This is a genomic window from Burkholderia sp. HI4860 (assembly GCF_002223045.2).
GTDB lineage: Bacteria > Pseudomonadota > Gammaproteobacteria > Burkholderiales > Burkholderiaceae > Burkholderia.
The window spans coordinates 2,312,874-2,368,512 of sequence record NZ_NKFO02000003.1; the positions used below are offsets into that span (position 1 = coordinate 2,312,874).

At 66.7% G+C, this 55,639-nt stretch carries 56 protein-coding genes and 1 tRNA gene (2 of these 57 only partly in view); 23 read left to right on the forward strand and 34 right to left on the reverse strand.

Going from position 1 to position 55,639, the window contains the following annotated elements:
- On the forward strand, positions 1–1,745 hold the 3' portion of the coding sequence (gene nagE, locus CFB34_RS26005) for an N-acetylglucosamine-specific PTS transporter subunit IIBC (protein WP_089441061.1). 25 nt of this gene lie to the left of the window's left edge; only the last 1,745 of its 1,770 coding nucleotides appear in the window; its start codon lies off the left edge, out of view; the stop codon is at positions 1,743–1,745.
- Between the two features lie 167 nt (positions 1,746–1,912).
- On the opposite strand, the gene CFB34_RS26010 is transcribed toward nagE, so the two are convergent.
- From CFB34_RS26010 to rpoH, 6 genes are all read right to left on the reverse strand, one after another.
- A complete protein-coding gene (locus CFB34_RS26010; RefSeq protein ID WP_089441060.1) occupies positions 1,913–4,396 on the reverse strand; it encodes a family 20 glycosylhydrolase in 2,484 nt (827 codons plus the stop codon).
- 587 nt (positions 4,397–4,983) lie between these two features.
- Complete coding sequence (gene cydX, locus CFB34_RS26015; RefSeq protein ID WP_011353251.1) at positions 4,984–5,100, reverse strand: cytochrome bd-I oxidase subunit CydX; 117 nt, start codon at positions 5,098–5,100, stop codon at positions 4,984–4,986.
- Positions 5,101–5,161: 61 nt separating this feature from the next.
- The gene (gene cydB, locus CFB34_RS26020; RefSeq protein ID WP_089441059.1) at positions 5,162–6,298 is read right to left on the reverse strand and encodes a cytochrome d ubiquinol oxidase subunit II; all 1,137 of its coding nucleotides are present in this window, start codon (positions 6,296–6,298) and stop codon (positions 5,162–5,164) included.
- Between the two features lie 31 nt (positions 6,299–6,329).
- On the reverse strand, positions 6,330–7,910 hold the full coding sequence (locus tag CFB34_RS26025; RefSeq protein ID WP_089441058.1) for a cytochrome ubiquinol oxidase subunit I: 1,581 nt from the start codon (positions 7,908–7,910) through the stop codon (positions 6,330–6,332).
- Positions 7,900–8,184, reverse strand: coding sequence for a cytochrome oxidase putative small subunit CydP (gene cydP / locus CFB34_RS26030; RefSeq protein WP_179243673.1), 285 nt, complete (start codon positions 8,182–8,184; stop codon positions 7,900–7,902). Before cydP ends, CFB34_RS26025 begins: the two co-directional genes overlap by 11 nt.
- A gap of 358 nt (positions 8,185–8,542) precedes the next feature.
- On the reverse strand, positions 8,543–9,478 hold the full coding sequence (gene rpoH, locus CFB34_RS26035) for an RNA polymerase sigma factor RpoH (RefSeq protein ID WP_089441056.1): 936 nt from the start codon (positions 9,476–9,478) through the stop codon (positions 8,543–8,545).
- A gap of 360 nt (positions 9,479–9,838) precedes the next feature.
- On the opposite strand from rpoH, the gene pagL reads away from it, so the two are divergent.
- Positions 9,839–10,408, forward strand: coding sequence for a lipid A 3-O-deacylase PagL (gene pagL, locus CFB34_RS26040; RefSeq protein ID WP_089441054.1), 570 nt, complete (start codon positions 9,839–9,841; stop codon positions 10,406–10,408).
- A gap of 45 nt (positions 10,409–10,453) precedes the next feature.
- On the forward strand, positions 10,454–10,837 hold the full coding sequence (locus CFB34_RS26045; protein WP_039346091.1) for a nuclear transport factor 2 family protein: 384 nt from the start codon (positions 10,454–10,456) through the stop codon (positions 10,835–10,837).
- A 143-nt stretch (positions 10,838–10,980) separates the two neighbouring features.
- Here the strand turns inward: CFB34_RS26045 and leuA are convergent, their stop codons facing one another.
- Complete coding sequence (gene leuA / locus CFB34_RS26050) at positions 10,981–12,627, reverse strand: 2-isopropylmalate synthase (protein ID WP_089441053.1); 1,647 nt, start codon at positions 12,625–12,627, stop codon at positions 10,981–10,983.
- A 380-nt stretch (positions 12,628–13,007) separates the two neighbouring features.
- The gene (ybiB, locus tag CFB34_RS26055; RefSeq protein ID WP_089441052.1) at positions 13,008–13,982 is read right to left on the reverse strand and encodes a DNA-binding protein YbiB; all 975 of its coding nucleotides are present in this window, start codon (positions 13,980–13,982) and stop codon (positions 13,008–13,010) included.
- A 193-nt stretch (positions 13,983–14,175) separates the two neighbouring features.
- On the opposite strand from ybiB, the gene maiA reads away from it, so the two are divergent.
- Complete coding sequence (maiA, locus tag CFB34_RS26060) at positions 14,176–14,820, forward strand: maleylacetoacetate isomerase (protein ID WP_089441330.1); 645 nt, start codon at positions 14,176–14,178, stop codon at positions 14,818–14,820.
- An 87-nt stretch (positions 14,821–14,907) separates the two neighbouring features.
- Here maiA and ftsY read toward each other — a convergent pair whose 3' ends face one another.
- Positions 14,908–16,062, reverse strand: coding sequence for a signal recognition particle-docking protein FtsY (gene ftsY, locus CFB34_RS26065; protein ID WP_089441051.1), 1,155 nt, complete (start codon positions 16,060–16,062; stop codon positions 14,908–14,910).
- Between the two features lie 215 nt (positions 16,063–16,277).
- Between ftsY and rsmD the strand changes: the two genes are divergently transcribed.
- The 3 genes from rsmD (at position 16,278) to CFB34_RS26080 (ending at position 17,827) form a co-directional block, all read left to right on the forward strand.
- A complete protein-coding gene (gene rsmD / locus CFB34_RS26070; protein WP_089441050.1) occupies positions 16,278–16,892 on the forward strand; it encodes a 16S rRNA (guanine(966)-N(2))-methyltransferase RsmD in 615 nt (204 codons plus the stop codon).
- A 111-nt stretch (positions 16,893–17,003) separates the two neighbouring features.
- Positions 17,004–17,501 (forward strand): pantetheine-phosphate adenylyltransferase, encoded by a 498-nt coding sequence (gene coaD, locus CFB34_RS26075; protein ID WP_039346084.1) that lies wholly within the window; start codon positions 17,004–17,006, stop codon positions 17,499–17,501.
- Between the two features lie 59 nt (positions 17,502–17,560).
- A complete protein-coding gene (locus CFB34_RS26080) occupies positions 17,561–17,827 on the forward strand; it encodes a YfhL family 4Fe-4S dicluster ferredoxin (protein WP_089441049.1) in 267 nt (88 codons plus the stop codon).
- 78 nt (positions 17,828–17,905) lie between these two features.
- Here CFB34_RS26080 and hisC read toward each other — a convergent pair whose 3' ends face one another.
- The 8 genes from hisC to CFB34_RS26120 form a co-directional block, all read right to left on the reverse strand.
- Entirely contained in the window at positions 17,906–18,973 is a 1,068-nt protein-coding gene (gene hisC / locus CFB34_RS26085) for a histidinol-phosphate transaminase (protein ID WP_089441048.1), read from the reverse strand.
- Between the two features lie 115 nt (positions 18,974–19,088).
- Positions 19,089–19,688: an aminoacyl-tRNA hydrolase gene (pth, locus tag CFB34_RS26090; protein ID WP_006477776.1), complete on the reverse strand. Its 600-nt coding sequence runs from the start codon at positions 19,686–19,688 to the stop codon at positions 19,089–19,091.
- Between the two features lie 121 nt (positions 19,689–19,809).
- A complete protein-coding gene (locus CFB34_RS26095) occupies positions 19,810–20,415 on the reverse strand; it encodes a 50S ribosomal protein L25/general stress protein Ctc (protein WP_089441047.1) in 606 nt (201 codons plus the stop codon).
- Between the two features lie 161 nt (positions 20,416–20,576).
- Entirely contained in the window at positions 20,577–21,533 is a 957-nt protein-coding gene (locus CFB34_RS26100; protein WP_089441046.1) for a ribose-phosphate pyrophosphokinase, read from the reverse strand.
- Positions 21,534–21,577: 44 nt separating this feature from the next.
- A tRNA-Gln gene (locus CFB34_RS26105) sits at positions 21,578–21,654 on the reverse strand.
- 55 nt (positions 21,655–21,709) lie between these two features.
- Complete coding sequence (gene ispE, locus CFB34_RS26110) at positions 21,710–22,591, reverse strand: 4-(cytidine 5'-diphospho)-2-C-methyl-D-erythritol kinase (protein WP_069248895.1); 882 nt, start codon at positions 22,589–22,591, stop codon at positions 21,710–21,712.
- Positions 22,592–22,616: 25 nt separating this feature from the next.
- A complete protein-coding gene (lolB, locus tag CFB34_RS26115; protein ID WP_089441045.1) occupies positions 22,617–23,237 on the reverse strand; it encodes a lipoprotein insertase outer membrane protein LolB in 621 nt (206 codons plus the stop codon).
- On the reverse strand, positions 23,237–25,060 hold the full coding sequence (locus tag CFB34_RS26120) for a tetratricopeptide repeat protein (protein WP_089441044.1): 1,824 nt from the start codon (positions 25,058–25,060) through the stop codon (positions 23,237–23,239). The genes lolB and CFB34_RS26120 overlap by 1 nt, the downstream gene beginning before the upstream one ends.
- 86 nt (positions 25,061–25,146) lie before the next feature.
- Between CFB34_RS26120 and mutM the strand changes: the two genes are divergently transcribed.
- Complete coding sequence (mutM, locus tag CFB34_RS26125; RefSeq protein WP_046544386.1) at positions 25,147–25,974, forward strand: bifunctional DNA-formamidopyrimidine glycosylase/DNA-(apurinic or apyrimidinic site) lyase; 828 nt, start codon at positions 25,147–25,149, stop codon at positions 25,972–25,974.
- Positions 25,975–25,998: 24 nt separating this feature from the next.
- Positions 25,999–27,105: an A/G-specific adenine glycosylase gene (gene mutY / locus CFB34_RS26130; RefSeq protein ID WP_089441043.1), complete on the forward strand. Its 1,107-nt coding sequence runs from the start codon at positions 25,999–26,001 to the stop codon at positions 27,103–27,105.
- A gap of 215 nt (positions 27,106–27,320) precedes the next feature.
- Here mutY and CFB34_RS26135 read toward each other — a convergent pair whose 3' ends face one another.
- From CFB34_RS26135 to kdsD, 11 genes are all read right to left on the reverse strand, one after another.
- Positions 27,321–27,956 carry an LON peptidase substrate-binding domain-containing protein gene (locus CFB34_RS26135; RefSeq protein ID WP_089441042.1) on the reverse strand — a complete coding sequence of 212 codons (636 nt, stop codon included), beginning with the start codon at positions 27,954–27,956 and terminating at the stop codon, positions 27,321–27,323.
- Positions 27,957–27,983: 27 nt separating this feature from the next.
- A complete protein-coding gene (gene rapZ, locus CFB34_RS26140; protein WP_089441041.1) occupies positions 27,984–28,892 on the reverse strand; it encodes an RNase adapter RapZ in 909 nt (302 codons plus the stop codon).
- A gap of 74 nt (positions 28,893–28,966) precedes the next feature.
- Complete coding sequence (gene hprK, locus CFB34_RS26145) at positions 28,967–29,935, reverse strand: HPr(Ser) kinase/phosphatase (protein ID WP_011353227.1); 969 nt, start codon at positions 29,933–29,935, stop codon at positions 28,967–28,969.
- A 129-nt stretch (positions 29,936–30,064) separates the two neighbouring features.
- Entirely contained in the window at positions 30,065–30,604 is a 540-nt protein-coding gene (locus CFB34_RS26150; RefSeq protein ID WP_011353226.1) for a PTS sugar transporter subunit IIA, read from the reverse strand.
- Positions 30,605–30,772: 168 nt separating this feature from the next.
- Positions 30,773–31,132, reverse strand: coding sequence for a ribosome-associated translation inhibitor RaiA (gene raiA / locus CFB34_RS26155; protein WP_006477786.1), 360 nt, complete (start codon positions 31,130–31,132; stop codon positions 30,773–30,775).
- A 159-nt stretch (positions 31,133–31,291) separates the two neighbouring features.
- Positions 31,292–32,797: an RNA polymerase factor sigma-54 gene (locus CFB34_RS26160; RefSeq protein ID WP_089441040.1), complete on the reverse strand. Its 1,506-nt coding sequence runs from the start codon at positions 32,795–32,797 to the stop codon at positions 31,292–31,294.
- 159 nt (positions 32,798–32,956) lie between these two features.
- Positions 32,957–33,733: an LPS export ABC transporter ATP-binding protein gene (gene lptB / locus CFB34_RS26165; RefSeq protein ID WP_011353224.1), complete on the reverse strand. Its 777-nt coding sequence runs from the start codon at positions 33,731–33,733 to the stop codon at positions 32,957–32,959.
- Positions 33,730–34,395: a lipopolysaccharide transport periplasmic protein LptA gene (gene lptA / locus CFB34_RS26170; RefSeq protein WP_089441039.1), complete on the reverse strand. Its 666-nt coding sequence runs from the start codon at positions 34,393–34,395 to the stop codon at positions 33,730–33,732. The genes lptB and lptA overlap by 4 nt, the downstream gene beginning before the upstream one ends.
- A 20-nt stretch (positions 34,396–34,415) precedes the next feature.
- The gene (gene lptC / locus CFB34_RS26175) at positions 34,416–35,030 is read right to left on the reverse strand and encodes an LPS export ABC transporter periplasmic protein LptC (RefSeq protein ID WP_089441038.1); all 615 of its coding nucleotides are present in this window, start codon (positions 35,028–35,030) and stop codon (positions 34,416–34,418) included.
- Between the two features lie 3 nt (positions 35,031–35,033).
- Complete coding sequence (locus CFB34_RS26180) at positions 35,034–35,570, reverse strand: HAD family hydrolase (RefSeq protein ID WP_089441037.1); 537 nt, start codon at positions 35,568–35,570, stop codon at positions 35,034–35,036.
- Positions 35,570–36,553, reverse strand: coding sequence for an arabinose 5-phosphate isomerase KdsD (kdsD, locus tag CFB34_RS26185; protein WP_039345999.1), 984 nt, complete (start codon positions 36,551–36,553; stop codon positions 35,570–35,572). The genes CFB34_RS26180 and kdsD overlap by 1 nt, the downstream gene beginning before the upstream one ends.
- 125 nt (positions 36,554–36,678) lie before the next feature.
- On the opposite strand from kdsD, the gene CFB34_RS26190 reads away from it, so the two are divergent.
- The 5 genes from CFB34_RS26190 to purU all read left to right on the forward strand — a co-directional run bounded on the left by CFB34_RS26190 (position 36,679) and on the right by purU (position 41,823).
- Complete coding sequence (locus CFB34_RS26190) at positions 36,679–38,685, forward strand: monovalent cation:proton antiporter family protein (protein WP_089441036.1); 2,007 nt, start codon at positions 36,679–36,681, stop codon at positions 38,683–38,685.
- Positions 38,686–38,767: 82 nt separating this feature from the next.
- On the forward strand, positions 38,768–39,334 hold the full coding sequence (locus CFB34_RS26195) for an adenine phosphoribosyltransferase (protein WP_089441035.1): 567 nt from the start codon (positions 38,768–38,770) through the stop codon (positions 39,332–39,334).
- 43 nt (positions 39,335–39,377) lie between these two features.
- Entirely contained in the window at positions 39,378–39,992 is a 615-nt protein-coding gene (locus tag CFB34_RS26200; RefSeq protein ID WP_059233178.1) for a LysE family translocator, read from the forward strand.
- 6 nt (positions 39,993–39,998) lie between these two features.
- Complete coding sequence (locus CFB34_RS26205; protein WP_089441034.1) at positions 39,999–40,865, forward strand: DUF4743 domain-containing protein; 867 nt, start codon at positions 39,999–40,001, stop codon at positions 40,863–40,865.
- Between the two features lie 73 nt (positions 40,866–40,938).
- A complete protein-coding gene (purU, locus tag CFB34_RS26210) occupies positions 40,939–41,823 on the forward strand; it encodes a formyltetrahydrofolate deformylase (RefSeq protein WP_089441033.1) in 885 nt (294 codons plus the stop codon).
- A 97-nt stretch (positions 41,824–41,920) separates the two neighbouring features.
- Here the strand turns inward: purU and CFB34_RS26215 are convergent, their stop codons facing one another.
- Positions 41,921–43,006 (reverse strand): AI-2E family transporter, encoded by a 1,086-nt coding sequence (locus CFB34_RS26215; RefSeq protein ID WP_179243660.1) that lies wholly within the window; start codon positions 43,004–43,006, stop codon positions 41,921–41,923.
- A 250-nt stretch (positions 43,007–43,256) separates the two neighbouring features.
- Positions 43,257–46,142, reverse strand: a complete 2,886-nt coding sequence (uvrA, locus tag CFB34_RS26220; RefSeq protein WP_089441032.1) for an excinuclease ABC subunit UvrA — start codon at positions 46,140–46,142, stop codon at positions 43,257–43,259.
- Positions 46,143–46,416: 274 nt separating this feature from the next.
- Here uvrA and CFB34_RS26225 point away from each other — a divergent pair, with 274 nt between their 5' ends.
- The 5 genes from CFB34_RS26225 (at position 46,417) to CFB34_RS26245 (ending at position 50,410) form a co-directional block, all read left to right on the forward strand.
- Positions 46,417–47,604 carry an MFS transporter gene (locus CFB34_RS26225; protein WP_089426342.1) on the forward strand — a complete coding sequence of 396 codons (1,188 nt, stop codon included), beginning with the start codon at positions 46,417–46,419 and terminating at the stop codon, positions 47,602–47,604.
- 102 nt (positions 47,605–47,706) lie between these two features.
- Positions 47,707–48,264 carry a single-stranded DNA-binding protein gene (locus CFB34_RS26230; RefSeq protein WP_089441031.1) on the forward strand — a complete coding sequence of 186 codons (558 nt, stop codon included), beginning with the start codon at positions 47,707–47,709 and terminating at the stop codon, positions 48,262–48,264.
- 120 nt (positions 48,265–48,384) lie between these two features.
- On the forward strand, positions 48,385–48,933 hold the full coding sequence (gene mug, locus CFB34_RS26235) for a G/U mismatch-specific DNA glycosylase (protein ID WP_089441030.1): 549 nt from the start codon (positions 48,385–48,387) through the stop codon (positions 48,931–48,933).
- Complete coding sequence (locus CFB34_RS26240; protein WP_089441029.1) at positions 48,920–49,543, forward strand: DNA-3-methyladenine glycosylase; 624 nt, start codon at positions 48,920–48,922, stop codon at positions 49,541–49,543. The genes mug and CFB34_RS26240 overlap by 14 nt, the downstream gene beginning before the upstream one ends.
- A 102-nt stretch (positions 49,544–49,645) precedes the next feature.
- A complete protein-coding gene (locus CFB34_RS26245) occupies positions 49,646–50,410 on the forward strand; it encodes a ParA family protein (protein WP_089441028.1) in 765 nt (254 codons plus the stop codon).
- 63 nt (positions 50,411–50,473) lie between these two features.
- Here CFB34_RS26245 and CFB34_RS26250 read toward each other — a convergent pair whose 3' ends face one another.
- Positions 50,474–50,626, reverse strand: a complete 153-nt coding sequence (locus CFB34_RS26250) for a hypothetical protein (RefSeq protein WP_179243659.1) — start codon at positions 50,624–50,626, stop codon at positions 50,474–50,476.
- A 284-nt stretch (positions 50,627–50,910) separates the two neighbouring features.
- On the opposite strand from CFB34_RS26250, the gene phaP reads away from it, so the two are divergent.
- The 4 genes from phaP (at position 50,911) to CFB34_RS26270 (ending at position 54,245) form a co-directional block, all read left to right on the forward strand.
- Positions 50,911–51,495 (forward strand): TIGR01841 family phasin, encoded by a 585-nt coding sequence (gene phaP, locus CFB34_RS26255; RefSeq protein WP_089441027.1) that lies wholly within the window; start codon positions 50,911–50,913, stop codon positions 51,493–51,495.
- A 292-nt stretch (positions 51,496–51,787) separates the two neighbouring features.
- Entirely contained in the window at positions 51,788–52,969 is a 1,182-nt protein-coding gene (locus CFB34_RS26260) for an acetyl-CoA C-acetyltransferase (protein ID WP_089441328.1), read from the forward strand.
- 217 nt (positions 52,970–53,186) lie between these two features.
- A complete protein-coding gene (phbB, locus tag CFB34_RS26265; RefSeq protein ID WP_089441026.1) occupies positions 53,187–53,930 on the forward strand; it encodes an acetoacetyl-CoA reductase in 744 nt (247 codons plus the stop codon).
- 108 nt (positions 53,931–54,038) lie between these two features.
- The gene (locus CFB34_RS26270) at positions 54,039–54,245 is read left to right on the forward strand and encodes a hypothetical protein (protein ID WP_089441025.1); all 207 of its coding nucleotides are present in this window, start codon (positions 54,039–54,041) and stop codon (positions 54,243–54,245) included.
- An 87-nt stretch (positions 54,246–54,332) separates the two neighbouring features.
- Here the strand turns inward: CFB34_RS26270 and CFB34_RS26275 are convergent, their stop codons facing one another.
- The 3 genes in view from CFB34_RS26275 to CFB34_RS26285 are tightly spaced (each overlapping or abutting the next) and all read right to left on the reverse strand, a layout consistent with a single transcriptional unit that may run on beyond the window.
- The gene (locus CFB34_RS26275) at positions 54,333–54,680 is read right to left on the reverse strand and encodes a hypothetical protein (RefSeq protein WP_089441024.1); all 348 of its coding nucleotides are present in this window, start codon (positions 54,678–54,680) and stop codon (positions 54,333–54,335) included.
- On the reverse strand, positions 54,664–55,173 hold the full coding sequence (locus CFB34_RS26280; RefSeq protein WP_089441023.1) for a hotdog family protein: 510 nt from the start codon (positions 55,171–55,173) through the stop codon (positions 54,664–54,666). Before CFB34_RS26280 ends, CFB34_RS26275 begins: the two co-directional genes overlap by 17 nt.
- Positions 55,173–55,639, reverse strand: partial view of a beta-ketoacyl synthase chain length factor gene (locus CFB34_RS26285; protein ID WP_089441022.1) — the 3' portion only. It continues 349 nt past the right edge of the window; the window shows 467 of its 816 coding nt (coding positions 350–816); its start codon lies off the right edge, out of view — the gene reads right to left on this strand; it ends in the stop codon at positions 55,173–55,175. The genes CFB34_RS26280 and CFB34_RS26285 overlap by 1 nt, the downstream gene beginning before the upstream one ends.

Below are 55,639 nucleotides of genomic sequence, written 5' to 3' on the forward strand. Positions count from 1 at the left end.
TACAGGGCCTGGGCCGGGCGCTGATGCTGCCGATCGCGGTATTGCCGGTCGCCGGCATCCTGCTGCGACTCGGCCAGCCGGACGTGTTCAACATCAAGATGATCGCCGACGCCGGCGGTGCGATCTTCGACAACCTGCCGCTGCTGTTCGCGATCGGCGTGGCGGTCGGTTTCGCGAAGGACAACAACGGCGTGGCGGCCCTCGCGGGCGCGATCGGTTACCTGATCGAAACCGCGATCATGAAGGACATCGATCCCAAGCTGAACATGGGCGTGCTGTCCGGGATCATCGCGGGTGTGGTCGCGGGCCTGCTGTACAACCGCTACAAGGACATCAAGCTGCCGGACTACCTCGCGTTCTTCGGCGGCAAACGGTTCGTGCCGATCATCACGGGGCTGGTGTGCGTGATACTCGGCATCGCGTTCGGGTACGTGTGGCAGCCGGTCCAGCATCTGATCGACGCGGCCGGCCAGTGGCTGACGACGGCGGGCGCGATCGGTGCGTTCGTGTTCGGCTTCCTGAACCGCCTGCTGCTCGTCACGGGCCTGCACCACATCATCAACTCGCTCGCATGGTTCGTGTTCGGCAACTTCACGCCGCCCGCCGGCGGCGAGATCGTGCACGGCGACCTGCACCGCTTCTTCGCGGGCGACCCGACCGCGGGCACCTTCATGGCCGGCTTCTTCCCGATCATGATGTTCGGCCTGCCGGCCGCGTGTCTCGCGATGCTGCACGAAGCGCCGAAGGAACGCCGCGCGATGGTCGGTGGCCTGCTGTTCTCGATGGCGCTCACGTCGTTCCTGACCGGTGTGACCGAGCCGATCGAATTCAGCTTCATGTTCCTCGCACCGGTGCTGTACGTGATCCACGCGGTGCTGACGGGCCTGTCGCTCGCGATCTGCCAGATCCTCGGCGTGAAGCTCGGCTTCACGTTCTCGGCCGGCGCGATCGACTACGTGCTGAACTACGGGCTGTCGACGAAAGGCTGGATCGCGATCCCGCTCGGCATCGCGTACGGCGCCGCGTACTACGGGCTGTTCCGCTTCTTCATCCGCAAGTTCAACATGGCCACGCCGGGCCGTGAGCCGGCATCGGCCGATGCGGCCGCGCAGTCGTATGCATCGGGCGGCTTCGTCGCGCCGGCTGCAGGTGCCGCTGCGGTTGCCGCCGCACCGCGTGCGCAACGCTACATCGCCGCGCTCGGCGGGGCAGGCAACCTGTCGGTCGTCGACGCGTGCACGACGCGCCTGCGCCTGACCGTCGTCGATCCGGAGAAGGTCTCGGAGCCGGAACTGAAGTCGATCGGCGCGCGCGGCGTGCTCAAGCGCGGCGGCAACAGCGTGCAGGTGATCATCGGGCCGGAGGCCGACATCATTGCCGACGAGATGCGTGCGGCCATCGGCAGCGGCGCGGCAGGCGCGGCATCGACGGCGACGGCCGCCGCCGCACAGCCCGTCACGGGCGCGGCCGCCGGCCCGCTCGATCCGGAGCCGACGCGCTGGCTCGCGGTGTTCGGCGGCGCGACCAACGTCGTGTCGCTCGACGCGGTCGCGACCACGCGCCTGCGGGTGGTCGTGCGCGATCCGTCGGCCGTCGATCGCGAGCGTCTCGGTGCGCTCGACGTCGCATGGGTGTCGCTCGACACGTTCCATATCGTCTGCGGCAACGCGGCGGCGCGCTATGCCGAACAGCTCGGCGCGCGCCTGCCGCCGTCGGGCAGCGGGGCGGCCGCACAACCGGCCTGATGCTGATGCGATGAAACCGATCCGATCCGCGCTGCGGGTTCGGGCCGGCCGGTAAAAAGAAAACGGCTTGCGATGCGTCGCAAGCCGTTTTTCTTTGGTGCGGGTGATGGATGATGCGATGCGCCCGCGCGCATCGTGCATCGCGCATCACCTCGTCACTCAGCCGCTCACGGATTCGTCAGCGTGAAGGTTGGCTTCCGGTAGCCGACGCCGGCCCGGTCGAGCTTCGGCAATTCGCGTTGCGTGAGCAGCGTCGCGAAGCCGGCCCAGTCGCGCTGCAGCGCGGCCGTGTCGACGTGATGCGTGTCGCCGCGCCTGAAGCGCACGCCGGCCGCATACGGCAGCTCCCAGTCGGCCCGGTGCCACGCGCGCTCGGCGAGCGCGAGCAGCCGCGGATAGGCCATGTATTCGAGGAAGGTGTCGTTGCGCATCACCTCACCCCACGCCTGCCCCTGCATGCCTTCGATGCGCGGCGCGGGGCCCGTGCCCGTCACCTCGAACGTGTTGCCGTCACGGTCGCCCATCACTTCGGCGTTCTGCGGCAGGTTCTCCGGCGCGAGCGAGAACACCTTGTACTCGTCCGTCGCGTGCGAGCCCCAGTAGTAGCCGCGCTCGCGCGGGTTGAGCGTGTACGGGAAGTCGAAGTACAGGTAGTCGGGCAGCGCGAGCACCGTCAGGTAGCCCTTGCCGCTCAGGTCGCGCGCGCTGTCCGAGGCGCCCCAGAAGATCGTGTCCCACAGCGACACCATCACGTGGCGCGTGCTGAAGTCCTGCGGCCCGTTCGCATGCTTGATGCCGTCCTGCCACGCGGCCATCGTGTCGATCCCGTTCGCGCTGACCGCCGCGCTCACCTGTTGCGCGAAACGTGTCGGCAACTCGTCGATCGACTTGATCTCGCCGCGCTGGAGCAGTGCCGTGCATGCGGGCGAACGCGCCCACGGCTTGTCCTGCGCGGCGAGGTCGATGCGCCCCTTGTTCGGATCGGTGCCGTTCAGCGGCTGGAAGCCCCCGCCGAGGAAGATGTTCTTCGCCTCGTCGCCGCCGTAGTGCCAGGTATGCAGCGGCGCCTGCGCGTCGGCATGCATCGCCGCAATCTCGCGGATCACCTTCGACGCGAAATTGAGCGCGCCCGGCACGCACGGGTTCAGGTCGCTGCGCCGGTCGTAGAACTGCACCGTCGTCAGGTTCGACGTGTCCTGCGGATCGATCAGCCGGTATGCGTTCGCTTCCTGCTCGCGACCGGCCGCATGCAGCCGCCTGTAGCGTGCCTCCATCGTCACGACGGCCGCCCGCGCATGCGCGGGCATGTCGATCTCGGGGATGATCTCGACGAAATGCGCGGCCGCGTAGCGCACCAGCGACACGTAGTCGTCGCGCGTCAGGTAGCCGCCGCCGGAGCGGTTGTCCGGGCCGGAGCCGAGTTGCGGCAGCAGGCAGCGCGTCTCGCTCGGGTCGTGGCAGCGGCGCCCGCCGATCTCGGTGAGTTCGGGCAGGCCGGGAATCTCGATGCGCCAGCCCTCGTCGTCGGACAGATGCAGGTGCAGACGGTTGAGCTTGTACGCGCTCATCTGGTCGATCAGCCGGCGCAGCGTCGCCGGGTGCTTGAAGTTGCGTGCGAGATCGACGTGCATTCCGCGATGCGTGAAGCGCGGCGCATCCTCGACCAGCATTGCCGGAATCGGGCCGCCGCCGGCGGGCGCGAGCGAGTAGAGCGTCTGCACGCCGTAGTAGAGGCCGGCACGATCGTAGCCTTCGATCAGCACGCCGCGCGGCCCGATCGCGAGCCGGTAGCCGCCCGGCGTCGCGATGTCGGCCGGCAGCCGGCGCGGCGCGACGGCACCGCGCACCGGCACGCGTGCGCCGTCGAGACCGAGTGTCGTTGCGCGCTCGCGCAGCGTCGCGACTTGCGCGTCCGGCAGATCGGGCAGCGCGAGCTCGACGCCGCGCAGGTCGAGCGTGCCGGGTAGCGGCTGTTCGCGCCTCACGCTCGGCAGCGCGCGGCTCGCGTCGGGCCGCGCGGCCACGGGTGGCGCGTTGCCGGTCGAGTTGTTCTGCGCATCGGCCGGCAGCGATTCGACGTAGCGCAGCTCGTCGTCGGTGTCGTTGTAGCGGAGCACGGCGGGCCGTGCGCCGTCGACGACCACGTACGGGCGCGGGATCACGTCGCTGTAGCGCAGCAGCCAGTATTCGGCGACGAACGGCAGCTCGATGCGCTCGCCCGGTGCCAGCCGCACCGAGCCCGGTTGCGGCGTCAGTTCGTACAGGTCGCCGGTGAGCCGCCGCAGCGCGAAGCCGGGGCGATCGATTCGCAGCAGGCGGCGGATGCTGTGCAGGTAGAGCTTCCAGCCGCCATCGGCGATCGCCTGGTGGCCGCGGTTCTGCAGGATCAGGCGGCCGGTCGCGCAGGCCGCGCCGTCGGCGCCGAGATCGGCGCACGGCACGCCGGCCGCGGCCGCGTGATTGTTGTCGACGGCGACGCGCAACGCGAGGCCGTTCGACAGCCGAGCCGCGAGCTCGGCCGGCGGCACGGGTGGACGGACGGCGCCGGCCGTCGCGACCGCCGCGCTCGACGCCGGCAGCGCGCCGAGCGCAACCGGCGACAGGGCCGCGATCAGCAGGCCGGCAAACAGGGTGGACAAGGTTCGGTTCATGCGGACTCCTGAGACAAAAGGGGGCGTAGCGGCGTCACGGGATGACGTCGCTGCGAACGGGTCTTTCAACGGAGCTGCGGGGACAACAGGGTGCGCGGGCGATGCGGCTGCCCCGCGCGCAGTCGGCACGCGGGCGCGTGCGTTACGGAACGGGTGGCGGGCAGGCGTGCCGGTCGGATCGGCGCGGGCGGGTGCGCGTCTTCATCGGCGGCGCACGACAGCGGCTGCTGCTGATGGTGATGCCGTGACGACGTGCCCATCGGCAAAGGCGCGCGCGCGACCTGCACGGCCGATGACGGCAGCACTCGCCGACGATGCACGACTGGCCGCCCCGCGCCGACGACGAGAAGGCGCGCCAGCGCGCGCCACATACGGGATTCGCATGTCTCCCCCACCCGGAAGGATTCGGCCTGTCAGCGGCCGTGTCCAAAGATCTTATGAAACCTTTTATTGGTATTCAAGTGGTATCAATCTGGCGCTAAATTGGCATCGCCCCGGCGGCCCTGTCCAGACGGCAGGACGAAAAAAAACCTCGCGCGAGGCGAGGTTCCTTCGGGACGGCGGCGGCGCGATCGGCCGCGCGCGCGTCAGTCGTGGCGAACGCGTGCTTCCTGCGTCTTCTGCCGTGCTTCGAGCCACATCGCATTGACGATGCCGAACGACAGCGCGACGCCGATACCGAGAATCCAGCTGAAATACCACATGATCCGACTCCTTGCGAAACGGTGGGCGAGGGCGCATGCGCGCCCGGCCCGGTTCAAAGCATCAATACATCGAATGCTTGTTCTCTTCGAGCACCTCGCGCGTGACCTTGCCGCGCATCACGCGATACACCCAGCCCGTGTAGAGCAGGACGATCGGCAGGAACACGATCACCGCGAACAGCATCACCTGCAGCGTCATGTGGCTCGACGTCGAATCCCACACGGTCAGGCTGCTGCGCGGGTCGAGCGACGACGGCATGATGAACGGGAACATCGAGAAGCCGGCGGTCAGGATCACGCCGGCGATCATCAGGCCGGTGCAGAAGAACGCCGTCTTCTCCTGCTTCGAACCGGCGAGCAGCAGCGCGACCAGGCCGCCCGCGATCGCGACGACGGGCGCTGCGATCATCCACGGGAATTCGCCGTAGTTCGCGAGCCACAGGCCCGAGCCAGCGGCGACGTCCTTGAGCAGCGGGTTCGCGACGGTGTCGGTCGGTGCGGCGTGCGTGATGTGGAAGCCGCCGATGGTCGACGCGACCAGCACGCCGGCCAGCACGAACAGCACGACCGCGAGGAACGACGCCACGCGCAGCGCGACCGACGCACGGCGCGCGATCACGCCGTCCGTCTTCATCTTGATGAAGGCCGCACCGTGCGCGACGAGCATCGTCAGGCTGACGAGCCCGCACAGCAGCGCGAACGGGTTCAGCAGCGCCCAGAAGCCGCCGTAGTAGGTCACGCGCAGGTCGCTGTCGAACTTGAACGGCACGCCTTGCAGCAGGTTGCCGAACGCGACGCCGAACACGAGCGCCGGCACGAAGCCGCCGGCGAACAGGCCCCAGTCCCAGCCTGCGCGCCAGCGCGGGTCGGGCCGCTTGCTGCGGTAGTCGAAGCCCACCGGCCGAAAGAACAACGCGAACAGCACGAGCAGCATCGCGAAGTAGAAGCCGGAGAACGACGCCGCGTAGACGAGCGGCCAGGCCGCGAACATCGCGCCGCCGGCCGTGATCAGCCACACCTGGTTGCCTTCCCACGTCGCGCCGACGGTGTTGACGATGATGCGGCGTTCCTCGTCGGTCTTGCCGAGGAACGGCAGCAGCGCGGTCGCGCCCATGTCGAAGCCGTCGGTGACGGCGAAGCCGATCAGCAGCACGCCGACGAGCAGCCACCAGATCAGCTTGAGAGTTGCATAGTCCATAGCGATTCCTTGTTCCGTTTCAGGTGCGTGCTCACGCCGGGGCGCGCTCGCTGGCGGCCGCGATTTCGTGGTGATAGCGGCCGGTATGCAGCGACGACGGGCCGAGGCGCGCGTACTTGAACATCAGCTTGATCTCGATGACGAACAGCGCGGTATAGAACAGGATGAAGCCCGCGAGACTCAGGTACAGGTCGCTCGGCTGCAGGCTCGACGCGGACAGGTGCGTCGGCAGCACGCCGGCGATCGTCCACGGCTGGCGGCCGAGCTCGGCGACGATCCAGCCGAATTCGATCGCGATCCACGGCAGCGGGATCGCCCACACCGCATAGCGGAGGAACCAGCGGCGGTTGTCCTGCAGCAGTTCGCGGCGCGCGCAGAACCAGAACGCGGCGATGAACGTCGCGACGAACAGGAAGCCGAGGGCCACCATGATCCGGAACGAGAAGAACACGGGCGCGACCGGCGGGATCGTCTTCTTCGCGGCGGCCTTGATCTGCTCGGGCGTCGCGTCGACCACGTTCGGCGTGAACTGCTTGAGCATCAGCCCGTAGCCGAGATACTGCTTGTGCTGGTCGAACAGCGCGCGGGTCGCGTCGCTCGTATCGCCCTGCTTGATCTTCTGCAGCGCGCCGTACGCGACCATCCCGCTCTGGATGTGCTCCTCGCTGTGCTTCGCGAGCTCGCGCAGGCCGATCACCGGTTCGTCGATCGAGCGCGTCGCGATCAGGCCGAGCGCGTACGGGATCTTGATCGCATAGTCGGTGCGCTGTTCTTCCTGGTTCGGGATGCCGATCAGCGTGAACGATGCGGGTGCCGGCTGCGTTTCCCACTCGGATTCGATCGCGGCGAGCTTCATCTTCTGCACTTCGCCGGTCGTATAGCCAGATTCGTCGCCGAGCACGATCACGCAGAGCGTTGCCGCGAGGCCGAAGCCGGCCGCGACCGCGAACGAGCGCAGCGCGAAGTCGATGTCGCGTTTCTTCAGCAGGTACCACGACGACACGCCGAGCACGAACATCGCCGCCGACACATAGCCGGCCGACACCGTGTGCACGAACTTCACCTGCGCGACCGGGTTGAACAGCACGTCGAACAGGCTCGTCATCTCCATGCGCATCGTCTGGTAGTTGAACTCGGCGCCGACCGGGTTGTTCATCCAGCCGTTCGCGACGAGGATCCACAGTGCGGACAGGTTCGAGCCGAGCGCGACGAGGAACGTGACCATCAGGTGCTTGACCTTCGACAGGCGGTTCCAGCCGAAGAAGAACAGGCCGACGAACGTCGATTCGAGGAAGAACGCCATCAGGCCTTCGACCGCGAGCGGTACGCCGAAGATGTCGCCGACATAGTGCGAGTAGTACGACCAGTTCGTGCCGAACTGGAATTCGAGCGTGATGCCGGTCGTCACGCCCATCGCGAAGTTGATCCCGAACAGCTTGCCCCAGAACTGGGTCATGTCCTTGTAGACCTGTTTGCCGGTCATCACGTACACCGCTTCCATGATGACGAGCAGCCAGGACAGGCCGAGCGTCAGCGGCACGAACAGGAAGTGGTAGAGCGCCGTGATGCCGAACTGCAGACGTGACAGATCGACGACTTCACTACTTATCATGGTGGTCTCCCTCGGTAGATGCAGGCGCCGGTACCGAGAGCAGCTTCTCGGCGACAGCGGCAGGCGGCAACGACATGTGCTTGGCCTGCGGATGATTGAAGAATGCGTATTTGAGCGACATCAGGAGGATCAGCTTGACGATCAGCACCAGGGTGATGTCGCGGGCGAGGGTCGGTCCGCGTGCCCACGCGGCGATGCGCGCGCGCCAGCCGATCGTACCGGCCGGCCGCGCGGGAGGCGGCGCAGGCTCTTTATTGATCGAGATCAAGGTAATTATCCTGAATCGATTTAAGTCTGATTTGGGGCGACTTTACGTCGGATTTATGACGGCCGTGAAGCTGTTTTAATCCTTTTGCGCCTGACATGCCAATTTTAAAAGCACGGCTTTCCGATGCCGAGTGCTGCGCTGCGGCAGACCGTCGCGAAACCCGGGCCGAAACTTGAGGCAGATCAAGGTTATGCGGAAGGGGGCGCCAAACGGCCTATTACCTGACGAATCAGGTCAATTAATCCGCACTGAAACGCGCCGAGAAACGAACGAAGCGGCGAATGAAAAGCAGGGGAAAAGGGCGAAAAAAAACCGCTGCCGGTCGGGCAGCGGTTTTTGATGAAGCGCTCTAAATCGCAGCGATTTATGCGTATTCGGCGAGGGCGGTGCGCATCTTTTTCATTGCGCTCGCTTCGATCTGGCGGATGCGCTCTGCCGACACACCGAACTCGGCGGCGAGATCGTGCAGCGTCGAGCCGCCCGAGCCGTCGTCATCGACGTTCAGCCAGCGCGCCTCGATGATGCGGCGGCTGCGCGCGTCGAGTGCGCCGAGTGCCTGCGCGATGCCGTCCGTCTGCAGCGTGTCGCGCTGACGCGCGGCCAGCACGGCGGTCGGTTCGTTGTGCGAGTCGGCCAGGTAGGCGATCGGCGCGTACGACTCCTCGCCGTCCTCGACCTGCCCTTCGAGCGCGATGTCGCCACCGGACAGGCGCGTTTCCATTTCGGTCACGTCTTCGCGCTTGACGTTGAGTTCCTTCGCGAGGCCGTCGATTTCCTCGGGCGTCATTGCCTGCAAGCCTTTCTTGTGGCTGCGCAGGTTGAAGAACAGCTTGCGCTGCGCCTTCGTCGTCGCGACCTTCACCGTGCGCCAGTTGCGCAGGATGTACTCGTGAATCTCGGCCTTGATCCAGTGGATCGCGTACGACACCAGGCGCACGTTTTGCGCCGGGTCGAAGCGCTTCACCGCCTTCATCAGGCCGATGTTGCCTTCCTGGATCAGGTCGCCGTGCGGGAGGCCGTAGCCGAGATAGTTGCGCGAGATCGACACGACGAGCCGCAGGTGCGACAGCACGAGGCGGCGTGCCGAGTCGAGGTTGTTGCCTTCGCGGAATTCGGTCGCGTACTGGCGTTCCTCTTCCGGCGTCAGCAGCGGAATGCGATTGACGGCCTGGATATACGCGTCGATGTTGCCAAGCTGGCCCGGCAACATCGATTGGGCTGCGAGCGCCAGCGAGCCTGCCGATGCGGCCTTGGCCGGCGTGGGGCTCAGGGTGTTCGGGAGGGTCAGGGCGTTGCTCACTAAAAAACTCCTTTGGAATCAGGGACAAACCCCCGGTCTCGGATGAGATTCCGGGAGCCATCTTAGCACTCCCGGAAACCGAGTGCTAATTCCTTAGAGCAAGCGTGGGCATCGGAGTTCCCGCTTTTTCTATCGAGCATGTCGAGTCGATAGTCTATTCTGCGACACAGGGCGCGACGCGAAGTTCCGTAAGCCGTTGTTTCTGATGGCAATCGGTAGACGATTTCGATTTTTGTCGTTTCGGAAGCAAGCCATTTCGCTTTGTGATGCCGATCCGAAAAGTCCTTTACCATACCATTCAGTTCGCTTGAGCCGGCCGAAGCGGCTGGCTCCATTCAACCCACAAAGTTGGAGTGACAGATGAACAATAAGAAGAATCGCCGGCCCCGCAGCCGGCTGGCGCTGCACGCGATGCTGGCGGCGTCCCTTCTGGGCGGATCGGGCGCGGCATGCGCGGATCGATGGGGGATTCAGGCGGGCGGCGGCTTTTCGGATCGCCATGGGGTCGACAAGGCCGATCTCGGCGTGGTGTGGGATCCGGGCTGGAACTGGTGGGAAATCGGCGGCTGGCACTTCGCGTTCGTCGTGGAAGGGCACGCCGGCTACTGGCACACGGGCGGCAACGTCCACAGCAGTATCGGGGAATTCGGCGTGACGCCGATGTTCCGCTTCATCAAGAGCGCCGGGGAGATTCGCCCGTTCATCGAGGCCGGCGGCGGCGTCAGGCTGCTGACGCACCCGACGATCTCGGATCGCTTCTCGCTGGGCACCGCATTCCAGTTCGCGCCGACGGCGGGGGTGGGCGTGCAGTTCGGCCAACGGCAACAGTATCAGGTCGGCTACCGTTTTGAACATGTGTCTAACGCGGGTATCAAAGAGCCGAATCCTGGTATAAATTTCCACCAGTTCTACTTGCAGTACAACTTCTGATCCGCACGCCCGCGCACGGCGTGCGCGTTGCCGAGGAGTCAGGCGATGGCGAAGGTGGTCGATGCGATCCGCGCGCTCGAGCGCGATCGGTTCCGGGCGATGGTGGACGGGGACGGCGAGGCGCTCGACACGCTTTTGTCGGACAAGGTGTTCTTCGTCCATACCAACGGCAAACGCGAAACCAAGCAGCAGTTCATCGACGCCATCGTCGCCGGCCGCCGCCGCTATCGCCAGATCGAGATCCAGTCGCAGGACGTGCTGCCGGTCGGCGATGAAACCTGCGTCGTCACCGGGCGCGCGTTGATCGAGATGGAAACGAACAACGGCGGCCTGGTCTTCCCGATTGCCTATACCTCCGTCCACACCCACGAACAGGGCCGCTGGAGCCTGTTCGCGTGGCAGGCGACGCGGTGCGCGACCGAGACATGAGCGCGCGTGGCGCTCCTTTTCATGTCCCGACCGAAGCGGCCTTCTGAGCCGCTTTTTGTTGCCTCGTGCGGCGCGGATCGCGCGGCGCACGGGCGGTCACGCCCCGCTCGCTGACGTTTGAACCCTGAAACGGAACCCGCCGCTCAGGCTGCCGCGCGGCGATCCGCGCAGTGCCAGGCCGAGCGGTTGATCGCGCTGACCACCGCGTCGAGCGCGGCGCTCGCCGCATCGGCGTGCAGGCCGACGCCGTGCCGCAGCGGCGCATCGCCGACCCGGCAGCCGACCGATACCGCGATTCGTCCGTCCGTCGTGCGGGCGTGTTCGCACGACGCGACGTCGATCGTCGCGCCGGCGGCCGCCGCGAATGCCGCGGCCAAACGTCGCACGGCCTCGTCGGGCGTCGTATCCGCCGCGGGCGCTGCCGCGATCTCGCGGTTTTGCCAGCGCGCGCCGTTGCCGTGTCGCGCGGCCGGCCCGTCGGTGTCGAAGAATTCGCGCGCGAACAGCGCGCAGATCGCATCGCCCGTCACTTCCTCGCCGGACGCGTCGGCGAGCGTCTGCACCGCATGGCTGAATTCGATCTGCACGCGGCGCGTCGGCGTGAAGCCCATCCCGCGTTCGAGCAGGAACGTCGCGCCGCCCTTGCCGGACTGGCTGTTCACGCGGATCACCGCGTCATAGCTGCGGCCGAGGTCGGCCGGGTCGATCGGCAGGTACGGCACTTCCCAGGCCGCGTCGGGGCGCTGTTGCGCGAAGCCCTTGCGGATCGCGTCCTGGTGCGAGCCCGAGAACGCGGTGAACACGAGGTCGCCCGCGTACGGGTGGCGCGGATGCACGGGAATCTGGTTGCAGCGTTCGACGACGCGGCGCACCGCATCGATGTCGGAGAAATCGAGGCCCGGATCGATGCCCTGCGTATAGAGATTCAGCGCGAGCGTGACGAGATCGACGTTGCCGGTGCGTTCGCCATTGCCGAACAGGCAGCCCTCGATGCGGTCGGCGCCCGCGAGCAGCGCGAGTTCGGCCGCCGCGACCGCGGTGCCGCGATCGTTGTGCGGATGCACGGACAACACGATGCTGTCGCGGTACGCGAGGTTGCGGTCCATCCACTCGATCTGGTCGGCAAACACGTTCGGGCTCGCGGCTTCGACGGTGGCCGGCAGGTTGACGATCATCTTGTGATCGCGGGTCGGCCGCCAGGTCTGCGCGACCGCGTCGCAGATCTCGCGCGCGAACGTCAGCTCGGTCATGCTGAAGGTTTCCGGCGAGTACTGGAACGTCCATTGCGTGTCGGGGCGCGCGGCGGCGTGCTCCTTGATGATGCGCGTGCCGTCGATCGCGAGCGCCTTCACGTCGGCCTTCGACATCCCGAACACGATGCGGCGGAACGAAGGGCACACCGCGTTGTACAGGTGCACGATCGCGCGCGGCACGCCTTCGAGCGCGTCGAACGTGCGGGCGATCAGGTCCTCGCGCGCCTGCACGAGCACTTCGATCGTCACGTCGTCGGGAATCCGCTTGTCGTCGATCAGCTTGCGGACGAAATCGAAGTCGGTTTGCGACGCCGACGGAAAACCGACTTCGATCTCCTTGAATCCGATCGCGACCAGCATCTCGAAGAACTCGAGCTTCTGCTCGATGCTCATCGGCTCGATCAGCGACTGGTTGCCGTCGCGCAGGTCGGTGCTCATCCAGACGGGCGCGCGCTCGATGGTGCGCGACGGCCATTTGCGGCCATTGAGGCGGACGGGCTCGAACGGACGGTACTTGTCTTGCGGATTGCGCTGCATCTTCTGGACCTCGGGTCTCAAGTCGCGAGCGAAGACGGGCGGCATGGGCGACGGTTGGCGCTGCCTCGCTCCGCGGCACGTGAACGCGCTGCGGATGCGGATGATCTTCGCGAGTCGGCCGACGGATAGACGGACGAATGCTGACGACTTCGGGTTGTAAAAACTACGAGAGGGGTACGGCGAGGAACTGCTGGGAGGGACCGTGCGGACAGCACACGGCGCTACGAAAGCCTTAGGCTAGTCGTAGCGATAGCGGCCGCGCTAGGCGGCCGGAGGTAATTCGGAGGGTGTTCGGAAAGGAACGCATGACAGCAACTCTATGCCAGGATGCGCTCGCGTGTCAAATGCCCCGCAAGCGGGGCCGGTTCGCGAGCGTGCCGTCAGCGTGCGATGCGGGCGATCTGCACGATCGTCGCGACCTGCCGGGCGACCGTGTCGGGCACCGGCACTTCGCCGCGCAATACGGCGTCGGTCCATGCGGCCGTCGTGGCCGCATCGCGCGATTCGGGCAGGGGAACCGGGGGCGCATCGGTCGACGAGCGTTCGGCCTCGATCAGCGTGTCGCACGCGCCGTCGTGCAGCCAGTCGACCTGCACCTGGCGCCGCGTATCGGCAACGGCTTCGCCCTCGGTGCCGCGTGCCAGCAGCGCGCCGCCGAGCGCGGCATCCGGATGGTCGCGGAACAATTGCGCCAGGCTGTCGCGGTACGGCGGGTGCGTGTAGTTGACGAGCCGCAGGCCGGCCGGCGCGAACGGCTGCAGGATCTTCACGAGCGTGTGCGTCGAGTTGCGCACGCCGAGCACGCTGCGCATCGACAGCAGGCGTGCGATGCGCGGCGCCAGCACCTCGATCGACGCGAACGCGACGCGGCGCTCGGCGAGCATGTCCTCGATGGCATCGTGCGAAGCCGACGGTGCGAGCGACAACGCCGAGAAGATCTCGGCGCTCGTCACGCGGCCCGGATCCTGCTCGACGCCGTGCACGAGCACCGGCACACCTTCGCGCGCGAGCAGCAGCGCGAGCAGCGGCACGAGGTTCGGCTGCTTGCGCGCGCCGTTGTAGCTCGGGATCGACACCGGGCGGAACGCGGCATCCTGCACGTGCACCGGCTCGAACGACGCCTGCGCGGCGGCGAGCATCGCGGCCAGCTCGTCGGCGGATTCGCCTTTCAGCCGATAGGCGATCAGGATCGCGCCGAGTTCGACGTCCGACACGCGCGCGTCGAGCATCGCGCGATAGAGCTCGAACGTGTCCTCGGCGGACAGCGCGCGTGCGCCGTGCGGGCCGCGGCCGATTTCCTTGATGAAGCGGGCGCACGGGAACGGAACGGCGGCGGGATCGTGGGAAGCGGTCATCGGGGCGTGGGGCGGGCGGCCGGCATCGGGCCGCGCTGTGAGCGGTGAGGAATGCCCCGAGTATCGCACGGGTGCGGCTGCCTTCAGGCGAGGCCGCTCGGCGCGGCGCGCTACACTCTGATTCCCGGCGGTGCGCGCCGGCTGCGCCGTGCCCGTGCCGTCGCCGGCCGAATACGACTACGAGAGACATCCCATGAAGCTTTACAGCTATTTCCGCAGTTCCGCGTCGTACCGCGTGCGGATCGCCCTGAACCTGAAGCAGCTGCCGTTCGACTATGTCCCCGTGCACATGCTGCGCGACGGCGGCGAGCAACTGAAGGACGCATACCGCGCGCTGAATCCGGATGCGGTCGTACCGACGCTGACCGACGGCGACGCGACGCTGCAGCAGTCGCTCGCGATCATCGAATATCTCGAGGAAACCCATCCGGAACCGGCGCTGCTGCCGAAGCAGCCTGTCGATCGCGCGTATGTGCGCGCGGTCGCGCTGCAGATCGCGTGCGAAATCCATCCGCTCAACAACCTGCGCGTGCTGAAGTACCTGAAACACACGCTGCAGGTGCCCGAGGAGGCGAAGAACGCGTGGTACCGGCACTGGATCGAGGCGGGCTTCGAGACGCTCGAGACGCGTCTCGCGAACGATCCGCGCACCGGCAAGCTGTGCTTCGGCGACACGCCGACGCTTGCCGACGTGTGCCTCGTGCCGCAGGTGTTCAATGCGAACCGCTTCTCGATCGATACGACGCGCTATCCGACGATCCAGCGGATCGTCGACCATGCGTCGACGCTCGATGCGTTCAAGGCCGCCGAGCCCGGCGCGCAGCCCGACGCCGAATGAGCGCGGCGCGCCCGGGCCCACGCATGACCGGGCGCGCATGAAAAAAGGGCGCCCGAAGGCGCCCTGTGCGATGCGTGCCCGCGGTGTTCAGCCGAGCAGCGCGTCCGCGAATTCGACCGCGCTGAACGGTTGCAGGTCCTCGACCTTCTCGCCGACGCCGATGAAGTAGACCGGCACCGGGCGCTGCCGCGCGATCGCAGCGAGAATCCCGCCCTTCGCGGTGCCGTCGAGCTTCGTGACGATGAGGCCGGTGAGGCCGAGCGCGTCGTCGAATGCCTTGACCTGCGTGAGCGCGTTCTGGCCGGTGTTCGCGTCGATCACCAGCAGCACTTCATGCGGCGCGCCGTCGTGCGCCTTCGAGATCACGCGCTTCACCTTCTTCAGCTCTTCCATCAGGTGGAGCTGCGTCGGCAGGCGGCCGGCCGTGTCGGCCATCATCACGTCGATCTTGCGCGCGCGCGCGGCGCTGACCGCGTCGAAGATCACTGCGGCCGGATCGCCGCTTTCCTGCTGCACGACCGTCACGTTGTTGCGCTCGCCCCAGACCGCCAGCTGTTCGCGCGCGGCCGCACGGAACGTGTCGCCCGCGGCCAGCAGCACCGACTGGTCGAAGCTCTGCAGATGCTTCGCGAGCTTGCCGATGCTGGTTGTCTTGCCGGCGCCGTTCACGCCGGTGATCATCATCACGAGCGGCTGCGCGCGGCCGAGCATCAACGATTTCTCGAGCGGCGTCAGCAGCTCGACGAGCAGGTCGTGCAGCGCGGATTTCACCTGCTGCGGGTCGGTCAGGCGGCCCGCGCGCACCTTTTCGCGCAGCGCGCCGAGCAGGTACTCGGTCGCGTCGACGCCCGCGTCGGACATCAGCAGCGCGGTTTCGAGTTCCTCGTACAGATCCTCGTCGATCTTCGTGTTGACGAACACGCCGGTGATGCTCGAGCCCGTCTTGGCGAGCCCCGTTTTCAGGCGCGCGAGCCACGATTTCTTCGCGGTGGCGTCCTGCAGCGGCGGCGGGACGATTTCGACCGTCTCGACGACTTCGTCGCGGCCGTCGTTGGTCGGCGTGACCGTCATCACGACGGCCGGCGCGGCCGGTTGCGCGGGCGCTTGCGGCACGTCGGCCGCGGGCGGGGCCTCGACCGCGGGCGCATCGGACGGTTCGTCCGTTTGCTGCGCGTCGGCCGATTGCGATTCCGCCGGATCGGGCTCCTGCGTTTTCTTGAATCGTTTGAAGAAGCTGAACATGGTCTGACGTCGGGAAGAGGGCGGGCCGCCGCCAGGGGCGGGCACCGGACGGGCCGTTCTGCGTTCGCGCGGGCGCGGCGCACGGCGGCCGAAACCGTGCATTTTATCAGTGCGGCGTGGCGCTCGCGCCAGCGCGCATCGCCGCTGTGGTAACGTGCGCCTGTTTAGCGGTGCGCCCCCGCGCGCGCCCGGTCCCTCCGTCGTCGATATTCCGTATGTCCCGTTCCTCTCCCGGCCGCCCGGCGGCCCCTTCTGGCCGCGGCAAGCCGCACACGATCCGCATCATCGGCGGTGACTGGAAACGCACGCCGCTCGCGGTGCTCGATCTGGACGGCCTGCGGCCGACCCCCGATCGCGTACGCGAGACGCTGTTCAACTGGCTCGGCCAGGATCTCGAAGGCCGGCGTTGCCTCGACCTGTTCGCAGGCACCGGTGCGCTCGGTTTCGAGGCGGCGTCGCGCGGCGCGGCGAGCGTCGTGATGGTCGAGCGCCATCCGCGCGCGGCGCAGCAACTGCGTGCGATCAAGGACAAGCTCGGTGCACGTGCGGTCGAGGTCGCGGAGGCGGACGCGCTGCGGCTCGCGGCCGGGCTCACGCCGGGCGCGTTCGATGTCGTGTTCCTCGATCCGCCGTTCGACGATCTGCCCGTGCTCGAGCGCGCGATTGCGCTGGCGGCGCCGCTCGTCGCGGCGGGCGGTGCGCTGTACGTCGAGACGGGGGCCGAGCTCGATCCCGCCGCGCACGACGCGCTCGCGGGCTGGGAAGTCGTGAAGCACGGCAAGGCCGGTGCGGTTCACTATCATTTGCTGCGGCGCGAAAATGATGAATAATGCGCGTTCCATACGAGGCGGCGCGCCGCAAAGGCGACGCAAGCCCATCTCGGCAGCGGCGTGCGCATCGCACGGCTGCCATCCCGTTTGCGTGATGACAGGAGGAGCGACATGGTAGTCGCCGTGTATCCCGGTACGTTCGATCCGCTGACGCGCGGGCACGAAGACCTCGTGCGGCGTGCGTCGAGCATTTTTGATACGCTGGTGGTCGGTGTGGCCGACAGCCGCGCGAAAAAGCCGTTCTTCTCGCTCGAAGAACGTCTGACGATTGCGAACGAGGTGCTCGGCCATTATCCGAACGTGAAGGTGATGAGTTTCACCGGCCTCCTGAAGGATTTCGTCCGCACCAACAATGCGCGCGTGATCGTGCGCGGCCTGCGCGCCGTGTCCGATTTCGAATATGAGTTCCAGATGGCCGGGATGAACCGCTACCTGCTGCCCGACGTCGAGACGATGTTCATGACGCCGTCCGATCAGTACCAGTTCATCTCGGGGACGATCGTGCGCGAAATCGCGCAGTTGGGCGGCGATGTCAGCAAGTTCGTATTTCCGTCCGTCGAGAAGTGGCTGACCGAGAAAGTCGCTGCGATCGGAGGCCCTGCCGCGTGACGCGGCGCCGGCCGGTTTCGTTGCGAAGCCGGCCGCCGGCCTGAAGAAGTGAGATCAGTATGGCTTTGATGATTACCGACGAGTGCATCAATTGCGACGTGTGCGAGCCCGAGTGCCCGAACGGCGCGATTTCGATGGGCCCGGACATCTACGTGATCGACCCGAACAAGTGCACCGAGTGCGTCGGCCATTTCGACGAGCCGCAGTGCCAGCAGGTGTGTCCGGTCGAATGCATTCCGCGCGATCCGCAGCATGACGAATCGCACGCGCAATTGATGGAGAAGTATCACGCGTTGACGGCCGAAAAGGGCGACGAAGCGTCGTGACCCCGCGGTGACGCGCGCGCTCGAGTCCTTCGGCACGCCCGATCCGGATCGGCGCCGCCCGGCGCCGGTTCTTCCGTTTCAGGCCAACAGCTCGCGCAATGCCGCGACGAGCCCGTCGCATTCGGCGTCGGTGCCGACGGTGATGCGCAGGTGCTGGTCGATCCGCGGCAGCCGGAAGTGCCGCACGAAAATCTCCCGTTCCTTCAGTTTCGCCGCAATCGCACCCGCGTCGTGCGCAGGATGGCGCGCGAACACGAAATTCGCGGCCGACGGCACGATGTCGAAGCCGAGCGCGTCCAGCGCATGCGTCAGACGCGTCCGGCTGTCGATCACGCGCCGGCAGGTTGCGTTGAAATAGTCGGTGTCTTCATAGGCGGCCTGCGCGGCAACTTGCGCGAGCCGGTCGAGCGGGTACGAGTTGAAGCTGTCCTTCACGCGGTTCAGCGCGTCGATCAGCGCGGCGTCACCGAACGCGAAGCCGACGCGCATGCCCGCGAGCGAGCGCGCCTTCGACGTCGTGTGGACGACGAGCAGGTTCGGGTAGCGGTCGATCAGCGTGATCGCGGACTGCGCGCCGAAGTCGACATACGCTTCGTCGATCACGACGACCGACGACGGATTCGCCGCGGCGATCCGCTCGACGTCAGCGAGCGGCAGCGCGCGCCCGGTCGGTGCGTTCGGGTTCGGAAACAGCACGCCGCCGGCGTCGTCGAGATAGTCGTCGACACGGATCGAGAAGTCGTCCGCGAGCGGCACGATCGACGTCTGGACGCCGTACAGGCGCGCATAGGTCGGATAGAAGCTGTACGTGATGTCGGGAAAGCGCAGCGGCCGGTCGTGCTTGAGCAGCGCCTGGAACGTGTGCGCGAGCACCTCGTCGGAGCCGTTGCCGACGAACACCTGCTCGGGCTTGATGCGGTGATGGGCCGCGACCGTTTCGCGCAGCGCGCGCGCAACCGGGTCGGGATAGCGGCGCAGCGTGTCGCCGGTCTCGCCGAGTTCGCGAGCGATCGCCGCGACGACGCGCGGCGACGGCGGATAGGGATTCTCGTTGGTGTTCAGCTTCACGGGGTGTGCGAGCGCAGGCTGCTCGCCCGGCACGTAAGGCACGAGTTGCTGAACGATGTTGCTCCAGTAACGGCTCACCGCTTGGCTCCTGTCGGGCAAAGCGACCAGATTACCGCATGTGCGCGCAGGAAGGGGCGGGCGGGGCCGCCCGGCGGCGCCGGACGGCTCGATGCACCGGAGCGATGCGATGCGGTCAGTTGCGATGCAGCTGCATCGTCGCGCGGTCGAGTTCGCCCTTGACGACCATCGGCATCACGGCGAGCGCGCGTTCGATCGACGCGTCGATCACGTCCTGTTCCTCGCGGCGCGGCGGCTTCAGCACGAAGTTCGCAACGTCGGGCTTCGCGCCGGCGCGCGCACTTTCCGGAATCAGGTCGCGCGGATGGCCGATGCCGATCCGCAGCCGCCAGTACTGCTGCGACGACAGGTGGGCGGTGATGTCCTTCAGGCCGTTGTGGCCGCCGCTGCCGCCGCCGAGCTTCAGCTTCACGGTGCCGGGCGGCAGGTCGAGCTCGTCGTGCGCGACGAGGATCTGGTCGGGCAGGATCTTGAAGAATTGCGCGAGCGCGACGACCGACTGGCCGGAGCGGTTCATGTAGGTTTGCGGCTCGAGCAGGTGGACTTCTTCGCCGTGCAGGCGCGCTTTCGCGTAGAAGCCATGGAAGCGGCGCTCGTCGCGCAGCGTCGTGCCGGCCTCGCGGGCGAGCTGGTCGATCAGCCAGAAGCCGGCGTTGTGGCGCGTCGCGGTGTATTCCGCCCCGGGATTGCCGAGGCCGACGATCAGTTTGATCATGACGTTTCGAAGGCGGCAACGGCCGCCTGGGCGCAGAAAAAGAAAAACCCGCCGGGCAAGCCGCGGCGGGTTGCGTCGACCGTTTCGAGAGACGGATCGATGGGGCGCGTGGGCAGGCCGCTCAGGCAGCCGGCGTTTCGCCTTCTGCTGCGTCCGACACGGCACCAGCCGGGACCGTCGCCGATGCGACAACCGGGTTTTCCGCGTCGATGTGTGCGACCAGCGTGACACCCTTCGGCAGCGTGATGTCCTTCGCGTGCAGCGATTGACCGGCTTCGATCTTCGACAGGTCGACTTCGAGGAACTCCGGCAGGTCAGCCGGCAGGCACTCGATTTCGATTTCCGTCGCGACGTGCGAAACGATCGCGCTCGACAGCTTCACGGCCGGGCTGATTTCAGCGTTCAGGAAGTGCAGCGGAGCCTTCGTGTGCAGCTTCTTCTTCGCGTCAACGCGTTGGAAGTCCACGTGCAGCACCAGTTGCTTGAACGGGTGGTATTGCACGTCGCGCAGCAGAACCTGTTGCGACTGGCCAGCCACTTCGAGGTCGAGGATCGACGAGTGGAAAGCTTCCTTCTTCAGGGCGTGCCACAGGGCGTTGTGATCGAGTTCGATCTTTTGCGGGGCTGCTTCGCCACCGTAAACGATACCCGTGGTCTTACCAGCGTTGCGCAGGCGGCGGCTCGCACCCGTACCTTGCTCTTGGCGCTCGAAAGCGACGACTTTCATGTGATTCTCCAATAGCTGCCCGCGACCAGGCAGTAAAACGGGGCCGTCAGATTGCGGCCCCCGATGAAACGGACGGGGTTTCGTCTATCCCGTCCGATTGTGCAAAAAGCGAAGCGTTGCCGCTTCGCTTTCTGCGCATGCTTTGTTCAGTCGATTCGCGATCAGGATTCCGCGAACAGCGACATCACCGAGTCGCCGCGGCGGATCCGCGAGAACGTTTCGGCCAGCAGGCTCGCGCTCGTCAGTGCACGGATCTTCGAGCAGCCGAGCGATTCGGCCGACAGCGGGATCGTGTCGGTGACGACCAGCTCGTCGAGCGCCGATGCGGCGATACGATCGCCTGCACCACCCGACAGCACCGGGTGCGTCGCGTAGGCGAAGACCTGCTTCGCGCCGCGCTCTTTCAGCACTTGTGCGGCCTTGCAGAGCGTGCCTGCCGTATCGACCATGTCGTCCATGATCACGCAGGTGCGGCCTTCGACTTCACCGATGATGTTCATCACTTCGGAGACGTTCGCCTTCGGGCGACGCTTGTCGATGATCGCGAGATCGCAGTTGAGCTGCTTCGCGAGTGCCCGGGCACGCACCACGCCGCCGACGTCCGGCGACACGACGAGCAGATCCGGGTAGTTCTGCTTGCGCAGGTCACCCAGCAGGATCGGCGTTGCGTAGATGTTGTCGACCGGGATGTCGAAGAAGCCTTGAATCTGGTCGGCGTGCAGATCCATCGTGATGATCCGCTCGACGCCGGCGATTTCCAGCATGTTCGCGACGACCTTCGCCGAGATCGCGACGCGCGCCGAACGCGGGCGGCGATCCTGACGGGCGTAACCGAAGTAGGGGATGGCTGCAGTGATCCGGCCGGCGGATGCGCGCTTGAGCGCATCGACCATGATCATCAGTTCCATCAGGTTGTCGTTCGTCGGTGCGCACGTGGATTGCAGGACGAAGACGTCCTTGCCACGCACGTTTTCCTGGATCTCGACCTGGATCTCGCCGTCGGAGAAACGGCTGACCATTGCTTTGCCGAGGGGAATTCCAAGGATCTTGACGACTTCCTGGGCGAGCGCGGGATTCGCGTTGCCAGTAAAAACCATCAGGCCGTCATGGCTGCTCATCGTGCACCTGCTTCGGGCTTAGGCGGGAAATGCGGGAAAATTTTTGGCAGGGGAGGAAGGACTCGAACCCTCGCATGCCGGAATCAAAATCCGGTGCCTTGACCAACTTGGCGACTCCCCTACACTTAACTGATAACTTCACCGAACTTGTGTAGGCCGTTCGGCAAAGTAAAACTTCATGACGCGAAAGCGAAGAGCGGATGCTCGTTCAGGCTCTCGGCAACTGCACCGTTCCAGCCGGTGGGCAGCTTGGCTTGCGCCGCTTCTGCCTCATGCTTGCTGCGAAACGCTGCAAACACGCTTGCTCCGGAGCCGGTCATCCTCGCGGGGGTCACATCATACAACCATTTGACCACCTGCGCAACTTCCGCGTACTTACTTGTCACAACTTGCTGCATATCGTTCCGACCGAAACTATCTGGCCATCCCGCGTCGCTGCTTTGCTGTGCAAGAAAGTCCGTAATTGTGACGCGCTTCGAATCTCTTGTCAACAACTCATCTGAAAATATTTCAGCGGTTGGGACGTGAACGCGGGGCGTTACAACCAAGAACCAGCGAGTCGGCAATTGTACCTCAGCTAATTCTTCTCCGATACCCTCTGCGAACGCATTTTTTCCAAAAATAAAAAACGGAACGTCAGCGCCGAGTTTTACCGCAAGCGACTGGAGTTCGGCACGCGGCAGGTCGAGTTGCCACAGGCGGTTCAGCGCGAGCAGCGTCGTCGCCGCGTCGGAGCTGCCGCCGCCGAGGCCGGCCCCCATCGGCAGGCACTTGTCGATCTCGATATCGACACCGTGCGCGGTGCCCGTATGCGCTTTCAGCAGGTTAGCCGCGCGCACGACGAGATCGCTTTCCTCGGGCACGCCGGGCACGTCGGTGACGCGTGCGACGCGGCCGTCGTCGCGGAGCGTGAAGTGCAGCGTGTCGCCCCAGTTCAGCAACTGGAACACGCTCTGCAGATCGTGATAGCCGTTCGGACGGCGGCCGGTGATGTGCAGGAACAGGTTGAGTTTCGCGGGCGCAAGGCAGTTGCGCAGCGAGCGGGTCGAATCGGTCATGCGTATGTCTGGGCTGGGCCGGTGCTCACTGATCGAGCACGAGCTTGATGTCGAGCGGCGGTGTCGCGCGCACGAGGTTGACGCGTTTGACGCCCGTGGCCGGGGCATCCGCGTAGGCAAGGTAGTCGATCGTCCAGCCGTCCTGGCGGATCTGCTTGACGCGCGTACCGTCGGCCGGATCGCGCACCGTCTGCGCGGGCGTGGCGGGCGCGGCGGTCGGCAGCAGCCAGTAGCGCAGGCCCGCGAGCGGCAGTTCGAAACCGAGCGTCTTCTGCATCAGGTCGCCGACGTCCGGCGCATATTGCGTCGGATGGTTCGGCAATTCGAGCGATGCCGCCTGCGGCGTCGACTTCACGACCGCGAGCGTCTGGCCGAGCGGGCTGCGCAGCTCGAGCGACACGTCGTCGCCGTGCTCCTGCCAGTCGAAGTTGCCGTACACGTTCTGCGGATTGCCGAGACGGTCGTCGTACCGCACCGCGAAGCGGCCATGGTAAGCGTGCGTGGCGGTAGTCTGCAGCGCCGCGCCGGTCGGCGCGCCGGCCGACGGCGGCGTGCTCGCGCAGCCGGCGAGCACGAGCGCCGCGCCGGCTGCGGCCAGCGTGCGCTGCGCGCGGAAGGACAGGGAAAACGTCGGGAACATCTGCATCAGAGACCGTTGATCTGGAGGCGTTTCAGCGTCTGCACGAGCGTGTCGTTGTCCGGCTCGAGCTTCTGTGCGTCACGCCATGCGGAACGCGCATCGTCCTGCGCGCCGCTCTTCCACAGCACTTCGCCGAGATGCGCGCCGATCTCGGCGTTCGGCTGCAGTTCGTACGCGCGTCGCAGCACCTTCGCCGCGCCGGCCGTATCGCCCATCCGGTACTTCACCCAGCCGAGGCTGTCCATGATGTACGCGTCGTTCGGTGCGAGCGTCATCGCCTTGTCGATCAGCTTGCTGGCTTCGGGGAGCCGCTGGTTGCGATCGGCGAGCGAATAGCCGAGCGCGTTGTATGCCTGCGGATTGTCGGGCTGCGTGCGGATCAGCTCGCGCAGCTGCTTTTCCATCGTCGTGTAGTGGCCGGTCTTTTCGGCCGCCATCGCGTAGTCGTAGCGCAGGTCGGGATCGTCGGGGAAGTCCTGGACCGCCTGTCCGAGCCGTGCCTCGGCTTCCGGGTAGCGCTTCGCGGTGAACAGGATCGACGCGTCGGTGCGTGCGACCACGGCCGCATCGCGCGGATCCGTGATCGGCAGGTCGTCGAGCACCTTGCGCGCCTCGTCGGTCTTGCCCTGTTTCTGCAGCAGCTGCGCGCGCGTGATCTGCGCGGGCAGGTAGTGCTGGCTCGTCTGGTCGACCTTGTCGAGCCACTGCGATGCCTGCGCGTCGTTGTTCTGGTCGATCGCGATCTGCGCGAGGTAGATGTAGCCCTGGCCGACGTCGAGGTTCGGCTGCTTGTCGCCGAGCTGGACGTACTGCTTCAGGTAGCCGGTCGCTTCGTCGAGCTTCTTCTGCTGGATCTTGATCAGCGCGAGCGCCATCAGCGGCGTCGGATCCTTCGCGTCGAGCTTGCGCATCGTCTCGAACTGCTTCTGCGCGTCGTCGAGGCGATCGTCGGCGAGATAGAGCTGCGACAGCGCGAGCCGCGCATCGCGCGACTTCGGATTCTGCTGAACATACTTCTCGAACGACGTGATGCCCGCCGCGCGTTCCGCCGGCCCCATCTGCGACAGCATCAAAGCCGCCGGCAGGTAGTCGGGGCGGAGCTGTAGCGCCTGCTTCAGCGACTGCGCGGCGCCGTCCTTGTCGTCGACCGCGAGCTGCTGGCGCGCGATCGCGAGCTGCGCTTCGGGCCGGTTCAGGTCGTTCTTCAGCATGTCCTTCAATACCGCGAGGCCGCCGACGCGGTCGGAGCCGCGCACGAGCAGCGCCTGCAGCGCGAGGATCGCCGGGCCGCGCGTCTCGCCGGTCGCCCGTGCCAGCTCGCGCGCGAGCGTCGGCTGTGCGTCGGCCGGCTTGCCGGCGAGCACCAGCAGCGCGGCGTCGACCTGCGATGCGCGATTCGAATCGGGTGCGTACTGGCGCCACAGGTTCGCGGCGGACAGCGCGTCGGCCGGGCTCTGCGCGCCGAGCGCGATCTCGGTCGCACGCTGCGCCATGCGCGGATCGCGCGTGTCGCGGGCGAGCGCGAGGTAGGTCTGGTAGGCCGGCGCGGGCTGGTTACGCTGCAGCGCGACCTCGGCGGCGAGCACCTGGTAGACGATCTGGCTCGTCAGCGGAACGCCGGGGAGATCCTTTTTCTCGTCCGGCATCACATGCTCGAACGCGCCCTGCGACTCCGCGTCGTCCGATGCCGGATCCTGCGCGTGGGCCGGGAAGGCGGTGAGGGTCCAGGCGGCAAACAGCGCGGCGCCGAGTGCACGGCGGACCGGGAAGGCGCGCGCGCCGCGCACGGCGGCGGGACGCTTCTGAAGCAGCTTCGAGGGCAAGGTCATGGAAATCCGTTCGATGTTTCAACCGATTGTAACGCGCTCGCTACAATACACGCACGATCGTGAATCCAGTCTCAGACCCGCAAAACATGCCAGAGTTGCCAGAAGTCGAAGTCACGCGCCGGGGCATCGCGCCCTTTGTCGCGGGCCGCCGCGTCGAGCGTGTCGACGTCCGTACCGAGATGCTGCGCTGGCCCGTGCCGGCCGGGCTCGCCGAGCAGTTGCGTGCGCGCGAGGTGCTCGCCGTCGAGCGTCGCGGCAAGTATCTGCTGTTCGAGGTCGACGCGGGCTGGTTCATCGTGCACCTCGGCATGACGGGCACGCTGCGCGTGCTGCCCGCGGCTGGCGTGCCGGTCGCCGCGAAGCACGACCACATCGACTGGATCTTCGACGAATTCGTGCTGCGGTTCCGCGATCCGCGCCGCTTCGGCGCGGTGCTGTGGCACCCGCGCGAAGCGGGCGACGTGCATGCGCATCCGCTCCTCGCGAGCCTCGGCGTCGAGCCGTTCTCGCCGGCGTTCACCGGCGCGCTGCTGCACGCGCGCACGCGCGGGCGCACCGTGTCGGTCAAGCAGGCGCTGCTCGCGGGCGACATGGTCGTCGGCGTCGGCAACATCTATGCGTCGGAGAGCCTGTTTCGCGCCGGCATCCGGCCGACGACGGCCGCCGGCAAGGTGTCGCTGCCGCGCTACGAGCGTTTGGCCGACGCGGTGCGCGCGACGCTTGCCGACGCGATCGAGCGAGGCGGCAGCACGTTGCGCGATTTCGTCGGCAGCAACGGCGAAAGCGGCTATTTCCAGCTCGACTGCTTCGTCTACGACCGTGCGGGCCAGCCATGCCGCGTATGCAACACGCCGATCCGCCAGATCGTGCAGGGCCAGCGGTCGACCTATTTCTGCCCGACCTGCCAGCGTTGAAACCTTTTTCCACAATTAGATCACTTGAAGCCGCCCCGCATCGCCCCCGCTCCGTTCCCCGTCACGCCGCTGCATCGGACGTTCGCTACGCGCCTGGTCGCGTGGCAGCGCGAGCATGGCCGCCACGACCTGCCGTGGCAGAACACCCGTGATCCGTACCGGATCTGGCTGTCGGAAATCATGCTGCAGCAGACGCAGGTATCGACCGTCATCCCGTATTACACGCGCTTTCTCGAACGCTACCCCGACGTCGCCGCGCTCGCGACCGCACCGACCGACGACGTGATGGCGCTCTGGGCGGGGCTCGGCTACTACTCGCGCGCGCGCAACCTGCATCGCTGCGCGCAGGTCGTCGTCGCCGAGCACGGCGGTGCGTTTCCGGCGACGCCTGACGCGCTGGCCGAATTGCCGGGCATCGGCCGTTCGACGGCCGCGGCGATCGCGTCGTTTGCGTACGGTGCGCGCGCGACGATTCTCGACGGCAACGTGAAGCGCGTGCTGGCGCGGGTGTTCGGCGTCGAAGGCTTCCCGGGCGAGAAGCGCGTCGAGAACGACATGTGGGCGCTCGCCGAATCGCTGTTGCCCGACGCCGCGAACGCGGCCGACGTGAGCGCATACACGCAGGGGCTGATGGATCTCGGCGCGACGCTGTGCGTGCGCGGCAAGCCCGATTGCGCGCGCTGCCCGTTCGCGGGCGACTGCGTCGCGCAATCGACGGGCCGCCAGCGCGAACTGCCGGCCGCGCGGCCGAAGAAGGCCGTGCCGACCCGCAAGACCTGGATGCTCGTGCTGCGCGACGGTGACGCGGTGCTGCTCGAGCGACGGCCGCCGACCGGCATCTGGGGCGGCCTGTGGAGCCTGCCGCAAGCGGACGGCGACGCCGCGCTCGCGGAACTCGCGCGCGGCTTCGGTGGCGGCGGCACGGTGCCGCTCGCGCCGCTCACGCACACGTTTACGCATTTCCGGCTCGAGATCGAGCCGCGGCTGAGCGACATGGCCGACGGTGGCGGCCTGCCTTCCGGCGCGCGGGACGCGGACACCGCCTGGGTGCCGCTGAGCCGGCTCGACGCGTATGGCGTGCCGGCGCCCGTGCGCAAGCTGCTCGATGCGCTGAGCGGGCCGCTGCTGTAACGAAGGGGGAGGGGCGCGGCGCATGCCGCGCTTTCAGGGAAACGTCGGACGCTCGTGGTTTTTCGTGCGGACGGAAGTCGCCCTCGGTGGCCTGGCTCGAAGTTGCTGTCGGGGGCGATTCGGAACTCGCCGGCCCGGCTTTTCGCCCGGAAGGAAGCCCCTCGTTGGATGCCCTCTCCCGGATAATTCAGGCAAAGCGACAGGTCCCGCGCTCGCTATAACCAGCCGTGCCGGTCGAGCACGTGATGCACGGCATCGATGCGCGCGCCGACGTCCGGGAACTCCATCAGCTTCTGCCGCGCGCGCAGGTCGAGCGGCAGCAGTTCGGCGAGACGGTTCGATACCCAGCTCGGATCGTCGAGCCGGAACGGTTCGCCGAACGGCATCTTCTGCGGATCGGACTTCTTCAGCGCGTCGATGATGCGCTCGAGCACCTCGGCGCACGAGCCGAACTGCGCGAGCGCCTGCTCGCCTTCGAGCGGGATGTCGTCCGGCAGCGGCTCCGCGATGCCGACCAGCAGCCCGTTGCCTTCGACGCGATACGACAGCAGCTCGAAACGCTGCGTGCCGACCGCCTGCAGGTACAGCATGCCGAATTCACCGGTATCGCATTCGGTGATACGCGCCATGCAGCCGATGGTCTCGGGCACCGACACGGCGCCGTCCTGCGCGACTTCCGGTCCGCTCTTCAGCAGGCACACGCCGAACGGTGCATCGTCGCGCAGGCACGCGCGGGCCATGTCGAGATAGCGCGCCTCGAACACCTTGAGCGGGAGCAGGCCCCCCGGGAACAGCACCGTGTGCAGCGGAAACAGCGGCAGGTCGATCAGGGTGGTCGATAGGGAGGACATGGCGCGCGGGCGTTGGGGCGGGCGTCGCTAGGGTCGGTCGACCTCGGAGACGAGCCGCGACGACGCGTCGACATCCAGTGGCGCGTCACGATGCCGCACGATCACGTTCGCGTCGTGCGCAAGGCGCGCGGCGAGCGTTTCCGCGATGAACACCGACCGATGCTGGCCGCCCGTGCAGCCGATGGCGACGGTCAGGTAGCTGCGGTTGTCATCGCGGAAGTGCGGCAGCCATTTCATCAGGAACGCATGGATGTCGTCGATCATCTGGTGGACGATCGGCAGTGCGTCGAGAAAGGCGATGACCGGTTGGTCGAGCCCGGTGAGCGGGCGCAACTCGTGGTCGTAGTACGGATTCGGCAGCGCGCGCACGTCGAACATCAGGTCGGCGTCGAGCGGCACGCCGCGCTTGAAGCCGAACGATTCGAACATCACCATCAGGTCGTTGTTCTTCTGCTCGATGAAGCGCTTGACCCAAGTACGCAGCGCGTTCGCGCGCAGCGTGCTGGTGTCGATCTGGTGGCCGAATTCGGCGAGCGGCGCGACGAGTTCGCGCTCGCGCTCGATCGCTTCCTCGAGCGACGACAGCAGGCCGACGTCCGCATCGTGCGACAGCGAGCCGGACAGCGGATGGCGGCGGCGCGTCTCGGAGAAGCGCTGGATCAGCGCCTGGGTGCTCGCGTTGAGGAACAGCACGCGGACGTCGTGCTCGCGCGACAGCTCGCGGATCAGGCCGGGCATTTCATCGAGCGACGCGCTCGAGCGCGCGTCGATCGCGACCGCGAGCCGGCGCTGGCCATCCTCGCCGAGGTAGCGGGCGAGTTCGGGGAGCACGTGCGGCGGCAGGTTGTCGACGCAGTAATAGCCTGCGTCTTCGAGCGCGTTCAGCGCGACGGACTTGCCTGAGCCGGAGATGCCGGTGATGAGGACGATGCGCATGGGAAGCAGAGAATCCTGACGTTTCATCATAGCACCGGCTCGACGCGTCGGCGTGGCGTGGCCGGCGCGTGCGGTTACACCAGTTTGCCGGGGAACTGACTGTCGGGATCTTGCATCGCGAGTCGTTGCCGATCCATGAAATCGCGCAATGTGTCGATTCCGCGCAACTGCAGGATCGTGTTCCGGACGGCCGCCTCGACGAGCACCGCGAGGTTGCGGCCGGCCGCGACCTGGATCGTGACCTTGCTGATCGGCAGGCCGAGCACGTCGACCGTCTGGCTTTCGAGCGGCAGGCGCTGGAATTCGCCGTCAGGGCGCCGAACCAACTGGACGATCAGCTTCAGCTTCATTTTCCGCCGCACGGCGGTTTCGCCGAAGATCGTCTTGATGTCGAGCAGGCCCAGACCACGCACTTCGAGCAGGTTCTGCAGCAGCGGCGGGCAGCGCCCTTCGACGAAATCGGGGCCAAGTCGGACGAAATCGACCGCGTCGTCGGCGACGAGGCCGTGGCCGCGGCTGATCAGCTCGAGGCCGAGTTCGCTCTTGCCGAGGCCCGAATCGCCGGTCAGCAGCACGCCCATCCCGAGGATGTCGATGAACACGCCGTGCAGCGTCGCGCGCGGCGCGAGGATGCGCGACATGTAGAGCCGCAGGCTGTCGATCACCGCGGCGGCCGACATGGGCGTGGTGAACAGCGGGGTCGACGAGCGCGTGCAGCGCAGCACGAGTTCGGGCGGCGCCGCGGCCCCGCCGGCGACGACGAGGAACGGCGGTTCGAGCGCGATCAGCTCGGCCATGTGGCGCGAGCGGTCTTCGTCGGTTTGTCGCTGGTAGTAGTCGATTTCGGCTTCGCCGAGCACCTGGATCCGGTTCGGGTGGATCAGGTTCAGGTGGCCGACGAGGTCGGCGCTCGAGGTTGCATTGCCGACGGTGTCGGCCGAAAAACCGCGCTCCCAGCCTTCATGCCCCGTCAGCCAGCTCAGTTTCAGCGTGGCCGCGTTGTCGTCGAAGATGCTCTGGGCGTTGATGCTGGACGTATCCATGACTCTCGTCACTCCAATGGGCCGGTGCGTGCGCGCGGCGACGGACGTCGCCATGCCGGGCCGGCGCCGGGCGGCCCTGAACGGCGGCGCGTGCCGCCGCGTACGGGAAAATATTCCGCCCGGATCAACTCAAGGTTGCCACTGAGTGAGCAGGCGATGCAACTCGGCGATATCCGTTTCGTTGTGCAGACGCTCGCGCGCGTCGCGATCGGACAGCAGTTGCGCGATTTCCGACAGGATCTCGAGGTGCTGCTGGGTGGCTTGCTCGGGCACGAGCAGGAAGATCAGGAGACCGACCGGCTGGCCGTCGGGGGCTTCGAACGGGATTGCATCGGCGAGTCGGACGAACGCGGCGAGCGGGTGCTTGAGACCCTTGATGCGCCCGTGCGGAATCGCGACGCCTTCGCCGAGCCCGGTCGAGCCGAGGCGCTCGCGCGCGAACAGGTTGTCCGTGACGGTGCTGCGGGCGATGCCGTTCTGATTCTCGAACATCAGCCCGGCTTGTTCGAACACGCGTTTCTTGCTGGTGACTGAGAGGTCGATGACGACGTTCTCTATGGGCAGGATTTTGGCTAGGCGATTCATGTTGGCAGGCGATTGGGCGGCCTGGGGTCTCCTTGCGGCGGCAGACTGATTATCCATGTTCGGCGATATCAAGGCGTTCGGCATCGGCAACCTGCAAGGCAGCTACCGCATCCAGCGCCCCCCGGCGATAACCGGAACATTATAGAGCACAGCCGCGTGCGTGGCGCAGCGCGGAAGGACCGGTTGCACCCCTGCGCGGAGTCGCAAAAAAAACGCCCGGCGAACCGGGCGACGTGTGTGTTGCAGTGAAGGTTACTGCGGCGGCAGTTCGATCTGGTCGATCGACGGTTGAAGCTTGATCGGGTCGTGCGCGTGCGTTTGCAGACGCTCCATGTGCTTGACGACCTGGCGATCCAGCTTGTCGATCAGCAGGTCGATCGCTGCATACAGGTTACCGTTCGCGCTTTCGACGAAGATGTCCTTGCCCTTCAGGTGCAGGTTGATTTCCGCGCGCTGCTGCTTGTCCTTTTCCTTGTGGTTGTCGACCGAGAGGATCACAGTGCCATCGATCACCTGATCGCTATGCCGTAGCACCCGGTCCAGCTTGGTGATCACGTATTCGCGAATTGCAGGCGTGACTTCGAGATGATGTCCACTGATCTTCAGGTTCATAGTGCTTCTCCAAGCGAGTGACCACCCGGCCGCATCGAGGCGGCGCTCCGGTCGACTTGCCCGTGCCGCACGAAGGCGGCGTATCGCGGACAGGTCGCCCGGCCTGTTCCCCGTGTGCGCGGTGGTCGGGACACGCCTGCCGCCGGGCAGGCAGCAGGCTTAAAGAGACTTGCGCAGATTCACTGCCGGGATCTTGAGGGCTTCGCGATACTTCGCAACCGTGCGGCGCGCGACCACGAATCCCTGTTCTGCCAGCAGCTCGGCAATGCGGCTGTCCGAAAGTGGCGATTTAGGGTCTTCAGCTCCTATCAGTTGCTTGATGAGGGCTCGGATGGCTGTCGACGAAGCGGCGCCACCGGTGTCGGTCGAGACGTGAGATCCGAAGAAGTACTTAAATTCAAGCGTCCCGAACGGGGTCAGCATGTACTTCCCGGTTGTCACACGGCTGACAGTCGACTCGTGTAGGCCCAGCGTATCAGCTATTTCCCGCAAAACCAAGGGGCGCATGGCAATTTCACCGTGCGCAAAGAAGTTCTTTTGACGCTCGACAATGGCCTGCGCGACACGCAGGATCGTGTCGAAACGCTGCTGGATGTTCTTGATCAGCCAGCGTGCTTCCTGGAGCTGCTGCTTGAGCGAACCGGCCGACGGATCGCCGCGGCTGTTGCGCAGGATGTTCGCGTAAAGGTTGTTGATCCGCAGGCGCGGCACGACCTCCGGGTTGAGCTCCGCGAGCCATCCCTGGCCGGCCTTCTTCACGATGATGTCGGGTACGACGTAGTCGGCCTCGGCCTTGCCGTACGCGGCGCCGGGGAACGGCTCCAGCGAGCGGATCAGCGTGTGCGCGTCGCGCAGCGCGTCGTCGCTCGCCTTCAGGTGCTTGCGCAGCCGCGTGAAGTCGCGGGCGGCGAGCAGTTCGAGATGCTGCGACACGATTTCGAGCGCGAGCGTGCGTGTCGGGGACGGATCGAGGCGCAGCAGCTGGAGCTTCAGGCATTCGGACGCCGAGCGCGCACCGACCCCGGCCGGATCGAAGCTGTGCAGCAGCGCGAGCGCCGCGTTCAGTTCGTCGCAGTCGATTTCCAGCTCGGGCGGCAGGTCGGCGAGCACTTCATCGAGCGTGGCGGTCAGGTAGCCGTCGTCGTCAAGCGATTCGATCAGGAACATCACGAGCGCGCGGTCGCGCGGGCCGGCCTGCGTGACGCGCAATTGCGCGGACAGGTGGTCGCGCAGCGACGTCGCCGCTTCCTGCACCTGCAGCGGCGGGAGGTCGTCGTCGTCGGATGCGCCGCTCGAGCGGCCGTATTCGTCGAGGTTCCACTGCGGGCCGTCGTTGCCGTCGCCGGATGCATAACCGTCGTATTCGTCCGCGCCGGCCGGCTCGTCGCGCTCGGCACGATCGCTCGACGAACTGCTGCCGTTGGCCGCGACGGGCTCGGTGTTCTGCGCGGGAGGCGTCTGCGCGATCAGCGATCCGTCCGCAGCAACACGCAGCGGGCTCGCGATCCATTCATCGTCGTTCTCGAGCAGCGGGTTCTGCGCGACGGCCATCGCGACTTCCTGCTGCAATTCGAGCGTCGACAACTGCAGGAGCCGGATCGACTGCTGTAGCTGGGGCGTCAGCGCCAGATGTTGCGACAGGCGGAGTTGAAGGCTGGCTTTCATGGCAAGGAGGGAGTCATACCGGCAGTTTGCCACGACCCAGGCGCGTTGAGCCATCCGCGATTACGCGCGGCGCGCCGCCCGGCCGCGGGCATGGCCGCGAAGCGGGGCGCGGCCCCGCGCGGCGACGCCGGGCGGGGTGCAGCCAGCCACGAGGAGGAGTTACATCCGGAAGTGTTCGCCGAGGTACACGCGGCGTACGCTTTCGTTTTCGATGATTTCGCTCGGCGCACCGGCGGCGAGCACCGAGCCGTCGCTGATGATGTACGCGTGGTCGCAGATGCCGAGCGTTTCGCGGACGTTGTGATCGGTAATCAGCACGCCGATGTTGCGCTGCTTCAGGAACTTGACGATCTTCTGGATCTCGAGCACCGCGATCGGGTCGACGCCGGCGAACGGTTCGTCGAGCAGGATGAAGTTCGGGTTGGTGGCCAGCGCGCGCGCGATTTCGACCCGGCGCCGCTCGCCGCCCGACAGCGACAGCGCGGGATTCTCGCGCAGGTGGCCGATCTGCAGCTCGTCGAGCAGCGCTTCGGCGCGCGACGAGATCGCGTCCTTCGACAGCCGCTTGCCGTCTTCGCCGTGCTGCAGCTCGAGCACCGCGCGGATGTTCTCCTCGACGGTCAGCTTGCGGAACACGGACGCTTCCTGCGGCAGGTACGACAGGCCGAGCGACGCGCGCTTGTGGATCGGCAGCAGGCTGATCGAGCTGCCGTTCAGCGAGATCTCGCCGGCGTCGAGCGGCACCAGGCCGACGATCATGTAGAACGACGTGGTCTTGCCGGCGCCGTTCGGGCCGAGCAGGCCGACGACTTCGCCGCTTTTCACGTCGAGCGACACGTCCTTGACGACCGTGCGCGAGCCGTAGCGCTTCTTCAGGTTGCGGACGACGAGCGAGCTCGTCGTGCCGGCCGGCTGGCGGTTCGGTAGCGCGTTCATTGGCCCGGCGCCCCCTGGATCGTGGTCGACGGCGACAGCTTTGCCGGCGCGCCGTTCAGCGGCGCGGGGCCGCCGTTCTTCGGCGACAGCATCGCGCGCACGCGGCCGTTCGGGTTGCCCGGCGCGGCGACGTCCTTGCCGCCCTTCGCGGTGTAGAAGTCGCGCTGGCCGTCGTACGTGATCACGCTGCCGTGCACGGTATCGGCGACGGTCGACGTGCCCTGCAGGCGGCGCACGGTCGCGGCGGTGGTCAGCGTCGTCAGGTCCTGCTTGCCGTCGTAGTCGATGCGCTCGGCGTCGCCGTCGATGTACTCGTCGAGGCCTTCGCGCTTCTGGCGGAACGTCGCGTGCTTCTTGCCGCTGCCGAACGAAGTGGCGTACTGATAGCCTTCCGGGTCCTGGCGCACTTCGACGCGATCGCCCTTGATGATGATCGTGCCCTTCGTGATCACGACGTTGCCGGTCGCGACCGTGACCTGCTTCAGGTCGTCATAGGTCAGGTTGTCGGCCTCGACGTTGATCGGCTTGCTTTGGTCGGCCTTCTCGGCATGGGCGAGCGGCGCCAGCCCGACCAGCGGGAGCGCCACGAGCGTCGCGGCAAGCGCGGCGCGGACGGCGCGCGCAGCGCCGCCGGAAATCTGTCGAGGGAACGATTCGTTCATGCAGTCACGTGAGGGATGCGTCACTTGGGTTGACCTTTCGAGCCGCCGGACGTGTCCTGCGCGGCGATCGTGCCGCGCACGTTGCCGTAAAGCTCGATGACCCGGGTGACGTTGTTGTACTTCATGCCGTCGGTCGCGTTGACGAGCGACAGGCCGCGCTGAAGTTTAACCGGCTTTTCGGTCTGGATCACATCGTCATTGACGAAGATCCGGAAATGCTGGGAATCAGCCTGCATCTGCGGATCGCCGCCGCCGGCCGCGCGCAGGATACGCGCGTCGTCGTACAAATCGACGATCGACACGTCGCCGTTGACGGTGCCGCGCTTCGAGGTGGTCGTCACGACCGGCTTGCCGGGCTGGAACGCGCGCATGGCCGGATCGGTCAGGTCGCTGTCTTCGGTGTCTTCGTAATGGATCAGCTTCGCGGCCGTCAGCCGGTACTGGGTCGCGCCCGACTGGTCGAGCTCGGTGACCGAGAAGTTGTCGGCGAAATAGTCGGGCGTGTGGCGCTTCGGCTGCACGGTGCCCTCGCCGGGCGGCGGCAGCGTGGCCTGCAGCAGCCACCAGGTGATGCCCGCGAGCGCGGCGACCGCGACGAGCGGCAGCAACTGGGTCCAGCGGAAATGCGTGTTCATCCGTCAGGCTCCGCAGGCGGCCGCGAGCAGCGCGTCGTAGCGGCGCTGTGCGCGCAGGATCGCGTCGCAGACTTCGCGGACGGCGCCGTGGCCGCCGCGGGCCTCGGCCACCCAGTGCGCGCGGGCGATCACCTCGGGGTGCGCGTTCGCGGGGGCCGTCGCGAAGCCGCAGCGCAGCATCACGGGCAGGTCGGGCCAGTCGTCGCCCATGTAGCCGCACTGGTCGGCGGTGAGGCCGAGCGACGCGATCAGGTCGGTGAACACGACGAGCTTGTTCTCGACGCCCTGGAACAGGTGCGCGATCTTCATTTCCTTCGCACGCGCCGCGACGATCTCCGAGCGGCGGCCCGTGATGATCGCGGTTGCGATGCCGGCTTCGCCGAGCAGCTTCACGCCGTGGCCGTCGAGCGAATTGAACGACTTCATCGCGTCGCCGGCCGCGGTAAACAGCAGGCCGCCGTCGGTCAGCACACCGTCGACGTCGAAAATCATCAGCTTCACGCGGCTCGCGCGTTCGGCCGCAGTCAGCGCTGCGCTCATCAGATCACCTTCTTCGAAAACAGGTCGTGCATGTTCAGCGCGCCGATCAGCACGCCGTCGGCATCGACCACCAGCATCTGGTTGATCCGGTGGCGCTCCATCAGTTCCACGGCCTCGACCGCCAGGTGATCCGGCGCCACCGTGCGCGGGTCGCGCGTCATCACGTCGGTGATCGGCAGCGTGCGGAAGTCGCCGTCGCGCGCGAGCACGCGGCGCAGGTCGCCATCGGTGAAGATGCCCGCGACCTTGCCGCCGGCGTCGACCACGGCGGTCATCCCGAGGCGCTTCGCGGTGATCTGGAACAGGGCGTCCGACAGCGTCGCGTCGAGCCCGACGGACGGGACGTCGTCGCCCGAGCGCATCACGTCGCGCACGTAGGTGAGCAGGCGCCGGCCGAGTGCGCCGCCCGGGTGCGAGCGCGCGAAATCCTCGGAGCCGAAGCCGCGCGCGTCGAGCACCGCCACGGCGAGCGCGTCGCCGAGCGCGAGCGCGGCGGTCGTGCTCGCGGTGGGCGCGAGGTTCATCGGGCAGGCCTCTTTCGAGACCGCGGCGTTCAGGTTCACGTCGGCGAGCGTGCCGAGGCTCGATTCCGCGCGGCCCGTGATCGCGATCAGCTTCGCGCCGATCCGCTTCACGAGTGGCAGGATCGCCACGAGTTCTTCCGATTCGCCGGAATAGGAGATGCCGATGAAGACGTCGTCGGAGGTGACCATCCCGAGGTCGCCATGGCTGGCCTCGGCCGGGTGGACGAAGAAGGCCGGCGTACCGGTGCTGGCCAGCGTGGCCGCGATCTTGCGGGCAATATGCCCCGATTTGCCGATACCGGACACCACCACGCGGCCGCGGCAGCCGAGCAGCAGCGCGACGGCCTGGACGAAGCCGCCGTCGAGCTGGTCGCGCAGCGCGCGCACGGCGTCCGCCTCGATGTCGAGCACGTCGCGGGCGAGCGCGAGCGCCCGGTCATCATTGATTTTCGCTATCATGCGCGGAGTATAGCAAAGGCGTTTGTTCGCCGCGCCGGGCCTTCGGACTCGTCCGAGGTCGCCTGACCACCGCCACCACCCGCGCCCGCATTGCCGTGGCCCCGACGAACGAGGACGCTTCGCCCGTGATTTCCCCGCTCGAAATGACCCTGCTGCTGCTGCTGGCCTCAGTGGTGGGCGTCGTCGTATTCCGCTCGTTGAACCTGCCGCCGATGCTCGGCTACCTGACCGTCGGCATCCTGGTCGGCCCGCATGCGTTCGGCATCGCGGCGGATCTGGAGCGGGCCGAGCATCTCGCGGAATTCGGCGTGGTGTTCCTGATGTTTTCGATCGGCCTCGAGTTCTCGCTGGCGAAGCTGAGGGCGATGCAGCGGCTCGTGTTCGGGCTCGGGCTGCTGCAGGTCGTCGCGACGCTCGTGCTCGCGCTCGTGCTGGGCATGCTGTTCGAGCACTGGGTGCACATCACGTGGCAGGGCAGCATCGCGCTCGGCGGCGCGCTCGCGATGTCGTCGACGGCGATCGTGTCGAAGATGCTCGCCGAGCGGCTCGAGATCGAGACCGAGCACGGCCGCAACATCTTCGGCGTGCTGCTGTTCCAGGATCTCGCGGTGGTGCCGCTGCTGATCGTGATCGCCGCGTTCGGCGCCGAGTCGTCGAAGGACCTCGCGATCACGCTCGGCTTCGCGGCCGTCAAGATCGTGATCGCGCTCACGCTGCTGCTGGTCATCGGCCAGCGCTTCATGACGCGCTGGCTCAACGTCGTCGCACGGCGCCGCTCGCAGGAACTGTTCGTGCTGAACCTGCTGCTCGTCACGCTCGGCGCCGCATTCATCACCGACCGTTTCGGCCTGTCGCTCGCGCTCGGCGCGTTCATCGCGGGGATGCTGATCTCCGAGACGCCGTTCCGCCATCAGGTGGAGGAGGACATCAAGCCGTTCCGCGACGTGCTGCTCGGCCTGTTCTTCGTGACGACCGGGATGCTGCTCGACCCGCGCGTGATCTGGGAGCACCCGTTCCTCGTGCTCGGTTTCTTCGTCGGGCAGATCCTGTTCAAGGCGACGATGATCGCCGGGCTCGCGCGGCTGTTCGGCGCGACGCCGGGCGTCGCGATGCGTACCGGCATCGGGCTCGCGCAGGCCGGCGAATTCGGCTTCGTGCTGCTGAACCTGATCCTCGACCGGCATCTCGTCGATTCGACGCTGCTGCAGGCGATCCTCGCGTCGATGCTGCTGTCGATGCTCGCGGCGCCGTTCCTGATCCAGAACGCCGACCGGATCGTGATGCGGCTGTCGTCGACCGAATGGATGCAGCAGTCGCTGCAGATGACGCGGATCGCGACGCAAAGCCTCAAGCAGCGCGGCCACGTGATCATCTGCGGCTACGGCCGCGCCGGCCAGAACCTGGCGCGGATGCTCGAACAGGAAGGCATTTCGTACGTCGCGCTCGACCTCGACCCCGATCGCGTGAGCGCGGCCGCGGCGGCCGGCGAATCGGTCGTGTTCGGCGACGCGGCGCGCCGCGAGTCGCTGCTCGCGGCCGGTATCCACCGCGCGGCGGCGGTGGCGATCACCTATGCGAACACGCCGTCCGCGCTGCGCGTGCTGCATCACGTGCACGAACTCGAGCCGACGCTGCCCGCGATCGTGCGCACCGTCGACGACGCCGATCTCGAGAAGCTGCTCGCGGCCGGCGCGACCGAGGTGATTCCGGAGATCGTCGAGGGCAGCCTGATGCTCGCATCGCACACGCTGGTGCTGGTCGGCGTGCCGATGCGCAAGGTCGTGCGGCGCGTCGAGGAGATGCGCGACGAACGCTACAGCCTGCTGCGCGGCTATTTCCGCGGCGCGGACGACGCGGACGACGACGACCACGAGCAGGTGCGGCTACAATCGGTGCCGGTCGATGCGCGTGCGGACGCGGTCGGGCGTTCGCTGGAAGAACTGGGGCTGTATGCACTCGGGCTCGAAGTCACGGCGATCCGCCGGCATGGCATCCGCGGCGTCGAACCCGATCCGCAAACCAAGCTGCGCGCGAGCGACATCGTCGTGCTGCGCGGGCTGCCCGAGGCGCTCGCGCTCGCGGAGGAGCGGCTGTCGCGCCATCGGCGCGAACCGCCGGCCGCGGCCGCCTGAGCCGCGTCTGGTTTGATAACCTGACCCGTATTTTTTCGAAACGGTGCCCGATCTTCGCGCACCGTTTTTTTCGGAGAGTTTCATGCCGCATTCGTCGCCGGCCGCACCGCTCGATCCGGTCGCCTTCATCCACAGCCAGATCCGCACGGTGCCCGACTGGCCGCAGCCGGGCGTGATGTTCCGCGACATCACGACGCTGCTGCAGAGCCCGAAGGCGCTGCGCATCCTCGTCGACCTGTTCGTCGAGCGCTATGTCGATGCGAAGCTCGACTACGTCGCGGGCCTCGATGCACGCGGCTTCATCATCGCGCCGATCGTCGCGTACGAACTGAGCGTCGGCTTCGTGCCGATCCGCAAGGTCGGCAAGCTGCCGTACAAGACGCGCTCGGAATCGTACGACCTCGAATACGGCAGCGCGACGGTCGAGATCCATGAAGATGCGTGTCGCCCCGGCGATCGCGTGATCATCATGGACGACCTGATCGCGACCGGCGGCACGATGATGGCGGGGCGCAACCTGCTGCAGCGGCTCGGCGCGGAAGTCGTCGAGGGCGCGGCGATCATCGACCTGCCCGATCTCGGCGGCTCGGCACTGCTGCGCAATGCGGGACTGCCGGTTTATACCGTCACCGAATTCGCCGGCCACTGAACGCCGGCCAGCCTGAGCTTCCACGTCACGCAGCGAGGTCACGATGCCCAACTTCATGCTGTTTCTCGCCACGTCGATCGCGATCACGTTCGCGCCGGGGCCCGACAACCTGCAGGTGCTCGCACGCGGCATCTCGCAGGGCCGCGCGGCCGGCTTCGTCGCCGCGCTCGGCTTCACGGCCGGGATCCTGTTCCATACGACGCTCGCGGCGCTCGGCGTCGCGGCCGTGCTGCGTTCGTCGCCGGTCGCGTTCCAGATCCTGAAGCTCGCGGGCGCCGCCTACCTCGTGTGGATCGGCATCAAGGCGCTGCGCAGCCAGGGGCTCTCGAATGCGCACGCGCGCCCGCCTCAGCCGCTCGGCACGATCTTCCGGCAGAGCGTGATCGGCAACCTGATGAACCCGAAGGTCACGCTGTTCTTCGTCGTGTTCCTGCCGCAGTTCGTCGATCCGCACGGCGCGCAGAGCGTCACGCTGCAGATGTTCGAACTCGGCGCGCTGTTCATGCTGCAGACGGCCGCGGTCTTCTCGCTGTTCGGCGTCGGCGCGGGCATGATCGGCGCATGGCTGAAGCGCCGCCCGAAGGCCGGCGTGTGGCTCGACCGGATCGCCGGCGCGACGTTCATCGCGATCGGCATCCGCGTGGCGCTGAAGGACTGACAGACGATGACGTTTCCGTGTATTGCGGCTGCGCGCCGCTTCGATCCCGCTGCGCACCTGCGTTTCGAGATTGCCGGCCAGGCGGTCGGCTGGGTGCGCCGCGACGACGTCGCGATGCTGGCGCGCTGGCCCGACGTGTTCGAGCTGACGGATGAGCGCGTCGTGCTGTCGGCGCGCTACGATTCGGTCGACGCACGCAGCATGGCGCTGGCGAGTGCGATCGGCGCGCTCGCGGCCGAAGGCGCGATTCCCGGCTGGCGCGACGAGATCTACGCGATCCGCAACCGCTTCGACGATCCGCCGCTCGCGTACATCGAGCGCGCCGCATCGCGCTTCTTCGGCACGCAGACTTACGCGGTGCATCTGAACGGCATCGTAGAATATGCGGTTGCGCCGGGCGAGCCGTCCGCCGCGGCCGTCCCGCAGATGTGGCTCGGCCGCCGCAGCGAGACCAAGGCAACCGACCCCGGCATGCTCGACAACGTCGTCGCCGGCGGAATCGGCTGGGGCCTGGGCGTTCACGAGACGCTCGCGAAGGAATGCTGGGAAGAAGCCGGCATTCCGGCCGAACTGGCCGCGCGCGCGATCGCGGGCCGCGCGGTGCAGGTGCTGTGCTCGCTGCCGGAAGGCACGCAGTCCGAACTGATCTTCGTGTACGACCTGCCGCTGCCGCGCGATTTCGCGCCGCGCAACCAGGACGGCGAAGTGGCCGAGCACCTGCTGGCCGGCGTGCCCGAGGTGATCGGCTGGTTGCGCGACGGCCGCGCGACGATGGATGCGAGCCTCGCGACGCTCGACACGCTGCTGCGCCACCGCTGGATCCCGGCGGCCGACGCGGCGGGCATCGACGCCCTGTTCGCACCGGCCGCGTGACGCGTGCCGCGCGCGCAGCCTGGCGGCGCGAACGGGCAATTTGACGAATACGGAAACGAAGGGAGTAGCGGTCATGCCGACCGATCACAGCTTTATCTTGAAACTGTCGTGCCCCGACCGGCACGGCATCGTCCATGCGGTCTCGGGCTTCCTGTTCGAGCGCAGCAACAACATCCTCGATTCGGCGCAGTTCGGCGACAGCCGCACCAGCGAATTCTTCATGCGCGTGCACTTCGAGCAGGACGGCGGCGGCGCGGATGCCGCGACGGCGCTCGACACGCTTCGCAAGGAATTCGCGCCGCTCGCCGAACAGTTCTCGATGCGCTGGGAGCTGCATGACGCGGCCGTGAAGCCGCGCGTCGTGATCATGGTGTCGAAGATCGGCCACTGCCTGAACGACCTGCTGTTCCGCTATCGCACCGGCCAGCTGCCGATCGAGATCCCGGCGATCGTGTCGAACCACAAGGAGTTCTACCAGCTCGCCGCGAGCTACAACATCCCGTTCCATCACTTTCCGCTGGTCGGCGGCTCGTCCGATGCCGCGAAGGCCGCGCAGGAAGCGCGCGTGCTGGAAGTGATCGACGAGCACCAGGCCGATCTGGTCGTGCTCGCGCGCTACATGCAGATCCTGTCGCCGAACCTGTGCAAGCAGCTCGCCGGCCGCGCGATCAACATCCACCATTCGTTCCTGCCGAGCTTCAAGGGCGCGAAGCCGTACTATCAGGCGTTCGATCGTGGCGTGAAGCTGATCGGCGCGACCGCGCACTACGTGACGACCGATCTCGACGAAGGCCCGATCATCGAGCAGGAAGTCGAGCGCGTCGACCACAGCATGACGCCCGACCAGCTGACCGCGATCGGCCGCGACGTCGAATGCGTGACGCTGGCGCGCGCGGTGAAGTGGCACGTCGAGCACCGGATCGTGCTGAACGGGACGAAGACGGTCGTGTTCCGCTGATTTTGCCGATTGCCGGCTCGTTGGCAATTACAAACAAAAACGCCGCGCCCTTCACGGGGCGCGGCGTTTTTTATCGCTGTTTGGCGGGCGGCCTGCTTCAGATCAGCCGCAGCAGGTACAGCTCGCGCTTCAGGTACGCGTAGAAGATCGGCGCGGCGATCACGCCCGGCAGCCCGAACGCCGCCTCCATGATCAGCATCGCGAGCAGCAGCTCCCATGCGCGCGACTCGATCTGGCCGCCGATGATCTTCGCGTTCAGGAAGTATTCGAGCTTGTGGATGATCACGAGGAACGCCAGCGACGCGATCGCGGTGCCCATGCTGACCGACAGCGACACGGCGACGATCAGCGTGTTCGAGATCAGGTTGCCGATCACGGGCAGCAGGCCGACGATGAACGTGACGAGCACGAGCGTTTTCGACAGCGGCAGCCGCTGGTGGAAGATAGGCAGCGCGACGAGCAGGTAGATGCCCGTGAACACCGCGTTGATCGCCGAGATCTTGATCTGCGCGAACACGATCCGGCGGAATGCGTCGGCGAAGCGCGACACGCGCGTGACGAGCGCCGTGGACAGCGGCCGGCGCACCTTGCCGTGCTCGACGCCGATCGCGATCATCGCGCCGATGATCATCCCGAACAGCACGTGGCCGAAGCCGCGCGCGACGCTCTTGCCGCTTTGCTGGAGCTGGTCCATGTGCGAGTGCATCAGCACGGCGGCCTTCGTCTTCATCTGCTCGACGTCGACGGGCAGCAGGTTCGCGATCCAGGCCGGCGTGCGGGCGCGGGTCTGCTCGACGATCTGCATCAGCTGGTCGAGCAGGCTTTGCAGGTTCGGCACCGTGCGCTCGAAGTGTTCGATGATGCCGATCGTCAGGCCCGTCAACGCGCCGACGATCGCGATCGACAGCAGCACGACGGCGACCCAGCGCGCGCGCATGCTCGTGGTATGGCGTTCGATCACGGGGGCGATCGTGTGGATCAGCTGGTAGACCAGCAAGCCGGCCAGCAGCCCGCCGAGCAGCTTGAGTTCGATCACGAGCCACATCGCGAGGATCGCGAACGCATAGCTGCCGATCTCGAGCGCCGACAGCTTCGGCAGGCTGAAGTCGCTCGTCAGCCGCACGCTGCGCAGGTGCGGTTCGCGATTCTGCGCATCGCGCGACGAGTCTGGTTGCTTCTCCATCGTGGATTCCTGTCGTTCGTGTGTCATGCCGCGGAATGCGCGGCAGAGCCGTGTTCGCCCGGCGCCGCACCGGATTGGTGCGTACGGCGAACCTTACGACCGTAAAGTATAGCTGCCATTATGGTCCGCAACGGGGCCGTTTGGCGCATGGTGTATACGCAGGAGGGAAAACGAGAAGGGGCCGGTTCGGCGGTGCGCAAGGGCGCGCGGCCGGGCGGCCGCGCGCGGGAGGGCAGGCAGGCGCGACGTGTCAGCCGGCCGCGACCTTGCGGGCCGTGCGCTTGAGCAGCGGCGCGAGGTATTTGCCGGTAAAGCTCGCCTTCGTCTTCGCGACCTGCTCGGGCGTGCCCTGCGCGATGATCTGGCCGCCGCCGGCACCGCCTTCGGGGCCGAGGTCGATCACCCAGTCGGCCGTCTTGATCACGTCGAGGTTGTGCTCGATGATCACGACCGTGTTGCCCTGGTCGCGCAGCCGGTGGATCACTTCCAGCAGCAGGGCGATGTCGTGGAAGTGCAGGCCGGTGGTCGGCTCGTCGAGGATGTACAGCGTGCGGCCGGTGTCGCGCTTGGAGAGCTCGAGCGACAGCTTCACGCGCTGCGCCTCGCCGCCCGACAGCGTCGTGGCCGACTGGCCGAGGCGGATGTAGCCGAGGCCGACGTCGAGCAGCGTCTTCAGCTTGCGCGCGATGACCGGCACCGCGCTGAAGAACTCATACGCGTGCTCGACCGTCATGTCGAGCACTTCGCTGATGTTCTTGCCCTTGTACTGCACTTCGAGCGTTTCGCGGTTGTAGCGCTTGCCGTGGCACACGTCGCACGGCACGTAGACGTCCGGCAGGAAGTGCATTTCCACCTTCAGCACGCCGTCGCCCTGGCACGATTCGCAGCGGCCGCCCTTCACGTTGAACGAGAAACGGCCCGGATCGTAGCCGCGCTCCTTCGCGGTCGGCACGCCCGAGAACAGCTCGCGGATCGGCGTGAACAGGCCCGTATACGTGGCCGGGTTCGAGCGCGGCGTGCGGCCGATCGGCGACTGGTCGACGTTGATCACCTTGTCGAAGTGCTCGAGGCCCTCGATCGCGTCGTGCGGCGCCGGCTCGGCCGACGAACCGTACAGGTGGCGCGCGACCGCGTGATACAGCGTGTCGTTGATCAGCGTCGACTTGCCGGAGCCCGACACACCGGTGATGCAGGTCAGCAGGCCGACCGGCAGCTCCAGATCGACGTGCTTCAGGTTGTTGCCGTGCGCGTCGACGATGCGCAGCATCCGCTCCGGATCGGGCGCGAGCCGCTCGTCCGGGTACTCGATCACGCGTTTGCCGAGCAGGTACTGGCCGGTGAGCGACTGCGGATTCGACTGCACCTGCTTCGGCGTGCCCTCGGCCACGATCACGCCGCCGTGCTCGCCGGCGCCCGGGCCCATGTCGACGACGTAGTCGGCGGTGCGGATCATGTCCTCGTCGTGCTCGACGACGATCACCGAGTTGCCGAGGTCGCGCAGGTGCTTGAGGGTCGCGATCAGGCGGTCGTTGTCGCGCTGGTGCAGGCCGATCGACGGCTCGTCGAGCACGTACATCACGCCCGTGAGACCCGAGCCGATCTGCGACGCGAGCCGGATGCGCTGCGCCTCGCCGCCCGACAGGGTTTCCGCGCTGCGCTCGAGCGACAGGTAGTCGAGGCCGACGTTGTTCAGGAAGGTGAGGCGCGCGACGATTTCCTTGATGACCTTGTCGGCGATCTCGCGTTTCGCGCCGTCGAGCGACAGCCCGTCGAAATAGCCGAGCGCGTCGCGCAGCGGCCAGCCGCTGATTTCGAAGATGCCGCGCGCGTAGTCGCCCGTGCCGATCCGCACGTGGCGCGCTTCGCGGCGCAGGCGCGTGCCGTCGCACGACGGGCACGGCTGGTTGTTCTGGTACTTCGACAGCTCTTCGCGCACCGCGACCGAATCGGTCTCGCGGTAGCGGCGCTCGAGGTTCGGGATGATCCCCTCGAACACGTGCTCGCGGATCGTCGTGCGGCCGCGCTCGTTGATGTACGAAAACGGGATCGTCTGCTTGCCCGAGCCGAACAGCAGCACCTTCCGGATCTTTTCCGGCAGATCCTCGAACGCGGCGTCGATGTCGAATTCGTAGAACGCCGCGAGACTCTGCAGCATCTGGAAGTAGAACTGGTTGCGGCGGTCCCAGCCTTTCACGGCGCCGGCGGCGAGCGACAGCGACGGGTGCGCGACGACCCGCTTCGGGTCGAAGAACGTGATCTGGCCGAGGCCGTCGCATTCCGGGCACGCGCCCATCGGGTTGTTGAACGAGAACAGGCGCGGCTCGAGTTCCTGCAGCGAGTACGAGCAGATCGGGCACGCGAACTTCGAGCTGAACAGGTACTCGCGGTCGGTATCCATCTCGAGCGCGATCGCGCGGCCGTCGGCGAGGCGCAGCGCCGTCTCGAACGACTCGGCGAGGCGCTGCTTCATGTCCGGGCGCACCTTGAGACGATCGACGACGACGTCGATCGTGTGCTTGTCGTTCTTCTTCAGCTTCGGCAGCGACTCGACCTCGTAGATCTTCGCGACGCCTTCGTTCGCGGCGCCGCCGCCCGAGCGCACGCGAAAGCGCACGAAACCCTGCGCCTGCATGTCCTCGAACAGCTCGGCATGCTCGCCCTTGCGGTCCGCGACGACGGGCGCGAGGATCATCAGCTTGGTTTCCTCGGGCAGCGCGAGCGCCGCGTCGACCATCTGCGACACGCTTTGCGCTTCCAGCGGGATGTCGTGGTCGGGGCAGTACGGCGTGCCGACACGTGCGAACAAAAGTCGCAGGTAGTCGTGGATTTCCGTGACCGTGCCGACGGTCGAACGCGGGTTGTGGGACGTTGCCTTCTGCTCGATCGAGATCGCCGGCGACAGGCCTTCGATCAGGTCGACGTCGGGTTTCTCCATCAGTTGCAGGAACTGGCGGGCATACGCGGACAGGCTTTCGACGTAGCGGCGCTGACCCTCGGCATAAAGGGTATCGAACGCGAGCGACGACTTGCCCGACCCGGACAACCCGGTAATCACGACCAGCTTGTGGCGCGGCAGGTCGAGATTGACGTTTTTCAGGTTGTGGGTACGAGCCCCACGGATGCGGATCTGTTCCATGAACCTGGCGAAAATGGAGGGAACCAAACCTGCTACTATAACGGCTTTTCGAGGCCGTCGTTTGGGGTCCCCAGCCTTAGCAGCAGGTGGCAGCAAGATGGCGCCTGCGCCGGGAAAAGTGGCCGCAGCGGCCGCGCCGCGCGGTTCCGGGCAGCCTGCGGGCGGCCTGAATCCTGCCCCGACGTGTTGCCGGCCAAGCCTCCCGGGCCACTGGTCCTGATCTTCCGCCGCCCGGTGTCGGGCGGGCATTCCGATCATTCGAAATTCATTCCCGATGTCCAATCCGTCTGCCACGTCTTCCCGCATGACCGCGCCCGAATTGCGCGCGACCACGTCGCTCGCGGCGATCTTCGCGCTGCGCATGCTCGGCCTGTTCATGATCATGCCGGTGTTCTCGGTCTACGCGAAAACCATCCCGGGCGGCGACAACGTGCTGCTCGTCGGCATCGCGCTCGGGGCCTACGGCGTCACGCAGTCGCTGTTCTATATCTTCTACGGCTGGGCGTCCGACAAGTTCGGCCGCAAGCCGGTGATCGCGACCGGCCTCGTGATCTTCGCGATCGGCAGCTTCGTCGCCGCGTCCGCGCACGACATCACGTGGATCATCGTCGGTCGCGTGATCCAGGGGATGGGCGCGGTGTCGTCCGCGGTGCTCGCGTTCATCGCCGACCTGACCTCCGAGCAGAACCGCACGAAGGCGATGGCGATGGTCGGCGGCTCGATCGGCGTGTCGTTCGCGGTCGCGATCGTCGGTGCGCCGATCGTGTTCCACTGGGTCGGGATGAGCGGGCTGTTCGCGATCGTCGGCGTGCTGTCGATCCTCGCGATCGGCGTCGTGCTGTGGATCGTGCCCGATGCGGCCAAGCCCGTGCACGTGCCCGCGCCGTTCGCCGAGGTGCTGCACAACGTCGAGCTGCTGCGCCTGAACTTCGGCGTGCTGGTGCTGCATGCCACGCAGACGGCGCTGTTTCTCGTCGTGCCGCGCTTGCTCGTCGACGGCGGCCTGCCGGTCGCCTCGCACTGGAAGGTCTACCTGCCGGTGATGGGGCTCGCGTTCGTGATGATGGTCCCGGCGATCATCGTCGCGGAAAAACGGGGCAAGATGAAGCCGGTGCTGCTCGGCGGCATTCTGGCTATCCTGATTGGCCAATTGCTGCTGGGCAGCGCGCCGCATACCATCCTGATTGTGGCGGCGGTTCTTTTCGTCTACTTCCTCGGCTTCAACATCCTGGAAGCGTCGCAGCCGTCGCTCGTGTCGAAGCTCGCGCCCGGTTCGCGCAAGGGCGCGGCCACGGGTGTGTACAACACCACGCAGTCGGTCGGGCTCGCGCTCGGCGGCATCGTGGGCGGCTGGCTGCTGAAGCACGGTGGCGCCAACACGGTGTTCTACACGTGTTCGGGGCTCGTTGCCGCGTGGCTTATAATCGCGGCCAGCATGAAAGCGCCGCCGCGCAAGGCCTGAACTCATTTCGGGCAGGCACCGGCGACTTTCGCCGGCTTGCCCCGGCGGGCCGCACCGACAGCATGAGCGGGCGGCCCGGCATCGAATTTACTGGAGAAACACATGGCATCCGTCAACAAGGTCATCCTCGTCGGCAATCTCGGCGCCGATCCTGAAGTCCGTTACCTGCCGAGCGGCGACGCGGTTGCGAACATCCGTCTCGCGACGACCGACCGCTACAAGGACAAGGCGAGCGGCGATTTCAAGGAAATGACCGAGTGGCATCGCGTCGCGTTCTTCGGCCGCCTGGCGGAAATCGTCAGCGAGTACCTGAAGAAGGGGTCGTCGGTCTATATCGAAGGCCGCATCCGCACGCGCAAGTGGCAGGGTCAGGACGGCCAGGATCGTTACTCGACCGAAATCGTCGCTGACCAGATGCAGATGCTCGGCGGCCGCGGTGCGGGCGGCGGCGGTGGTGGTGGCGGTGACGAAGGCGGTTACGGCGGCGGCTACGGTGGTGGTGGCGGCGGTGGCCGTGGCGAGCAGATGGAGCGTGGCGGTGGCGGCGGCGGTCGTGCCGGCGGCGCAGCGCGTGGCGGTGCAGGCGGCGGCGCGCAAAACCGTCCGAGCGCACCGGCAGGCGGCGGCTTCGACGAGATGGACGACGATATTCCGTTCTGATCGGCAAGTCGGCATCTCGCATCACGATGGGCCCAAACGTCCGAGTCAAGCCAGTTGCTTGGCCCGGGCCTTCGGGCCTTGTTTCGTTTACGTCGATGTTCCTTGCGCGCGAGGCAAACCGTGGCTGACGAACTTCCCGACCTCATCGCTCCGCATCTCGACGTGCTGTTTTGCGGGATCAACCCGGGCCTGACCGCGGCCGCCACCGGGCATCACTTCGCCGGGAGAAGCAACCGCTTCTGGCGCGTGATCCATCTCGCGGGCTTCACGCCGGCAGAAATCTCGCCGCAGGACGATCGCGCGATTCTTCAATATGGCTGCGGCCTGACCGCGGTGGTGAAGCGGCCGACCGCGAGCGCCGATCAGCTTTCGCGCGCGGAATTCATCGCGGCGGCTGCCGAGTTCGACCGAAAGCTGGCGCGCTATGCGCCGCGCTTCGTCGCTTTTCTCGGCAAGGCGGCGTACTCCGCGCTTTCCGGGCAGCGAGCAATCGACTGGGGGCTGCAACCGGCCCTCATGCAGGGGGCGAGCGTCTGGGTGCTGCCCAATCCCAGCGGGAGAAACCTCGCGTTCGGCCTCGACGATCTGGTCGACGCATACCGTCAGCTTCGGCTGCAGGCGAAGGCCGTTTCCGGTCTCCAACTGGAGGGGCAGGATGCGGCGCGGTGAACCCGCGCCCCAGTGGCCGGGCACCGTGCTGCCCCGCGCATTCTTCGACCGAGTCGCCACCGACGTCGCCCCGCAACTGCTGAACAAGATCCTCGCGGCCGCCGACGGCCGGGCCGGGCGGATCGTCGAAGTGGAAGCCTATGCCGGCGCGATCGATCCGGCTGCGCATACCTACCGCGGCAAGACGCCGCGCAATGCGACGATGTTCGGGCCGCCTGGGCATCTGTATGTCTATTTCACGTATGGCATGCATTGGTGCTGCAACTGCGTGTGCGGCCCGGATGGCACGGGAACGGGCGTGCTGATCCGAGCGCTCGAGCCGCTGCACGGGCTCGAGCAGATGCGTGCGGCCCGGCCGCCGCAGACGCGCGATCGCGACCTGTGCCGGCGGCCGGCGCGGCTGACCCAGGCGATGGGGATCACCGGCGCGCACGACGGTGTCGACCTGATCGGTGCGCACGAAGGGTTCGCGATCGTCGACGACGGCATCGCGCCGCCCGCCGATCCGGCGAGCGGGCCGCGCATCGGCATTCGCGTCGGCACGGATCTGCCGTGGCGCTGGAGCGTTCCGGGCAACCCGTATGTATCGGGGCCAGTGACACGCCGCTGATACACCCCTTGCCGGAATGCGCACAATTCGACCTGCGTCACGCGACCGCCATTATTGACCGGCTAAGCTTGTCTTTTCGGCGTATTCGAGCGAGGAGACACCATGCGGCGGGTCGTATTCAACCAGAAGGGCGGCGTGGGCAAATCGACGATCGTCTGCAACCTGGCAGCGATCAGCGCGAGCGAAGGGTTGCGCACGCTCGTCATCGACCTCGATGCGCAGGCGAACTCCACGCGCTACCTGCTCGGCGACGCCGCAGCCGACGCGCAGCCAGGTATCGCCGATTTCTTCGAAACCGCGCTGACCTTCAACTTCCGCCCGGTCGACGTCGCGTCGTTCATTCATCCGACCCCGTTCGAAGGGCTCGACGTGATGCCCGCGCATCCGGAGCTCGACACGCTGCACGGCAAGCTCGAGTCGCGCTACAAGATCTACAAGCTGCGCGATGCGCTGAATGAGCTCGACACCTACGACGCCGTGTACATCGACACGCCGCCCGCGCTGAATTTCTATACGCGCTCGGCGCTGATCGCGGTCGAGCGCTGCCTGATCCCGTTCGACTGCGACGATTTCTCGCGCCGTGCGCTGTACACGCTGCTCGAGAACGTGAAGGAAATCCAGCAGGACCACAACGCGGCGCTCGAGGTGGAAGGGATCGTCATCAACCAGTTCCAGCCGCGGGCGAGCCTGCCGCAGCGGCTGGTCGACGAACTCGTCGAAGAAGGGTTGCCGGTGCTCGCGTCGAGGTTGTCGGCGTCGGTGAAGATCCGCGAGTCGCATCAACAGTCCAAGCCGGTGATCCATCTGGAACCCGGGCACAAGCTCGCGCAGGAGTTTCTCGCGCTGCATCGAGAACTGGCCGGCTGATACCGCATTTGCCTGACAAATCCGCGGCCGCATCATGCGGCCGCTTTTTATTGCGACCGCAATTCATCCGATCATTGATTCCGTCATTAATAATCCCGAAAACGATTTCATAATAAATCCAGAAAAAACGATTACATAGGTGGCCGCTCCATTTTCAATGCGCCCCGGTTTTCTAATAAACGGAATAATGGATTGGTAAATGTTGCGCGACGTCATGATCCGTTATCCTGTAACAAGGTAAAAATGCATTGCGGGACAGAGTGATGCGCGGCCCCGTCTGCGATGTCGACGCGCTACGGGTTCCAGCAGTCGTCCCGGATAGAAATAAGGGTTTACACCTAGTATTAATGCCATTTAATTGACAATTAATCGATCTAGAATGGACTCCTTCACCTTCCCGCACTCAAATAAGTGACGGGTTGTCAATAAGGAAGCCCGCTGTCGATCCGGCTTCCAATTTCTTTGCGTCGTCTCTCGCATTGCTAACAGGAGCGTGCCCGATGTCCGTATTTGCCCCCGAAAAAATCAACGCCGAATATCAATCCGGTATTGCAGCGTGGTTTGCGATTGCCCGTCCGGCGATCCAAGGTTTCGAGGCTGTCGTCGAACTCAACCTGCAAGCGGCCCGGACGGCGCTCGGGGAATACGAGGACAAGCTGAAGAACGCATTCAACAGCAGCAACCCGGCCGCAGGTTTCGCGCAGCAGATCGCCGCACCGCAGGAAGCGGCCGGCAAGGCCGTGTCGTACGGTCGCCATCTGTTCGACATCGCGGTGTCGACGCAGTCCGAATGGGCGAAGGTCGCGCAAGCGCAATATGAACAGAACGACAAGCGCCTGAAGGAGGTGCTCGGCGAACTGTCGAAGCATGCGCCGGCCGGCTCGGCGCCGGTGGTGGCCGCACTGAACTCGGCGCTGTCGGCGGCGACCGCCGCGGCCGATTCGGTTCGTGCCGCGACGGGCCAGGCGATCGAAGCCGCGCAGAGCGGCTTCGATGCGGTCAGCGAAACGGCTGCGCGTGGCGCGAAGCAAACGGCTGCCGCCGCACGCAAGGACGCCGCGGCCGCACGCGAATCGGCTGCGTAATCGCATAGCCACGCAAGCACGTGTCGCGCACGGGCGCGACACGATTGAGCGGCGCCGGATGGCGCCGGATGCCGCGTGTGCCGCGTGGCGTCCGGCGAATGTCCGGTTTGCCGCAAGACGCCGGTGAACCGGCGAGCCGTACCGGTGTGCCGCCCGTTCGAACGGGTGCCGTGCGCCGTACGACGGCGTGCGATCGCTATCGGGCCGAATGGCCCGGGAGGCGCGATCGCCAGCCGAGGCCGGCACGTGCCGGCGTCAGAACGACGAACTGATTTCGATGCAGGAACTGGACATGACGGATGTAGTGATCGTATCGGCCGCGCGGACCGCGGTCGGCAAATTCGGCGGTTCGCTTGCGAAGATTGCGGCGCCCGAGCTGGGCGCGACGGTGATCCGCGCGGTGCTGGAGCGTGCGGGCGTGAAGCCCGAGCAGGTCAGCGAAGTGATCATGGGCCAGGTGCTGACGGCCGGTTCCGGGCAGAACCCGGCGCGGCAGTCGCTGATCAAGGCCGGGCTGCCGAACGCAGTGCCGGGGATGACGATCAACAAGGTGTGCGGCTCGGGCCTGAAGGCCGTGATGCTGGCGGCGAACGCGATCGTCGCGGGCGACGCGGAGATCGTGATCGCGGGCGGCCAGGAGAACATGAGCGCGTCGCCGCACGTGCTGCCGGGCTCGCGCGACGGGTTCCGGATGGGCGACGCGAAGCTGGTCGACACGATGATCGTCGACGGCCTGTGGGACGTGTACAACCAGTACCACATGGGCATCACGGCGGAGAACGTCGCGAAGGAATACGGAATCACGCGCGAGGAGCAGGACGCGTTCGCGGCGTTGTCGCAGAACAAGGCGGAAGCCGCGCAGAAGGCCGGCCGCTTCGACGATGAAATCGTGCCGGTGGCGATTCCGCAACGCAAGGGCGAGCCGCTGCAGTTCGCCACCGATGAATTCGTGCGTCACGGCGTGACGGCGGAGTCGCTGGCCGGGCTGAAGCCGGCGTTCTCGAAGGACGGCTCGGTGACGGCGGCGAACGCGTCGGGGCTGAACGACGGCGCGGCGGCGGTGCTGGTGATGTCGGCGCAGAAGGCGGCGGCACTCGGCCTGACGCCGCTGGCGCGGATCAAGGCGTACGCGAACGCGGGCGTGGATCCGAGCGTGATGGGGATGGGCCCGGTGCCGGCATCGCGCCGCTGCCTGGAGCGCGCGGGCTGGACGCCGGGCGACCTGGACCTGATGGAGATCAACGAGGCATTCGCGGCGCAGGCGCTGGCGGTGCACAAGCAGATGGGCTGGAACACGTCGAAGGTGAACGTGAACGGCGGGGCGATCGCGATCGGCCACCCGATCGGCGCGTCGGGTTGCCGGATCCTGGTGACGCTGCTGCACGAGATGGCCAGGCGCGATGCGAAGCGCGGGCTGGCATCGCTGTGTATCGGTGGCGGGATGGGTGTCGCGCTCGCGGTCGAGCGCGCCTGAGTAGAGTCTGACGACTCGTCCCGCGTGCGGCAGCGGCCAGCGTCGCACGCGGGCGAAGCGGTTTTCGCGCACGACAAGCAGTCAACAACACGCGCGAGGTGCAGGTGCGTGCCGCGCCCGCGACGCGGGCGGCTGCGCATCGAAGCGGTGGGGCGGCAGCATGAGCGACGCCGCCGCTCCGCCTTGATCGATTACTTTTTTGTCGGTAATTAATAGGATGACTAAGCGAATTGCAGTAGTGACTGGTGGCATGGGCGGCCTCGGCGAAGCGGTCAGCATCAGGTTGAACGACGCGGGCCACCGGGTAGTCGTCACGTATTCGCCGAACAACACCGGCGCGGACCGCTGGCTGACCGAGATGCACGCGGCCGGCCGCGAGTTCCACGCGTATCCGGTGGACGTGGCCGATCACGATTCGTGCCAGCAATGCATCGAGAAGATCACGCGGGACGTCGGCCCGGTCGACATTCTCGTGAACAACGCGGGCATCACGCGCGACATGACGCTGCGCAAGCTCGACAAGGTCAACTGGGACGCGGTGATCCGCACCAACCTCGATTCCGTGTTCAACATGACGAAGCCGGTCTGCGAAGGCATGGTCGAGCGCGGCTGGGGCCGCATCGTCAACATCTCGTCGGTGAACGGCTCGAAGGGTTCGGTCGGCCAGACCAACTACGCGGCCGCGAAGGCTGGCATGCACGGTTTCACGAAGTCGCTCGCGCTCGAGATCGCACGCAAGGGCGTGACGGTGAACACGGTGTCGCCGGGCTACCTCGCGACGAAGATGGTCACGGCGATCCCGCAGGACATCCTCGACTCGAAGATCCTCCCGCAGATTCCGGCGGGCCGGCTCGGCAAGCCCGAGGAAGTCGCGGCGCTGGTGGCTTACCTGTGCTCGGAGGAGGCCGGCTTCGTGACGGGCTCCAACATCGCGATCAACGGCGGCCAGCACATGCATTGACGCGGGGCGGCCCGGCGGTGTGCGCGCATCTGCCGGCCCGCGTTCCGCACGATCCAGTGCCGGGGCGGCGGCAGGCGCGCCGCTTCGGCTTCGCATTCCGGAGAAGGCATGGGCGATACCTGGATGGGACTCGTAATCGGCGGCACGGCACTGGCCGTCGCGCTGACGATGGCAGTCTCGCTCTACTGGCTCGAGCGGCGCCGTGCGCGGCTGCTGCGGAACTTCGATCATCGCGATTGCTCGCTCGTCGCGTACGGCAGGTGCTTCGCACGCGTGCGGACCCGGCCGGCACGCCGGCTGCGCGGCGCGCGTTGACGGCGGCATCGCGGCAGTGACGCGTCACGCTTGACGAGCGGTCGTGCATCGCGCGCATGCCTGCGGGGATGCGCGCGATGCCCTTGATCAATCGTTCTTTTCGCTCTTCCCGCCCGACTCGCCCGAGTCGTTCTTGTGGAAGATCCGCTTCGTCGTGCGCTTGGTGGCATCCCAGCCTTCGCGCGACGCGTGTGCGACCCCGTGGCCGACCGCCTTCGCGGCGCTCGCGGTCGCGTGGCCGAAGCTGCGGGCCGCCTCGCCGGTCTTGTGCGCGGCTTCCTTCGAATCGCGCTTGATGTCCTGCTTCACTTCCGACATGTCCGCGTGCGCGATCGGGCTGATCAGCGCCAGCACGAGCGCGGTGCCAATGAACTGACGAACTTTCACGACCTGGTTTCCTTCTCTTGGGTGAGCGGCTTCATCGAGGATTCGCATCGCCGGCTGGCGCCGCGCCCGGGCGCAACGCGCCGGCCGCCGACGCGTCGAGCATCACCGCGGCGCGGCCGGACAGCAGCACGCGATCGCCGCAGCGCAGTGCGAAGCCGTACAGCACCGAACGGGCGTCACCGCTCACGCGTTCCGCTTCGACGACGAGCGGCTGCGCGAACGTGTCGAGCCGGTCGACGAATGCGTCGACGTTGCGCACGCTCGCCAGATAGCCGACACGCGGGCGCGCTTCGTGCGCACCGAGTAGCGCGCCGTGCACGGCCATCGCCTGCGCCGCGTATTCGATCCCGCAGACGGATGCAAGCCGGCCGTGCGCGCGCAGCGGGTTGTGCGGATCGCAGTGGCTCGTCGCGGTGCAGCGGATGCGAGCGGCATCCCACGCATCGACCGTATCGAGCACGCACATCGCGCCGCCGTGCGGAATGTGCGCGGCGATCCACGCGTGGTCGAGCGGCGGTGCGAGCGGGATGGTCGCGGTCATCACGCGCGCTCCGCGAACGTATCCGGCGTCGCGACGTCGACCTGCACGCGTGTATCGGCCAGGTAGTCGAGCACGACGCGCGTCGAACGCCGCGCGGCGATGGCGTCGAGCAGCGGCAGCACGCGCGCGGCCGGATTGCCGGCGCGCAGTGCGTCGAGTTCGGCGTTCGCGAGCGGCGTGGCGGGTGCGTCGGCGAGCTGGACGTCGATGCGGGCGAGCGCGCGCTCGCTTGCTTCCGGCGCGAGCACGAGTGCCACGCCGAATGCGTCGCCGATCGGGCGCACCGCACGCAGCGGTTCCGGGTAGTCGGTGTCGTACGCGATCAGCAGCGTCGACACGCGATCGACCACGACCTGGCACAGGCTCTCGAGCAGGCCCGCGGCAAAGCTGCCGTCGTGCGCGCAAAGCACATTCGACGTCGCCATCGCGCGGGTCGCGATGCTCCAGTAGCCGGCCGGTGCGTTGT

Bases quoted from the DNA above. Each gene is read 5' to 3' on its own strand.
- CFB34_RS26010 (WP_089441060.1), bottom strand. From the start codon at position 4,396: ATGAACCGAACCTTGTCCACCCTGTTTGCCGGCCTGCTGATCGCGGCC.
- cydX (WP_011353251.1), bottom strand. From the start codon at position 5,100: ATGTGGTATTTCAGCTGGATTCTCGGTATCGGCGTCGCGCTGTCGTTC.
- cydB (WP_089441059.1), bottom strand. From the start codon at position 6,298: ATGGACTATGCAACTCTCAAGCTGATCTGGTGGCTGCTCGTCGGCGTG.
- CFB34_RS26025 (WP_089441058.1), bottom strand. From the start codon at position 7,910: ATGATAAGTAGTGAAGTCGTCGATCTGTCACGTCTGCAGTTCGGCATC.
- pagL (WP_089441054.1), top strand. From the start codon at position 9,839: ATGAACAATAAGAAGAATCGCCGGCCCCGCAGCCGGCTGGCGCTGCAC.
- CFB34_RS26045 (WP_039346091.1), top strand. From the start codon at position 10,454: ATGGCGAAGGTGGTCGATGCGATCCGCGCGCTCGAGCGCGATCGGTTC.
- leuA (WP_089441053.1), bottom strand. From the start codon at position 12,627: ATGCAGCGCAATCCGCAAGACAAGTACCGTCCGTTCGAGCCCGTCCGC.
- ybiB (WP_089441052.1), bottom strand. From the start codon at position 13,982: ATGACCGCTTCCCACGATCCCGCCGCCGTTCCGTTCCCGTGCGCCCGC.
- maiA (WP_089441330.1), top strand. From the start codon at position 14,176: ATGAAGCTTTACAGCTATTTCCGCAGTTCCGCGTCGTACCGCGTGCGG.
- ftsY (WP_089441051.1), bottom strand. From the start codon at position 16,062: ATGTTCAGCTTCTTCAAACGATTCAAGAAAACGCAGGAGCCCGATCCG.
- rsmD (WP_089441050.1), top strand. From the start codon at position 16,278: ATGTCCCGTTCCTCTCCCGGCCGCCCGGCGGCCCCTTCTGGCCGCGGC.
- coaD (WP_039346084.1), top strand. From the start codon at position 17,004: ATGGTAGTCGCCGTGTATCCCGGTACGTTCGATCCGCTGACGCGCGGG.
- CFB34_RS26080 (WP_089441049.1), top strand. From the start codon at position 17,561: ATGGCTTTGATGATTACCGACGAGTGCATCAATTGCGACGTGTGCGAG.
- pth (WP_006477776.1), bottom strand. From the start codon at position 19,688: ATGATCAAACTGATCGTCGGCCTCGGCAATCCCGGGGCGGAATACACC.
- CFB34_RS26095 (WP_089441047.1), bottom strand. From the start codon at position 20,415: ATGAAAGTCGTCGCTTTCGAGCGCCAAGAGCAAGGTACGGGTGCGAGC.
- CFB34_RS26100 (WP_089441046.1), bottom strand. From the start codon at position 21,533: ATGAGCAGCCATGACGGCCTGATGGTTTTTACTGGCAACGCGAATCCC.
- ispE (WP_069248895.1), bottom strand. From the start codon at position 22,591: ATGACCGATTCGACCCGCTCGCTGCGCAACTGCCTTGCGCCCGCGAAA.
- lolB (WP_089441045.1), bottom strand. From the start codon at position 23,237: ATGCAGATGTTCCCGACGTTTTCCCTGTCCTTCCGCGCGCAGCGCACG.
- CFB34_RS26120 (WP_089441044.1), bottom strand. From the start codon at position 25,060: ATGACCTTGCCCTCGAAGCTGCTTCAGAAGCGTCCCGCCGCCGTGCGC.
- mutM (WP_046544386.1), top strand. From the start codon at position 25,147: ATGCCAGAGTTGCCAGAAGTCGAAGTCACGCGCCGGGGCATCGCGCCC.
- CFB34_RS26135 (WP_089441042.1), bottom strand. From the start codon at position 27,956: ATGTCCTCCCTATCGACCACCCTGATCGACCTGCCGCTGTTTCCGCTG.
- rapZ (WP_089441041.1), bottom strand. From the start codon at position 28,892: ATGCGCATCGTCCTCATCACCGGCATCTCCGGCTCAGGCAAGTCCGTC.
- hprK (WP_011353227.1), bottom strand. From the start codon at position 29,935: ATGGATACGTCCAGCATCAACGCCCAGAGCATCTTCGACGACAACGCG.
- CFB34_RS26150 (WP_011353226.1), bottom strand. From the start codon at position 30,604: ATGCCGAACGCCTTGATATCGCCGAACATGGATAATCAGTCTGCCGCC.
- raiA (WP_006477786.1), bottom strand. From the start codon at position 31,132: ATGAACCTGAAGATCAGTGGACATCATCTCGAAGTCACGCCTGCAATT.
- CFB34_RS26160 (WP_089441040.1), bottom strand. From the start codon at position 32,797: ATGAAAGCCAGCCTTCAACTCCGCCTGTCGCAACATCTGGCGCTGACG.
- lptB (WP_011353224.1), bottom strand. From the start codon at position 33,733: ATGAACGCGCTACCGAACCGCCAGCCGGCCGGCACGACGAGCTCGCTC.
- lptA (WP_089441039.1), bottom strand. From the start codon at position 34,395: ATGAACGAATCGTTCCCTCGACAGATTTCCGGCGGCGCTGCGCGCGCC.
- lptC (WP_089441038.1), bottom strand. From the start codon at position 35,030: ATGAACACGCATTTCCGCTGGACCCAGTTGCTGCCGCTCGTCGCGGTC.
- CFB34_RS26180 (WP_089441037.1), bottom strand. From the start codon at position 35,570: ATGAGCGCAGCGCTGACTGCGGCCGAACGCGCGAGCCGCGTGAAGCTG.
- kdsD (WP_039345999.1), bottom strand. From the start codon at position 36,553: ATGATAGCGAAAATCAATGATGACCGGGCGCTCGCGCTCGCCCGCGAC.
- CFB34_RS26195 (WP_089441035.1), top strand. From the start codon at position 38,768: ATGCCGCATTCGTCGCCGGCCGCACCGCTCGATCCGGTCGCCTTCATC.
- CFB34_RS26200 (WP_059233178.1), top strand. From the start codon at position 39,378: ATGCCCAACTTCATGCTGTTTCTCGCCACGTCGATCGCGATCACGTTC.
- CFB34_RS26205 (WP_089441034.1), top strand. From the start codon at position 39,999: ATGACGTTTCCGTGTATTGCGGCTGCGCGCCGCTTCGATCCCGCTGCG.
- purU (WP_089441033.1), top strand. From the start codon at position 40,939: ATGCCGACCGATCACAGCTTTATCTTGAAACTGTCGTGCCCCGACCGG.
- CFB34_RS26215 (WP_179243660.1), bottom strand. From the start codon at position 43,006: ATGGAGAAGCAACCAGACTCGTCGCGCGATGCGCAGAATCGCGAACCG.
- uvrA (WP_089441032.1), bottom strand. From the start codon at position 46,142: ATGGAACAGATCCGCATCCGTGGGGCTCGTACCCACAACCTGAAAAAC.
- CFB34_RS26225 (WP_089426342.1), top strand. From the start codon at position 46,417: ATGTCCAATCCGTCTGCCACGTCTTCCCGCATGACCGCGCCCGAATTG.
- CFB34_RS26230 (WP_089441031.1), top strand. From the start codon at position 47,707: ATGGCATCCGTCAACAAGGTCATCCTCGTCGGCAATCTCGGCGCCGAT.
- CFB34_RS26240 (WP_089441029.1), top strand. From the start codon at position 48,920: ATGCGGCGCGGTGAACCCGCGCCCCAGTGGCCGGGCACCGTGCTGCCC.
- CFB34_RS26245 (WP_089441028.1), top strand. From the start codon at position 49,646: ATGCGGCGGGTCGTATTCAACCAGAAGGGCGGCGTGGGCAAATCGACG.
- CFB34_RS26250 (WP_179243659.1), bottom strand. From the start codon at position 50,626: ATGACGTCGCGCAACATTTACCAATCCATTATTCCGTTTATTAGAAAA.
- phaP (WP_089441027.1), top strand. From the start codon at position 50,911: ATGTCCGTATTTGCCCCCGAAAAAATCAACGCCGAATATCAATCCGGT.
- CFB34_RS26260 (WP_089441328.1), top strand. From the start codon at position 51,788: ATGACGGATGTAGTGATCGTATCGGCCGCGCGGACCGCGGTCGGCAAA.
- phbB (WP_089441026.1), top strand. From the start codon at position 53,187: ATGACTAAGCGAATTGCAGTAGTGACTGGTGGCATGGGCGGCCTCGGC.
- CFB34_RS26270 (WP_089441025.1), top strand. From the start codon at position 54,039: ATGGGCGATACCTGGATGGGACTCGTAATCGGCGGCACGGCACTGGCC.
- CFB34_RS26275 (WP_089441024.1), bottom strand. From the start codon at position 54,680: ATGCGAATCCTCGATGAAGCCGCTCACCCAAGAGAAGGAAACCAGGTC.
- CFB34_RS26280 (WP_089441023.1), bottom strand. From the start codon at position 55,173: ATGACCGCGACCATCCCGCTCGCACCGCCGCTCGACCACGCGTGGATC.